This is a genomic window from Paenibacillus sp. P4_E11 (assembly GCF_056401635.1).
On the sequence record NZ_JBFUIX010000056.1, the window covers coordinates 1 to 46,842 of the forward strand.

Below are 46,842 nucleotides of genomic sequence, written 5' to 3' on the forward strand. Positions count from 1 at the left end.
CCTGCGGCGGCCGCGGGCAGCAGCGCCGCCAGCGCTGCCGCGTACGCGGCCTCGCGCGCCTCGAGCGCCTGCAGGCGGCGGTACGCGCCTAGCCGCGCTTCGAGCGCGGTCAGGCGCGCCGTCAGCGCAGCAGCGCTCTCGCGCGCGATGGCGGCTGCGCGCTCGCCGAGCTCTTCGGCGAGCGCGAACGCCTCGCGCCGGAAGAGCATCTTCGCGTCTGCAGCGAGCTGACGCGTATAATTGAGCGTGTACTCGCCGCTAGTCGTGGCTCCACTCTGCACCTGAGCGGCGAGCCATTCGGCTCCCACATCGTGAGCTACCCGCTCGAACCGCGCATCGATGTCAGCGGCAGTAAATAGTTCTCCTGCGGCCTGCTCCGATTCGCGGATCAGCATTTGCCGCAAATGCCAGATTACATGCGACTGTACCTGTGCCGAGAAATCAGTAGCGAATGCTTCCAGTCTTTGTTCGATTTCCTTCGCCGTTGCAGCCGCACGTGAGAAAAAGCCGACCTTGAACCCTGGCTTCCGACTCTCTAAATAATGATGAGCCAAATCCCGCGTACCAGCAGGTGTAATCGTAGCATTGTCCAGCAATTGTATAATGTCCTTCTTCAACTGCGGTACGTAAGCATCCATTAGCTGACGAGTCGACACTAGTCCCATATCCAGTTCTGTCACCTGAGCGAGTAACTCAGGCAGTTCATCCTCATCCACGGCAGCACGAGCTTCGTTTTTCTCCGGTTCACTGCGCTCCTGGATCCAAGTCGTATGCTCTCCAGTCAGATGCCGTGCAGATTGAACAACACTCCGCGTCCGCAGCATATCGGATAAGCCCGTTAATTCCGTGACGACGCGTTCCAGCTTACTCCACTCGTTCAGCGGGTGGTCAGCCACCTTAACGGACGTATACAAGATCCCGTCCGGCTCGATATGCCAATTGTTGAACGCTTGACGGACACTTTCGCGATACGTTTCGAATGTCAATTCCTGTTCACGATGCTTATCGATCTGATTGACGATTAGATAAAGCGGCTTGCCCCATTCCTTAAGCCGCTTGCAGAAGGCGAAGTTCACTTCCGACTGCACGTGATTGTAGTCCATCACATAGAACACGACATCCGCCAAGTGAAGCGCAGATTCAGTCGCCATCATATGTGCCGAATCCGTCGAATCGATACCAGGTGTATCAAGCAGGGCTGCTTTGCCGTCTAACAGCGGAATCGGGTAACGAATTTCGATAGAAGCAATTTCATTTCCATTACGGCAATACTCGTCCAAGGACTCTAAGGGCACTTCAACCGACTCTAGCGACTCAACCGCCAACTTGACATTTCCGTCTGTACTATCGACCGTACTCCATCCAGCATGGCTTACAACCGGAACTACAGTAGCACCTGGCTGCCCGCTGCGGATCGTCACCACATTCGCACTAGTCGGAATCGGACTGGAAGGAAGCAGCGGGTGTCCGCACAGCTTGTTAATCAAGCTTGATTTGCCAGCCGAGAAATGTCCGCAGAACGCGATCCTTAATAATGGATCTCCGGCTAACTCCGCCAGTTCCGCCATCTTCCCGGCATTCGTGTAATCTCCTTCCTGTACCATTCGTTGTTTAATGGCCGAGACCGCCTCGGCAGCGGCTGTCTCCCGGAAGTGATGCAATGCATTCATGATTCATTCTCCCCATATGCAATCCCCGAAAGGGAAGATTGCCTTCGATGATGGTTCCCTGTTAGTAAACAAAGAAAAAAACCGAATTTCTCCGGTTTCTAGTGTACCACACTTTCATTTTCAGGTATAAAAATTTCGAACACTTCGCCATGCTGCAAAATCGTGATGTTACGGTCGCGGTGCTTCATCACCACTACATCAGGTTTCGTTCTCATCCGGTCCAAGTAATTTTCCGGTACGTCCCCAGACTCGAATATCGTTACGCCCTCCACTTCCGCCTCTTCATCTACCCCAAGCGGTGTGTTGATGACTTTCTCGAATATATCGGAGAATACTTCAAAATCATTCGTATATACTGCAATACATTTCATGTTAATCCTTCCTTTCTCTCTCGTTCTCATTCCTTAGATTTCCTTTTTTCGTCGTTTTCATACGTCTCTTGCCCTCTAAACAAACATCTTGTAGCGGACATTCCTCACATTGAGGGTTTTGAGCCTTGCAATGATACCTTCCGAAGAAAATTAAACGGTGGTGGGTTTGTGTCCATTCCTCCCGAGGCACTTTCTTCATCAGCTTCAGTTCCACTTGAAGTACCGAGTCATCCGGATCTGCAAGTCCAAGTCGTTTCGAGACACGATCCACATGAGTGTCCACGGCGATCGCAGGCACACCGAAGGCATTGGACATGACTACATTAGCCGTCTTACGACCTACCCCAGGCAGCTCCACAAGCTGTTCATACCGTTCTGGAATTTGACTATCGTAGCGATCGATCAGAATCAAGCACAGGTTCTGGATGTTCTTCGCCTTGTTGCGGAACAACCCGATCCGGCGAATATCCTGTTCCAGCTCTTCCAACGGAACCGAGACATAATCGGCTGGAGATTTATACTTTTGAAATAAAGAAGCGGTCACTTTGTTTACCGTTTCGTCTGTGCACTGAGCAGAGAGCAACACCGCTATCGTCAATTCGAAGGGATTCGAGTGATGGAGCTCGCAATGGGCTTGCGGGAACATACTGGTCACCGTATCCAGAATATGACGTACTTTCTTGGCGGTCATCGATGGAATCCCCTCTTTTCTCACTGTGATAAAGTTTAAAGGAAGTAGACGAGCGGTTCAAGTACAAATCCCGATAAATTTCGACATTTTTGCGAAAAAAAACGTCGGCATGCTGAATGCATGCCAACGTTAGATGCAAAAGCGAGCTTTTATTTGGAAACCTCTACGATTTTTTCGCCCAAGAAATATACCTGAACGGTATCATTGTCCAGCAGGAAGCTTGGACTTAACGCCGTTGTGCCTTGATGCACATAAGCATTATCATGCAAGACGAAAATATAAGGCTCGGTTAACGTACTGCGTTTGAATGATAATTCCTTCGTTGTCGAATTGTAGGCGGACACGACTTTGGTTTGCCCCGACAAAACAGCAATCGTCGTTTTTCCCTTGGAGTCTGTAACGAGTTGAACTCGATCATTCACCTTCAGTGAATCCAGCGTCGTATAGATCCCAGAACCACTCTTAACAGTGAAGTTGCTACCGACTTCAATTACACGAGTAGTATTGGAGAAGTCTACTACTGTGACTTTCCCCTGAGCAGTGTCCACAGCTGTTACTTTACCACGAGTCGGATCCAGCAAGCGGATTGACTCTAACGTACGGCCAATAAAGTTGAACTCTACCCACTCATCCAGCGGAATGTCTGCAACCGTAATCGCGATCTGTCCATTGCGGACAATCGGAATCGAGTTCAAATAATATTCCACTGGAGCAGCATCAGATTCCCGGACCGTAATCTTCTGATTGGCATAGTCTTTGGACACGGTCTGCATGATAACCGCTGAGCGTACCTGGATTTGCGCGATCTGATCCTGCGTGGCATTGAACCCAACCCGCACGGAATCTCCTGGCTTCACATCGGCAATCGTGCTTGAAGTTCCTTTACCCATGATTTCTACATACGGATTCATGTACTTGTATGTGTAGATCAAGTTGTTCGGCGTTCTGAGCGTGAGCTCTCCGGAAACCGTATTGATCTGGGCAACCGTTCCCTCGAGACGTGATGTAATTTGAATAGAAGTGAGATTGTTGTCCGATACGGTCATGTTGACTTTCTTACCTTTTACAAACATCGTAGCGAAATTATCCATTGTTACATCCAGATTGTCATAGGTCATCTTGACCTTAGACGAAATTAGATATACCGCGAATTTCCCTAACTCGTCCTTAACGGTCAATAGCTTCTCCGTTGGTTCATAGCTGACGATCGTAGCCATGGAATAGTTTTGCACGGTGCTACTGGTAACCGTAATCCTATCGACCACGTTTCCGTTAATCTCGACCTTCACATCATCGCCCACATTCAGATCCTTAACAGTAGCGTATGGGTTCGCATTGATGACGACTTTCGTGTTGCTTGACAACGAATAGGCCGACAACCCGGTACCGCCTGTCTTCTGCAGGTTGATGATCATCTGATCCAGATTAATCAGCTTAATCTTCCCTTGATCGCGTAATTCCACGAGTTGTTTAACTACAGTAACCGCGTTCGCCTTGCTGTTCTTCACTTCAATTCGAATCGTATCTCCTGCATACAACTCAGCAGGATCGAACGGCTTATCGCCAAGCTTAATCGTGGTTAGAGCGGATACCGGATAAGTCTCTTCCAGACCTGTCACAGCTTCTTTCACCTTAATCTCTTGTGCTTGCAGATCGAGAGACACGAATGTCCCGTTAACGGTCTTGTTCACCGGCACTTGCTTCACAAGAATTTGAGATATTTTGGATGATGGAATAAGTGCGTTCTTCTTTAGTTCAAGTATGGAATCTTGCAGCAGGCTCCCGAGGCTAACGCCTCCGCCGTTTTTATCCAGGATGCTAACATTGGAGGCAAGCGAATATGTACTCTCCATCCCATCAACCAATACGGTAGCGGTTAGTGCATTCATATCTACCGATACTAACGTGCCTGTAATCGTCATCAGCTGAGGCTGATCGTTCAATACATCGGCATAGTACCCGACATTATTATCCACGACCACATACACTTCCGAATACAGCTTCACATCACCAGCCGACAATCGACGCGCGTCATCTCCAGGACTGAATACCGAAGCAGTCGGATACATCTGAATTTGTCTCGTTTTACCGTCTTTGTCTTGTAGCGTCCATTGATTGCCGTCGTTTTGCGTAATGAATCCTGTGTAGCCTTTCACGGAACGCTGCTCCATATATGGCTCCGCACGGCTCAAGAACGTCGCCATTTGGGCGCGTGTAACACTTCCGGTTGGACGAAACGTGTTGTCTTCGAACCCGTTCACCAGCTTGAGGGAGACGGCTGCGTTAATATAGCCCACTACATTAGATGATATTTTGGAAGAGTCTGCGAAAGAGCTTGGTCCAGTTGAAGACGTCGCCAGATCTTGCTTGCCGATCGCACGGATAATCATCTTCGCTACCCATTCACGGGATGCACTGCGGCTTCCCCACTTGGTTAACGACGACGTCTCTTCATTCATCGCGATCAAGCCTTTCTCAATAGCCAATGCGATATAAGGCTTCGCATCTTCGCGCACTTCAGCGAACGGAAGCGTAATCGTGGCCTTGTTGTTCAACGCCTCTGATTCCAGTCCCATCATGCGAATCGCCATAATGAGCACGTCTTGTTGGCTGACCTCATTCTCCGGCTTATACCCGGTGTCTTCCCCTTGAACGACACTTAATGCGGCCAACTTAAGAATATGCTTGGAAGCCCAGTGCGACGTAGCCACGTCGGGAAAGGATAGCTTGATGTTGGAAGGTGTCTTCTGGCCATTCGTTACAGAAGTTGTAGATCCCCCGCTACCGGTTGTGGGTGCCGTCTCCGCGTAAGCGGTTGAGGCAAGTACCATCGTTGAAATAATAGATCCGGTCACAATCTGTTTCATTTTGCGATTCATATTGGTCATTCCGTGCTCTCCTCTTACAAGATTATCGTTTGATCGGATGCGGGACATCCATATGGCCCATTAACGATTCCGTCTTCTTCCCGTCAACAAGCAGTTCGATTGTCGTCACTTCGCTGAATTGAAAGATCGCCTTCTTGAACGCATCCAGCAGTAAAGCCTCACCCGGCGCCCCGAGTCTACCTTGATCTGAAATCGTCATATTAACCGTTAGTAGTCCGGATTGAAGCTCTGCCGATTGAATCGTAATGGCATTAAATAAAGGTATAACCGATGCATCCGGTACAGTTTTCAGCTTCTGGAGTGTCTTCTTGTATTTGTCCGAATCGGCATCATAAGTAATCGAACTTTCCTTCTCAACCAGCTTCGATAACTCGGTGTCAGCATAGTAGGTTTTGATCTTGGTTTCCTTGGATGTGGAAGCCGGCTGTACCGGTTGCGTAGCTGCGGGAGTCGCAGCAGGCGCCGCTGGAACTTTGGCAGGTGTCGGTTTGGAACCGCATCCCGTTGCGCTAATGGCTAGCAGCAACAGTGCAGGAATCGCGGTCCTTCGAATCGTAGGCTTAAACATCAGCTTCACTCCTAAAAACTTTTTTGAAATACTCCTGTTCACGAGCTGATTAAATATTCCTTGATCGACGCCACAATTGCGGCAGCAGTGCGCTCTTGGAATTCGTTCGAGAACATTTGCGCTTCATCATTTTTATTCGACAGGTATCCTAATTCGAGCAATACCGCAGGCATTGTCGTCTCCCGAATTACTTTCAGGTTGCCATTTCTAACACGACGGTCAGGAAGTCCACTAGCGGCAACTAACTTACTGTGAATTAGATTGGCGAACGTAATACTATCAGGTCGATTGTAATAGGTTTCTATACCACTAACCGCAGCATTCTCGAAAAAATTCCCATGGATCGAAACAAATAAGCTTGCGTTAAGCCTGTTAGCTAAATCTACTCTATCCTGCAGGGTTGGGTATGTGTCATCCGTGCGAGTTTCAATCACTTCGATATCTGGTATCTTCTTCAAGAGTGCGATTACCTTGGCCTCCATCGCCAGGTTAAAATCTTTCTCGAGTCGTGCATTGAGCGATTTCGTTCCCGGGTCCGTTCCACCATGTCCTGCATCGATGACCACTTTTAACTGTTTGGTGATCGGCTGAATCCGTATCGTATTCGTCGCCTTGTCTTCCGTAAGCTTGTAATCGGATTTCTGGCTTAAATCCACTACGATTCTCGTTACCATGGGCTTGTCATTATTTTGCGCGTAACGAATTTTGGTAATCTTCGGATGCTTGACTGCGAACTCTCCACCCTTAGGGGAAATAGCGGCAAGCGGAGAACCAGCAAGCGTAACACCGGGCAAATCAATCGCAATCCGATCCGGTCCAGACAGGACCAACATCTTGGGAGATACACTCCCCGTAGTCTGGATAATCACCTCGTCTCCGACAAGCTCTAACTTGGATAGCGTTACATTAGTAGGGTCCTTATCGACCGAACCAGTCGGCTTATCCTTGCCTGAGCTTCCCGCTCCACTAGACGAAGCTTCGCCACTCCCGGATGAACCTTTCCCATCCGTTCCCGACGGATCAGGCTTACCAGTTCCTGTCGGTGTTCCAGTACCCGGCTTGGATCCATTAGAGTTACCGCCCGCGCCATTGTCTGAGGCTCCTGTACCTGTTGTGGTCGATTCATCTTGTTGCTTGTTGAGCGATACTGTTCTTGTTGCATCGTCATAGCTAACCTTGAGCCCGAACGATTCGGAAAAGAAGCGAACCGGTACAATCGTATTTCCGTTCACATTCTCCGGCGGAGCGTCCAATTTCATCGACACGCCATTCAAACTGACAACAGTATTGCCGATCTGCAGCTCAATGGCCGTCTTCCCGTGTTCCACTTTAATTCGCTGTCCTTCAGGTAACCAGCTTACTTGTGCCCCTACTTCCTCCAAAATAATTCGCAGCGGCACAATTGCACTATCATTTACAATTTTCGGTGCGACTTCCGGGTTTAGCTTCTTCCCGTTCAAAACTAATTGAACAGCGGCAGGTGCGGCCTCTGTCTGTACGGGGATGAGCAGGACAGCCAACATGAACAGCAAGAGCGGCAGTAACGCTTTCCAGTACTTCATCGTTCACCTCTAGCAATCTATCGATTTTTGCCTGCACCCTGCGAGGTCTAACTGGCAGCATCCACTATATTCTATCAAATTCCGCTGCCAAAAGACACTATCTGTGCAAAGCAGACAATCCATTAGACGCCATATTATGGGTGAAAGTTGCGAAATCTAACAAAAAACTCTATCATTTTCGGAAATTCGAAAAGATAGAGTCACTTTGTAACATATAAGCTCATCTCAGGGCGATTATCGATGATTTGCAACGATTTGGCCCATGACTCGGCTCGTCCGTGCAGCCGTTAATCCAGTACTGGCACATCGGCCAAGCCCGAGCAAATCATCGACGATCGTTTGGATAAGCGGCTGCTGAATATGCTGTGGCGGATCGAAATGGAAAGATACGGTGTTGTGCACAGTCGTCAGGAGTACGGGCTCATGTCCGAACGTCGAGAATGTCAATTTGCCTGTTGAGCCGACTATTTCATTGACGTCCTTGTTCTCATAGCCACAGAAACACCACGTCCCCGTCCCTTGCACCCCAGTCTCGAATTCATAAGCGGCCGAGACGGTATCTTCGGCAACGTATGCTCCTCCAAGATTACCCGCACGACCAGAAGCATAACGAATAGGTCCCAATAGAAAATCCAATACGTCCAGGGTATGGCTCGCCAGATCGAAGAAATACCCTCCTCCGGAAATACTCGGATTCAGCCGCCAAGGAAGCTGTTCCCCGCTCTCGGTCAGCCGCTTCGTCTGCGTCGTGTGCACATAGCGAACGTGCCCGATCTCACCTTGTTCGATTAACTGCTTGATGTGCAAAAACCGGGGTAATGCCCGTCTATAGTACGCCACGAATAAGGGTACCTCAGCCACTTGGCACGCTGTGATCATCTGCTCGCACTCCGCAAAGTTCAACGCCATTGGCTTCTCTACATATACAGGCTTTCCTGCGGCAGCTGCCGCTAACACATACGACATATGGCTATCCGGTGGTGTAGCGATGTAGATGGCATCAACCTCCGGATCGGCGATTAGATCTGCCGCCTGATCATACCATCTCGACACTTGATGGCGTCTGGCGTAATCCTCGACTAACTCACTATTGCGGCGCATTACCGCTACAAGCTCGGACTGGTTGGCACGTTGAAACCCTGGTCCGCTCTTAACCTCCGTTACATTGCCGCATCCAATGATGCCCCATCTTACTTTATCCATCCGCAGCCACTCCCTTCACATCATTCGCATACCACCCACACTTGCAGGTAACGCTATAGGCTGATCTTATAAAAATAACGCTTGCGGCATAAGCACGCAAGCGTCATGTTCAACCCGGGAGATTTCTTATCGAAGGACAAGCCGTTCCTTTTGTTTCGCTTCATAAGCGGATATGGCATCCTCATGTTTCAGGGTTAGACCAATATCGTCCAAACCTTGAAGGAGGAATTGACGGCGGTGTTCGTCCAAGTCGAACGAGATTACGAGCCCCAGTCCATCTGTAAGCTTTTTCTCTTCCAGATCAACAGAAAGCTTGTAGCCCTCATTAGCAGCTGTGCGTTGGAACAAATCTTCCACTTGCTCTTCGGAAAGCTTGATTGGAAGAATACCATTCTTGAAGCAGTTGTTGTAGAAAATGTCGGCAAACGAAGGGGCGATCACCACTTGGAAGCCGTAATCCTGAATCGCCCACGGAGCATGCTCACGTGACGAGCCACACCCGAAGTTAACACGGGAAATGAGCACGGAAGCGCCTTGATAGCGCGGCTTATTCAGTTCAAAGTTAGGATTGACGTTGCCTTGCTCATCGAATCTCCATTCGAAGAACAAGAACTGGCCGAAGCCCGTCCGTTCAATCCGCTTCAGAAATTGCTTAGGAATGATGGCGTCTGTATCCACGTTCACACGGTCAACCGGACCGACGATGCCAGTATGTTTCTTGAATGCTTCCACGTTTACGTTCTCCTCTCGACCGTTCGTTTACACGCCGGCTTCTACTTTGAATTTCCAGTCACGTACATCGACGAAACGACCTTCGATCGCTGCGGCAGCAGCCATCGCCGGGGACACCAGGTGCGTACGACCGCCGCGGCCTTGACGGCCTTCGAAGTTCCGGTTCGATGTTGAAGCGCAACGCTCGCCTGGGCTCAGAACGTCTGGGTTCATCGCAAGACACATACTGCAACCTGCATCACGCCATTCGAATCCAGCTTCGGAGAATATAACGTCCAGACCTTCCTTCTCAGCCTGAAGCTTCACTCGTCCGGAACCCGGAACGACAATCGCATTCACATGAGAAGATACTTTGTAACCTTTAGCTACTGCTGCGGCCGCACGCAAATCTTCGATCCGGCCGTTCGTGCAAGAGCCGATAAACACACGATCCACTTTCAACTCCGTCATAGGAGTCCCAGGAATCAAGCCCATATATTCTACCGCTTTCTCAGCGGCCTTGCGTTCGTTCTCAGTCGGGAACTCGCTTGGTACCGGCACCTTAGCCGTTACGTCTGTTCCCATGCCAGGACTAGTTCCCCATGTAACCTGAGGAATAAGGGAATCGGCATCGAATTCGACAACCCAGTCGTACGCAGCTCCATCGTCTGTTACAAGCTTCTTCCACTCGTCTACAGCACGATCGAACGCCTCGCCTTGCGGTACATAATCACGTCCGCGCAAGTATTCGAAAGTAGTCTCATCCGGAGCAATCAAGCCAGCTCTAGCTCCGCCTTCGATGGACATGTTGCATACTGTCATGCGCTCTTCCATCGTTAGATCGCGGATCGCTTGACCGGTATACTCAATAACGTAACCGGTAGCGAAGTCTGTACCGTATTTGCCAATGATACCGAGAATCAAGTCTTTTGCAGTGATCCCTGGTTTCAAGCCACCCAGTACTCGAACTTCTAGCGTCTTGGCCTTAGACTGCTGCAAGCATTGGGTCGCGAGCACATGTTCCACTTCACTCGTACCGATCCCGAACGCTAACGCGCCGAACGCACCATGAGTCGAAGTATGGCTGTCGCCGCAGACGATCGTTTTGCCTGGGTGCGTCAAGCCCACTTCTGGGCCCATAACGTGCACAACGCCTTGATCCACATGATCCAGGTCGAATAGCATAACGCCGAAGTCTTTACAGTTTTGCGACAATGTGTCAATCTGCTGCTTGGAGATCGGGTCCTTAATGTTGAAGCGGTCTTTCGTTGGCACGTTGTGGTCCATCGTAGCGAACGTAAGCTCTGGACGGCGCACCTTGCGGCCAGTCAGACGAAGTCCTTCAAACGCTTGTGGAGAAGTTACCTCGTGTACCAAATGAAGATCAATGTACAAAATGCTCGGCTTGCCTGTTTCTTCTTGAATCACATGATTTTCCCAAATTTTCTCAAACATCGTTTTCTTTGCCATGTTCTCACCTCGTCCGTTCTTTGAATTGATCATAACACTTTACCCTTTAATTGATCCACTATATAATATCTATAAGTGTCATAGGTATTGCCTATAATGCGCCGGTATAAAAGGAGTGCTAACCATGGAATTGCGTCAGTTACAATATGCCATCCAGATCGCAGCAGACAAAAACTTCTCGCGTGCCGCCGAGAAACTGCACATCGCACAACCTTCACTCAGTCAGCAATTGTCGAAGCTAGAAAAAGAAATCGGCGTCCTGCTGTTCTACCGCAACACGAACGCAGTCGAGCTGACGCATGCTGGGGCACTCTTCATAGAGAAGGCCCAGAAAGTGATAGATATGATGGAACAGATTAAGCAGGAGATGGACGATATTTCGCACACGCGGAAAGGTCGTCTTACCATTGGCAGTCTTCCTATTACGGGCGCCCACATATTGCCGCTCGTATTACCAGAATTTCAACTGCGTTTTCCGGAAATCGAGATCGTTCTGGTCGAAGACAGCTCTTCCCGCCTGGAGCAATTGACAGCAAACGGACAGACGGATCTCTCCTTATTGTCGCTGCCCCTGCAAGAGGAAGCCCTGTCTTACCAGACACTGATCGAGGAGCAAATATGGCTGGCCATTCCGCCTCAGCACCCGCTTGCAGATCGAAACGATGCGGAAGTGGACATACGACAGCTGGAACATGAGCCATTCATCACCTTGAAGAAAGGGCAGGGCTTTCGTCAAATCACGTTAAATCTGTGCGGACAAGCCGGGTTCACACCTCGGATCGTCTTTGAGAGCAGCAATATTGAGACTGTCCAATCTCTTGTAGCCGCTGGTATGGGCATCGCCTTCATCCCTGCTATGATAGCACGCGGTCACTGGAGTCAAATCACCCCTGCTTATGCCCAATTAACCGGAAATCCTACTAGAACACTTGTCATTTCGCATCGCAAGGGCAGGTACTTGTCCAAGGCAGCCGATGCCTTTATTCATACAATGAAAGATGTGCTGCAAAAGCACGCTTCAGAATCCTACAATCCAACAAAGGTGAGATCTTAGAAATGCACACGTTAACTTTTCTGGGCACTGGTGATTCAATGGGCGTACCTCGGGTATACTGCGATTGCCATGTATGTACGGAAGCACGGGCTACAGGAGTGAACAGACGATTCCGCTCCTCTGCCCTGTTGGACAGCATCAACGGCGGTAAGCTGATGATTGACTGCGGACCGGACTGGCTCGACCAGATGCGCATATTCAACATGCGGAGCTTGGACCATGCATTGATCACTCATGCGCATCACGATCATATCGCAGGACTTCCGGAATGGGCGGATGCCTGCCGCTGGACCCGGCAAAAAGGTACAGTCTATGCACCTGCAGACGTATTCGAAACGATCCGCAAGCAATACCCGTGGTTGGAGCGCCATCTTCGGTTCGTCACCAATGACGAAGGCTGCACGTTCGGGGAATGGACTATTCACCCAACACAAGTATGCCATGGAAGAAACGGACTCTCCTATGCGTACATATTCGAGAAACCGAACTTCCGCTGGGCTTATTGTTCAGATGCCATCTCCTTAACCGCCCAACAAAAAGAGCCGCTGAAGCGGCTTGATCTGCTTGTATTGGGAACAAATTATTACAAAGAGGATGCTGAACGGAGTTCGCGTTCTGTCTATGATATGTGTGAAGCGATCCAGTTAATGGAGGAATTGTTACCGGTTCACGTCTATTTCACTCATTTATCGCATGGAGTTGATCGGAACGAATCATATCCATTGCCGAATAACGTCACGCTCGCGCATCATGGACTTAAGGTCGCATTAACAAGAAGCACCAGAAATGCAAATGGTTCGTAGAGACTAGATCAAGCGCAAAGTTTCATTCTCTGTATCATTTCGTTAACATTATCCTTCTGTCCCGTTGCGTTTGTAGGACTTATATCTGTGGATGATTTCCCTCCAGGCGAAATCTCCGCGATCTAGTGCCATCACAAGCATTTCGGCGGTAGCAATGTTGGTTGCTACGGGTACACATTGAACGTCACAAAGCCTAAGTAATGCAGTCACATCCGGTTCATGAGCGAGTGCGATAAGCGGGTCGCGGAGGAAAATGACCAGATCAATCTCGTTCTGAGCCACAAGCGCTCCAATCTGTTGATCGCCACCCAATGGGCCTGATTTCATACGAAACACATGAAGCCCAGCATCCTCTGTCAGTTTCGTGCCGGTTGAACCTGTAGCGAACACCGTATGCTTCTCGAGGACTCCCTTGTATGCGATGACGAAGTTGACCATTTCCTCTTTCTTGACATCGTGGGCGATTAATGCAACATTCATGATGACCGCTCCCTCCAAATAATCTGATTTTATGTTCGATTTGTTAACATCGACCTATTTATAAAACTAATTATATACGCGAAAACACCACTAATCAATACATTTGCGTTATATTTTCTGACATAAAAGTGCTATATATCAAATTTTCATTAAAAATCTTCGCATTTTCTTTCGATTAGTTCTTTTTGGTGTAAAGTTATCTTACATACATCACATATTACTCCCTCTATCTTCTTTCTCTTGTTCCTTTCTCTATCTAGGCGCTGCGTCTTCCAAGTGGCATCTACTAATACTGGAAAGCTGCAAAAGTGCAAAAGTACAGGATTTTCGCCCTTGCGCATATAGAAAAATACCGGCTTCACGCCAAATGGCGGAAACCGGTACAACTATGTACACCCTATTCTACTTCGCATAACGATCCGGCGATATATCTCGTTTCGTCTTCCATATAATAGTAATACGTGATTAGAACACGTCCATCCGCCAGCTGCACCGCGCTTGTATAGCCGATATCGCTTCCCAAACCGTCATCACGGATTACGCATTCCGTCGCGGTGCCGAGATTGGTGCATTCTGCGTCAAGCACGAGCGCCCGAATACCGAATGGTTCATAGCGGTAGCCGTAATTCAACAACACGCGTCCGTCCGCCAGACGGAGAGCGTTGAATGGACTCGGCGAGTAGAACGGCCACATATGGACCTCACTCCAAGTGTGTCCATCGTCCTCCGACTCAGACGTGAACAGTGGCGCCGCAGATTGCTTTTCTCCCTGCTCTCTGTCCAGTTTCGAGCTGCGGATGAACAGCACCAATTTGCCTGCTTCCGTCTTGTACAAGTTCGGTTCGTGAAAATGATATCGCCCCTCGTAGCCCGGAATAAGTGCCAGACGTTCCCATGTGAGTCCGCGATCTTCTGTTCTTCCCACGACTACATTAAAGGTATCGCCATCTTGTTCGTAGAACGGCGCTAGAATGGATCCATCATCCATTTCCACACTATTTCCTCGAATCACCACGTCGCCAAGGCCTACAAGTGTTGGAGTATCCCATGTCTTCCCCCCGTCGACAGAACGAATCGAGTAGCAGCCAGCCATTTGTCCGATCCAGCGTTCCATGACACGGTGCCAGGTGCCAGCCTTTAATTCCGCAGGAGCATCGTCTTTCTCGTACACCTTCCAGGTGAAATAGGTGACAAATAATGAACCGTCTCGCAACACATTAAGGCAGGGATCCTGCACGCCATGGAAAAAATCGTCCCATATGACCATCGGTTTCGATTCCCATACGATGCCGTCTGTCGACCCGATCGAGACTGCCTTCGAGGAGGCATCCACATGCGTTATCGCTCCGTCATAACCAATCCGGCGATCCGGTGCCTGTCGGAAACCAAGACGGAACGTTCCGTCATGAAKCGGAACTACGGTCGGGAATGAGTTGTAGTGCTCATCCTTGTAGATTTCAACATGTGTTATCGTTTTTACGGCTGCCATAATATATATTCCTCCCTGAATGGACAATCTTGTACGGTTTGTAACCGAGTGGAACCATCGACCGAATCAACCTTTGAGGGATCCGATCATCACGCCCTTAGCGAAATACTTCTGAAGGAATGGATACACGACGACGATCGGAGTGACCGCAGCAATGATCGTTGCAGCTTTAACAGATTGGTTCGTCACTTCGGAAGTAATCTGAATGTATGTACCTGCGCTGGTCGTATCGATTTTGTCCTGCTGAAATATTTTTTGCACGAGCAGTTGCAGGACGAAGTCGTTTTTCTCCCGCAGATAGATCATCGCATCGAACCAAGCGTTCCAATGGGCTACTCCCGACCATAACGCGATCACCGCAATGATCGGCATCGACAGCGGGAAGATAATTCGGAAAGCCACCTGAATCGGATTCGCTCCATCCATCAGGGCCGATTCCTCTAATTCCTTCGGAAAGCCCATCAGAAAGTTGCGCGCCAGAATGATGTACCACGCATTGGCAAGCGTCGGCAAGATGAGCGCCCATATGGAATTGAGCAAGCCCAGATTCTTGATGTTCAAATAAGTAGGGATCAAACCACCGCTGAAAAATATCGTAAACAGAATAAATAACGTTATGAGGTTACGGTACGGCAAATCCTTCCGGGCCAACGAATACGCCGCTGACATTGTGACCAGTACCGTAAGGCTTGCCCCGACGACGGTCCGGAGGATCGTATTACCATAAGCGATGTAGATGATATCGCTGCTGAACAATTGCTTATAGGACATGATGTTCATGCCCTCCGCCCATAGCCGCRACCCCAGCTTGTCGACGTAGGCGGGAGCGGTCAAGGACAACATCAGCAAGTTCCAGAACGGATAAAGGAACAGGAGGGACAGGACTATCATAAGCCCATAATTGAAATAATCGAATGATTTGCTGGCAAAGCTTCTGCGTCTGAGCGTATTCACGAGCCGTCCCCCCTCACCATATTCCGTATTCATTGAAGCGTTTGACAATGTAGTTCGTTCCTATGACCAAAACAAGGGCAACCACGTTCTTAAACAAACCGACTGCCGTGGAGAACCCGTACTTGGTATCAATCAGACCAATGCGATACACATAAGTATCGATAATGTCCGCGACACTGTAGACGGCCGGGTTGTAGAGATTGAAAATTTGATCGAAGCCGGCATTCATGACCCCACCGACATTAAGAATGAACAACACGGTCATGACCGGAATCAGCGATGGAATGGTGATGTATCTTATCTGATGAAAGCGGTTCGCCCCATCGATGGTCGCCGATTCATACTGATCCTGGTTAATGCCGGCAATCGCGGCCAAATAGATGATACTTCCCCAGCCTACACTTTGCCATAAGTGACTAACGACGAGCACCCCTACGAATGTGTCCGGATTGGCCAGAAAATGAATCGCCTTGCCGCCGAACAACGTAATCACAAAATTGAGTGCCCCCCTTGAAGGAGATAACAGTTCAATCATGATGCCCGACAAAATCACCCACGACATGAAGTGAGGCAAGTAGGAAATCGTTTGTACGATTTTCTTGAATCTGCCGTTTATCAATTCGTTAAATAGTAAAGCGAGCAAGATTGGAGCGGGAAAGCCGAATAGGATGTGCAATCCGCTGATGACGAGCGTGTTGCGCAAGATGCGCCAGAAAAAAAAGTCATGGAAGAGCTGGTTGAAATTGTCCATGCCAATCCACGGACTGCCGAGTATGCCGTCGATAAACCGGTAGWTCTTGAAAGCCATGATGACGCCGTACATCGGAAAATAGTTAAAAATTAAAAAACAGAGGAGCGCCGGAGCCAGCATGAGATAATAAAATCCGTATTTTCGCCATCTGCCTCCCGACGTTCTTGTGGACATGGGGGCCGATAAGCCGGCCGTCGTGTCGCTCATACCGCTAGCCTCCTATTCAGGGAACTCGCCTTATTTCTTATTCGCCTCGTCATACAGCTTCTGGTAATTGTCCAGAATGGCTTGGCCGCCGGCATCGAGATATTTTTTCTTGTACGCTTCCCATTCCTTGTCGATGTCGAGTTTGCCGACGGTTGCATTCGTTTCGAATTCGGTGACAACCGTTGTCACGGCTGTTCCATTTTTCAATAGCGCTTCATTTGTGGAGTTGATCGTGAAGTTGACGTCATTGTATTTCTTCGTACTAGACATGGCCACATCGTACGCAGGCAGATCGATCTTCACCACATTGTTCTTCTTGAAGAAATCCCAGTTGTCCGGCCGAAGGGCGAAATATTGGCCAATGCCTTCCTGGGTGATTTTGTCGATGGACAAATACTCCGCCGGAACTTGTATGACCCCGTCTTTGTCTCTCGTATAGCCTTTACCATCTTCACCAAAGTAGGAGCGGATGTAGAAATTGTCGTCGGCAGACATGAAATTTTTGATCGCCATGATACGTTCCATCTTCTCATCGCTTGTTTTGCTGCCAAAGAAGAAGCCCCTCTGCATCGCCGGATAGGCACTGCCTCCCGCTCCCTTGTCGCCGGTTGGTCCAGCAAACGGTTTCATAAATACGATATTGGCCTTCGGATTTTTGTCCAACAACATCTTGGTCACATTACCTGCCGTAGTCGAGGCATACCACCATGGGTGATCGGCGAGCACACCGAACTTGCCGTCTCCCCACTTCGCTCGCTGCTGTGGCCGTTGATCTGTAATCGATTCAGGATCGATTAAGCCTTCTTTGTACCAGGCTTGCATCGTTTTCAAGTATTGCTTGTACTCGTCGGTCAATACACTGGAGAATACTTTGCCGCTGCTGTTCGCGTAAAATGCGTTGCCCGACCCGAGACCGAACGCACCTCGCAAGTACAACTGAAGCCCGTGTCCGCCGTACGTATCCCGCTTGCCGTTTTTGTCTGGGTCGTCGAACGTGAATCGCTTCAGCATGTCGTGGTACTCCTCGAGGGTCTCCGGCAGTTTGGTCATGCCGACATTATCCATCCAATCCTTGCGAACGCCCATGACCCAAGGCTGCAGTGCAGCATAGTTGAGGAACGGCACCGCGTACAGCTTGCCCTTGAACTTCATCGTGGAAGCGACGATTTTGGGGTCCGCCATGCTTTCGATGCTCTTCATCCAGTCCGGCATAAACTTACGCAATTTATCTTCCGGTACTTCCCGCACCAACCCTTGCTCCATCAAAAAATTGGAATCAACGTTGATGCGGATGTGATCGGCCGTTTTGCCGTCGGCGAAATACAAGTTGACCTGTTCTTTGTTATGAACGTCAAGCGGTACCATGGTGAGCGTTACGTTGAACTTTTCCTCGATGAGCTTTTTTACCGGGTTGTTAGTCGCGTCGTTGATTTTACCGATCTGATTGTGACCGATCCATGAGATGTCCAGATGTTTGTTATTCGCTCCAGTCGAGACGGGTGGGGCATTGCTAGCCTTCGTTGTTGCGTCTTCCTTCCCGCCGCTGCACCCGCTGAGGATCGTGGCCGCTAATGAAGCAAATACGATCCATTTCCCTGCCTTGTTCCAAGCTACCCCCTTGCGCTGCTTCAAACGAATCACTCCTTGTCGTTTAATTGCCTTGCCGTTTCATCATAGAGGGATTGCCGACTACGCGCATATGCCCGGATCATGACATGAGCCTGCCATTTGATGACAATGTCATCAAAACGTAATCCCGGAATATGCCATCAGCTAAGCACGGTATCAATAATGCTGTTTGCGGAACTCGCCGGGGGTTATGCCCGTTATATCTTTAAAAAGCTTGATGAAATGATTCACCTTGGCATAACCTAGCTGTTCACTGATATCCTGTACCTTCAGTTCCGTCTGCAGAAGTAGCTCTTTGCTGCGACTAACTCGCGTTTGAATCATATAATCTGTGAATGTGACACCGGTATATTCCTTGAAGATGCGGCTTAGATAGGCCGGATTCAAGTTCAGTTTGTCAGCTATCGAAGTAAGCGAAACCGTACCGACGGGTTCGGTTACGATCAGCCGTTTGGCATGCTCGACATGCGTGTTTTTCTTCTCTTGGAAAGCTTGGCCGACGAACGTCGCGGTATCGCCAATCAAGCTCTCGAACCAAGCGGTCATGCTACGCCAATCGTCTTTTTGCAAAAAAACGGCCAATAGTTGAGAGCGTTCCCCAGAAACAATCTCCCGCATGTCGAGATGTAAATCCCGGACGGTTTCAATAAGTTTGACGAGCAACAACAGGAACGTTTGCTGCACCTGAGGGAAAGCGACCTTACCTGTCTTAGACCGCATATCCCGCACCATCTCAGCGAATATCGCAAGCGCTTGGTCCTTATCGCCGTTCTTCAGGCAGATGATAAGCATCGCCTCCATTTCCTTCGGGTACGGTTGTGGATCATGAGCATGCAGTCTGACATCTTCGATATATACAATTTCTCCGTCCGCCGTCATCCCTTGGTATTGCAGCGCTTCTTCCGCCTCGAAGTAAGCTTGCGGCAAATCTCCGATCATCTTGCAGGAAGTGCCTATACCGATCGCACAATTCATTTCGTGATTTTCGTAGATCGCAGCCTTGATGGCTTCGGCGACTGAGAAAGCAGCGGACATCTCCTGTTCAGCGCAATTAAGCAACACTAGATACGTATCCTCTTCCATCTCAAGCACCCAATGCGTATACCGGCTATCGATCGATGAGGCAATCGAATCGGTGATCAGCAGTTGTTCGATTTGTTCGATCTCGATGCTTCCGCAATCACGATCTCCGATGTCGACAGATACCAGGATCGGTACGATAGCACTTGCCCTTAAGCCGATCCCCAAATACTCAAAGCGTTCTTCGACCGCTTTCGTGTTCATTGCATGCTTCTTCAATAGAGACCTCACGAACTTCTCCTGATGGGCGGGCAAGCTTTCCCTCAGACGAAGCTGCAATCGATTCCCTGTCGCGTATGCATCCGCAAGCCCCTCGCTAATCACGCGGAATTCCCCCTGTGGCCGCCTGCCTTTCAATCCGATGTTTCCTCCTTGACTGCCGTCTTTCACGAATTGGAGCAAATGACTGACTGGTCTATAGATGCGGCGACTAGTCAAGACAACCAGAATCGCTGTCGCGAGAGTTAATAGGATAGATACGGTTAAGAACAGATTGCGAATATTGGAGACGTTGCTGTACAACGTTTGTAAGTTCGTGACGTTAGCGATGTCCCAGCCTAGCACCTCGGAATTTCGCCAAGAGACGAGCTGCCGGTTCGCCACTACCTTGTGCGATTTGTTGCCGCTGATTTCCACAGCGTCCTGCCCGGCAAGGATAGATTGCACGAATGTGATACCGCCCGCCTTAGAGGCGTCATTATCATAGAGCAGCGGCTCTCCTTCGCGGGAAAACACCAGAACCGATGTCCCGTGCTCGACACCAAGCCTGCTGATGAGGTTCGTATAGAAGGCGTCCGCATCCAGATTGATGACGATAGTATAGTTCGAACCCAGCGGCCGGAATACAACCGGGACGACTCGCTTGAGTACGCCGTCTTCCTGCATTGCACCACGTACGTTCATGATGAGCGGGTAGCCGAGCGAGGTAGGTCTCAAATCTTGGTCCCATCCCGAATCATAAAATCTGTCAATTTCATATTGCAAATAGCCGGATGTAAGAACGATTCCCCTGGATGGATTGATATAATATACGGAGCAAATGAACTCGTTCAGCTTCAGCAGATCATTCATGCTGCGCAATACCTTGGCCTTGCTGGCCATGTAGTCCAGCAGCTGTTCCCTGTTCGATGACTTGTGCCAACCGTTAATCTCATCGAAATAGTTGCCTAACGGGAAAATATCGAAATCAGTTAACGTGCTGTTGGTGACGAACTGGCGAAAGCCGTTGCCGATTTGCTTGACGACCAATTCCATAGCATTCACCGTCTGATTCAAATACAATTCATTGGCCTGCTCAATATCGTGACGCATCGTATTTTGCACGTTATGGTAGAAGAAAACACCAAGAACGCCGATCGGGACGAGACAAATCAGCAGTGTAAATGTAACGAGACGCATGAAAAAATGCTTGTGTCTAGTAAACGTCCTCACCCTATGTAGCATGTAAAGTCCCCCTTGGATAAAGTGTTGTTTATCAACTCTATATATGTAAGCGTTTTCTATATTGGTTGTAAATGCTGTGTATTCTTATTATAGCTGTAATACCGCTGGAAGGAATGATGTCTTCATGACATTTATATCCGATATCATGACATTGCCTCCTGATGAGCTAATTAGTATCATACGCATAGGAGTTCAACAAAAAGCCCCATGCTTCTGCAGTCTGCAGCATAGGGCTTTATACTTGGCTTATTAGCGCTTCAATATATCCGCGTTTCTGGTGAAGATCTGTTCCTTGATGTCCGCCTCCACGTCCGCCATCTCGACAAGCAGGTAGGTGCTTTTCAGCGCAAATAGCGGGTGCTGTGATCCATACAAGATTCGCTCGACTGGAATGACTTTGACCAAATCCTCAACAACGAACACCCGATCCTTCAACCCCGACGTGTCCACATAAACATGAGGATGCGCTACAATGTCCGCCTTCATCTTTTCAATCTCGCCTATGCGGATCGTCAGCAGCACCATCGTCAAGTTCGGTTGATTCGCGATAAGTTGCTGTAACGCCTCAACTGCTACTGGTCTTTGCTGAAGCAAATAATCGAGACGCTCGTCCTCCATTCGCATGGAGATGAACAGGGGTAATCTATTCTTAACCAATATCTCACATAGACGCCCCATGTCGTCCCCATTCAGATCGAATGGATGATAGCTCGGATACACGCGAACACCATGAATATCGAAACGCTGGATTCCTTCCTCAATATCCTTTTCCCAGCCCGGAAGCTCAGGGTTCACGGTTAAGATATGCTTATACTCTGTCCCCTTGATCTGCTCGTGCAGTTCTTCATCGCCCTCGAACGGATCATTGTAGAACACACTATTCAGCGAAGCCGCGTAGCCACTAGTGATCTGGTTATCGGCATGCACTTTGCGCAGATGCTCCAGCTTGTTCTTATACACCTTACGGAACGGCCATTGGCCAAGCAATACGTTAACGTCCGTGTACACTTGTGTTCCCCCTCATCTGGGCACGACAGCCCGATTACGCAAGTTTATAGTTGCGATCGAACAATTTCTGCGCGTTTTTGTAATAAATATAGTCTTTTTGTTCCGGAGTCAACTCCGCTTCTTCTACTTGCCCGACGTTGACGAGATACGTGATCGTAATATCAGACCCGAATACGACACGCTCCGCTCCAATGTGCCGTATCGCATAATCCAACTCATCCCTGCGGAAGTACGTACCGGAGAAATCCGTCCAGACGTTCGGATAATCACGAATGGCTTTGATCCCATGGTAGCCGTTCCCGCCGAAATGCGCCATTAATATTTTGACCTCAGGATAGCGTGCCGCTAATCTCGCGACATGAACCCCCGTCGATTCATGCYCCAATTGCCCGATTGTCTTGTGGAACGAATGGATCAGAATCGGGATGTTGTATTGGATGCATTGCTCGACTAACGGAAACACAGCCGGATCATCGCAATAGGTCGCCACCCACAGTTTCATTCCAGACATGCCATATTGTTCGACCCCTCGACGCAACACATCGAGCGCATTTGGGTTAGCCGGATTCACATAACAGTAGCCTTCAATCAATTCTGGCTCTTGCTTCATGAAACGATGCACATCTCCGTTCAGCATCTCAATCTCAGCTTGATCCGAGTAATAATTCAATAGCCCGGAAACATGCAGTCTGGAAATGTTGAATCGTTCCGCGGCCCTAAGCAATATGTTCGTACTCTCTTCGTATCTCCCGCCCCATACGTGCGCATGAGCATCAATAATCATCGACCTAGTCTCCTCGCGATGTCACTTCATGGTTTATACGGCAGCGATTGTGCGACAGGCTTCGTCCAAGCGATCCAGTGCTTCGGCAATATCAGCATCCTTGTGACTATAATTCACGTACGAGACGTTGTACAAGGACACTCCTTGACGGTATGCTTCCCGTAGGAATCTCGACAGCAAGCCTGCAGGTGCATCGGGCTTCGTTACGAAGGCCGGGCAGGGGAACAGCCCTTTCACTTCGATCGGGATACCGTATCGGATGAATCGATCGTTCAAACCGGTCCACATCGTTTCCCCTTGTTTCCATATGTGACCGACGACGTCCTCTGTCTGATACACATTCATTGTTGCTTTGGAAGCGGCGAGTGACAGCGTCTCCCCCCCGAAGGTGGAGGAAATGACCGTACCACCCCGATCGCAGGCCGCCATCACTTCCCGGCTTCCTACATAGGCGGACAACGGCATACCATTAGCCATGCCTTTGCTGAATATCGCCAAATCCGGATTGACGTTAAAATATTGCTGGATACCGCCTAACGCCACCCGAAAACCAGTTACGATCTCATCGTAAATGAGTAAGATGCCTCGCTTGCTTGTCAGTTCTCTTACGGCCGAGTAATACTGGGCGCCTGCTGCCATCCCTACATAATCAGCGRCAATCACGACCGCTGCAACCTGACCGTCAAATGCATCAAGCACTTCCTCTAATGCGGGGATATTGTTCCAAGGTACAACATGGTGCAAGGCCGTCAATGCAGCGGGAACGCCTGGTACAGAAGCCCCGGTCGAACGTTGCCCAGGGAGTGCTTGACCGCCGGAACCCAATGCGTTCACCCAGCCGTTATAACCAACCTGCACGATGTGATCTCGACCTGTATAAGCTCTGGCAATTCGGATCGTAGCCGCAATCGCTTCGCCACCTGTCTTCAGGAATCGAGCTTGCTCTGCGCACGGGATTAGGCTGCATAGCTGCTCCGCGACCTCGGCTTCCAGCGGACTTGGTTGTCCGAATATAATTCCGTTCGATAACTGAGCCCGAATCGCATCATCCACAGCAGGGAACTGATAACCGAGCGTAATCGGACCAAGTCCGTTACGAAAATCGATATAGCTGCGTCCATCTGCATCCCACACCCGACAGCCTTGCCCTTTAACTATAACAGCTGGCTCTTCCGGTAGTAATGAAGGCGCTTTCGAACAAGTGCTGGATCCCCATGGAATGGATTGATTCAGCCGGTTGTGCCATTGCTCATTCGTATTCGTTAGATTGATGCTCATCGGATTCCCCTCCAGTTAGACGATTGATTGAGTGATTCAATACATGTTATAGACATGTGTTAATTCAACCACAAATAGACGCCGGTGACAAGTGCAAATTTGGTTCACCTGTGCTTGTCAGCGGCGTCTTTGTCATGAATTAGGTTCATATCGAGGTTGTCGATTCTTACACATATAGCTCCGGTCTGCGGTCTTGGAAGACAGGGATGGTAGCACGAACCTTATCCACCAGTCCGAGATTGAGATCTGCTGATAAGATCCGCTCACTCTCGTCCCCTTCTGCAATCACTTCACCCCATGGATCAATAATCATCGAATGTCCGAAGAAATCCGTATTCCCGCTGCGGCCTACACGATTGCAGGCGACCACATACATTTGGTTCTCGATTGCTCTAGCCATTAACAAAGTCCGCCAGTGATGAAGTCTTGGGTGCGGCCATTCCGCCGGTACGAATAGTACCTTCGCTCCACTAAGCGCAAGCTTGCGGGAGAGTTCCGGGAATCGAATGTCATAACAGATCATCGCGCCGACTGGTGTGCTGTCAAGCTCTAGGGTACCGAGCTGATCTCCTGCTTGCAGATGCTTCTCTTCGTCCATGAGCCGAAACAGATGGATTTTGGAATAAGAGCCGTTCACATTACCGTTTCGATCGAATGCGTAGATCGTGTTGCGTACATCTGCCCCTACCTTCTCGGCGATCGACCCCGCAATAACGTTAACACTGTGTTTGCGGCTGAATGCCGCGATCATCTCTATCGTACGTGAACCATCTGGATCGGCTAACTGCTGGATCCGGTCCAACGCGTACCCTGTATTCCACATTTCCGGACATATTAGGACATCCGGCTTCTGTTCCGCCTCCATCGCTTGCTGCATGAGCCGATTCAGTTGCTCGTAGTTACGATCAGGCTCTCCGATCGCAATATCCATCTGTATGACGGATACGCGTAATTGTTGTGATGTAGTCATCGCAGTAATCCCCCAACCATTCGTTTCCTCCTATCTTAGACCAATCTGAACGAGACGACAACTAGCCTGATGTGATTGGAAAATGAACGAGTTCGAAGTATAATCAGACTAATACAACCAATCGGAGTGAGAAACTGTGAATTTTCAAACAAAGCCTTCATCCATTACAATCGAACCGGCCGAACGTATGAAACGACTGCCGGAGCAATTTTTCGCATCTTTAGTAAGCAAAGTGACCCGGCAAACCGCCTTGGGGCATGATGTCATCAACTTGGGACAAGGAAATCCGGACCAACCTACCCCTCCGCATATTGTTGCGGCTTTACAGGAGTCGTCTACGAATCCCTTGTATCACAAATATTCTCCGTTCAGCGGGTACCGATTCCTGAAAGAAGCTGTCGCCGAAAGATACAAGCAAGACTATAATGTCGACTTGGATCCAGACACAGAGGTCGCCATCCTGTTCGGAGGTAAAACCGGACTCGTCGAGATTAGTCAAATCTTACTGAATCCAGGTGACGTGTGTCTCGTTCCCGATCCTGGCTACCCCGACTATTGGTCGGGGGTTGCGTTAGCCGGAGCAGAGATGGCGTTCATGCCTCTCCGAGAATCGAATGCATTCTTACCTGACTATTCGGCATTGTCAGTCGATGACTTGAACCGTGCCAAATTAATGTTCATTAACTACCCGAATAACCCGACCGGCGCCACTGCACCCGCTTCGTTCTATGAGGAGACCATTCGCTTCGCGGCGAAGAATGGAATTGCCGTTGCAAGCGACTTCGCTTATGGAGCGATCGGCTTCGACGGTCAACGTCCTGTCAGTTTCCTGGAGCTCCCTGGTGCGAAGGAAGTCGGCATCGAATTGTACACACTGTCCAAGACATACAACATGGCCGGCTGGCGAGTCGGCTTCGCGCTCGGCAATTCGGAGATTGTTCGTCTCATCAATCTGATGCAAGACCATTACTACTGCAGCTTATTCGGTGGTATTCAAGCCGCTGCGGCTGAGGCACTCACCGGCTCACAAGATTGCGTACGCGAGCTTGTGAGCATGTACGAAAGTCGCCGCAACACCTTCTACGGTGCCCTCACTGAGATTGGCTGGAAGGCGAAGCCGTCCCCAGGATCGTTCTTCGCCTGGCTGCCGGTTCCGAAAGGTCACACGTCCGCGGAGCTGGCCGACTTGCTGCTCGAACGTGCGAACGTGATGGCGGCTCCAGGTATTGGATTCGGCCGCAATGGTGAAGGTTATATACGAATCGGCCTGCTCTCCTCCGAGGAGCGGTTGAAAGAAGCTGTCAGCCGGATCGGCACRCTGAATCTGTTCGACTGAACCTGTCATAAGGAGTAGTCCGCACGGTATGGGGCCAAAGACGCTGGAACAGATTCGACGATCTCTCGCCGCTAACGGACGGAAATAGATTGATTCTGAAAAGGCTGCCTAATGGCAGTCCTTTCCTATTTGCCGCCTTTCCTCAGACCAAAGACTCACAGCTCATAATAATCTTGTCCGCGGAATCCATTAAACGCCGAGAGAAGCCCGCACAAACGAAGGCGCCGTTCATCCACCTTCTCTCTACCATACGTATCGAGAAAGCGTTCCGCATAGTGTCCACTATGCAAATTATGCTGCAAGGACCACAACCCCCAATAAAGATCGTAATGTCGATCGCCAATTCCTCCATATCCCACATCAACAAAACCACTAAAATGAATCCCGTTCAAGATTAGATTCGGCAAACAATAGTCGCCGTGGATAACAACTCCATCATCATCGTTGTTACGAATCGCTTCTGACAAGTTCATCATTTCTATGTACGCCAACTCCTTGTTGGCAACTCCTAAGTAGCGGAGAAGACCGTTCTCCACTCGTCCATCCCTGTAATTCTGTTTCGCCCTAATCAGCATGGCAGACAGTCCATTGTGCCTCGGACAATCTGCATATGGGATACCGTGCAGCTTCTTCAGATTGTGCGCAAATACTTCAGCCAGCCACTCCGGTTGCTTCAAATACTCTGGACTCGCAGCATCCAAACCGCTGAGACACTCGGTAAGCAAGTAGTCCGACTCCCCATCTTGGATATAAACTTGGATTTTCACACACAAACCAGACATCGACAAATGTCGAGTCATGAGCGCTTCCGTTTCCATTTCTCCACGAGGGGTTATTTTCAAATAATAACTCGAACCGCTATTATCGTGATCAAGCTTGTATACGGAGGAGCGTTTCTTATTCTTCACAACAGTAACATGGGCATCCTGCCAATACGGTTGAATTGTAAGAGGCAGCGAAGTCAGCATATCAAGCTACCGATCCCTTCACGTTCTGCAAGCTCGTGCTCAATTCTTATCGACTGTACACCCAGGAAACGCATATACGAATTCATACAGTGTTTCAATTCACCCATCATCTCGTCAGTAGGCTGAACTCCTGGCTCCCACCACCAATTCAGAATACGGACACTACCGTCCTTCTTGTCTCGAACCGGTTCGAATCGAGCTATGAAGGAGTCGCCATACAAGATCGGAAGCACATAATAGCCATAGTCCCGAATAGCAGCAGGCTTGTACACTTCCCACGTATAAGTGAAACCGAACAGCTGAAGGATGAGTCGTCGATCCCATAATAAGTTGTCCAGCGGGGCTATGAAAGCTGCCCGTTCGGGGACACTCGCTTCCAGATCACCGTTCATCAGTCTGTCTACATCCGTCGTCCGGGCGTACAATCCCTCGGAAATGCCCTCGACATTCAATCGAACTAACTCTCCACACTCCCACAAGCGTAGGATGGATCGCTTCCTCTCAGCAGACTTCAACCCTGGAATCCCGATCCAAGCATCACCCGCCCGCTCCCACATAAATCCAATTGCACAAATTCGCCGCAGCACTCGCCAATCGAGATAAGCTTCTTCGTCCGGATTCGGTTCTTCAGCCTGCCACAGTTCGGGTGGCAAATGTCGATGCGTGTAATCATACACCTTCTGATTGTTTTTTTTATGGTGGACGAGAAGTTCGCCCCAGAAATACATACTTTCCAGTACCGCTCTTGACAAGCGGGTCGGAGCCCACGACCAATCGACGGTCTGATTCAACGATAAGTCCCCTGAAGCAACCGGCCCCTTGTCCGTAATGAATTCCCGCACCTCAGCCAGCGCTTGATCAATCACATCTATGGAGCCTAATTGTCTCTGCGAAGATTCCCGAAACCTCCGGAAGTATGGCCAAGCCTCGGTCAGATAGATGGACATCACCTTATCCATTCCATCAAGCAACTGCCGATCCTCATACAATAACTCTTGTAGCATAGCAGGTTGGTAGCCTTCAATTCTGGCTTGCAGCACAAGTTCCGGATTGCGTCCGGCTACGTTAAGCGGATCGAATTGGATACAGCCGACCCGACGAATGTATTCCAGTATCCCTGGCTTACCCTCGAATACCTTCTTCCCTCTGAGGCCTTGGTGTTCCAACAAAAAACGTCTTGCTTGTATAGGGGTAAGATTAATAGACCGCATTGTGAACCTCCGCTCCTCGACTACACGCTTAGATTATGTCCAGATTATACCACAATTCCCACGAACCGAACACATGTTCCGACATAATATTATTCATAAATGCACTCGTTGAAAAACATATTCGCGGCATTATTTATATTACAGATCGCAAGCTGTTCCCCTTGCAGGTTGTGCTGCGCAATATGATTGATGCCACGAACGTAAGTCAGGAGCTGGCGATCGCCAATTCATTGGAAGTGGCGCAATTGCCCCCGGAGACGATCAAGATGGCAACGATTGTCATCGCAATTGTTCCGATTCTGGTCGTGTACCCCTTCCTGCAAAAGTATTTCGTCAAAGGGATGGTAATCGGCTCGATCAAAGGGTGAAGGCATTAAGTCCGTCTTGCATGCAGGACATACAAAATGCTGTCGATTCACTATGAACATGGGAGTGTAAAGTGAAAAAGAGGACCCCGGCGAGTTTTGGCTTGAACCTCCACACCGCTTAATCCCTTGTACAATCCAGGGAGGTTCAAACAAGATGTTTGAGCAAAAGGGGTCCTTTTTCACTTGGAACGGCTGTTTCTACCTCAATCAACAGTTAATCGACAGCTCTACAAAGCACTTGCAGGACAGACGCATTCTTTACAAGCAGCCCCCCAACATGCTATTCTAGAAGGAAATCATATGCATTTCTACGAAACGTGATGACGGGACCAGTAGATCAGCTCCAGACGCGTCAGAGAGTAAATTTGTAAGCTGCGATAATTTACCGCGTTGCCTGACCGAACCTACCCCCGAACGGCCGACGACGAGTCGGACAGCTGTTTCCTGCTGTTACCCAGGAATTGAAGACGGATGAACCCTCATCAACTAAGGTGGTACCGCGGAAGCCAACAGACTTTCGTCCTTAACAGGACGGGGGTCTTTTTTGTTTATCCAAACGTTTCTCAAGAAGGAGTTATCCCTATATGAACCGACGTATCGTTGTCAAAATCGGCAGCAGCTCGCTTACATCCGACGAAGGCGGTCTGAACCGCGATAAAATCGACTACTTCGCCTCCGAACTGTCTGCTCTGCGCGAAGCTGGCTTCCAGGTGCTTCTCGTCACTTCTGGTGCTGTAGCCGCAGGCTTCCGTCGAATCGGATACGCTAAGCGACCGAAGCTCGTTCACGAGAAGCAGGCATCCGCAGCGGTCGGCCAGGCTCTGCTCATGCAGTGCTACAATGAAGCGTTCGATCGTCACGGCTACGGCGTCGCGCAAATCTTATTGACCCGGTCCGACTTCTCCAACCGCAAGCGGATCGATAATGCCATGATGACGTTGGAAGAGTTGCTCCAGCACGGTGTCATTCCGATCATCAACGAGAACGATACCGTGTCCGTCGATGAGCTGGAGCTGAAATTCGGCGACAACGATAAGTTATCCGCGCTGGTTGCCAACTTGGTTAAGGCCGATCGCCTGCTCATCGTCACAGACACGGACGGGTTGTATACCGATGATCCGCGCAAGAACGCCAACGCCCGTCGCATCGAACGCGTCGGTGTCATCAGCGAGGAGCTGTTCCAGATGGCTGGCGGCTCCGGCTCTTCGGTCGGCACCGGCGGCATGCGTTCGAAGATCGAAGCGGCGCGCATCGCCGTCCGCGGCGGTGTGCCCGTCTTCATCGGCAAGGCGGCCGAGCCGGGTGATCTGCTGCTCGGAGTAGGCGAGCACGGCAAGGGTACCTACTTCGAGACGAGTCTGCAGACGCTGTCGACGAAGAAGCAGTGGATTGGCTTCCACTCGCTCGCGCAAGGCCGAGCGATTGTCGATGCCGGCGCGGAGACGGCGCTGGTGGCAGGCGGGCGCAGCCTGCTGCCGGCAGGCGTCGTCGAAGTGCAGGGCGACTTCCTCCCCGGCGATGTGATCGAAGTCACGAACAGCGCCGGGGTGGCACTCGGTCGCGGCGTCGTGAACTACGCCGCGTGGCAGCTGCGGGCAGCCGCCGGGCTGTCCACGGAAGAAGTGCAGCGGCGCGTGGATGTGAGCCGCATCGAAGTGATCCATCGGGACGAGTGGATCACGTTGGCGCCGCAACCGGCGCTGGCTGCAACGGATCGCACCATCCAACAAGACAATGGAGGGACAACGATATGAGCGAAGTGAGAGTGAAAGCGAGCTTGGCCAAGGTTGCCGCGAGAACGATGGCAACGTTAACGACAGTACAAAAGAACGAAGCGCTGCTGCTGATGGCGGATGCGTTGGTGCAAGACACAGAAGCGATCATAGCCGCGAATGCGATTGATCTGCAGCAAGGGCGCGACAATGGCACGAGCGCCTCCCTGCTCGATCGGCTGGCGCTGAACGAGCAACGGATCGAAGCGATCGCCGATGGACTGCGCGAAGTGGCGGAGCTCGATGACCCGGTCGGCCGCTTGCTGGAAGAGACGCGCAGACCGAACGGCTTGCTCGTCCGCAAGTGGAGCGTGCCGATCGGTGTGATCGGCATGATCTACGAAGCTAGACCGAATGTGACCGTCGACGCAGCAGGCCTCTGCCTGAAGACGGGCAACTCCGTCGTGCTTCGGGGCGGGTCAGCCGCCCTCGAATCGAACCGCCGCATCGTGGAGACGATGCGTGAGGCACTCTCCCGTTCGGCGATGCCGCCGGAAGCGCTGCAGCTTGTGATCAGCTCCGACCGATCATCGGTCGACGAGATGCTGAAGCTGAACGGCTTGCTCGACGTCATCATTCCGCGCGGCGGGCGCTCGCTCATCCAGAATGTCGTCCAGAACGCGACGGTTCCAGTCATCGAAACAGGTGAAGGTGTGTGCCACACGTACATTGATAACGAGGCGATTCCGGAGCAGGCTACCGCGATCGCGATCAATGCCAAAGTACAGCGCCCTTCTGTGTGTAACGCGATGGAGACGCTGCTCGTACAGCGCGACTATGCTGCACGCGAATTGCCGGCGCTCGCCGAACAGTTCCGCGAACGTAATGTTGAGTTGCGCGGCTGTGCCCTTTCCCGCGAGCTTGTGCCTTGGATGAAGGAAGCCGATGAGACGGATTGGGGAACCGAATACAGCGACTACATTCTAGCCGTTAAGGTCGTGAATGGACTGGATGAAGCGCTTGAACATATCCGTACGTACGGTACGATGCATTCCGAATGTATCGTGACAGAAAATGCTGAGCATGCTGAGCGCTTCCTCCAGGAAGTCGATGCGGCCGCTGTGTACCATAATGCCTCCACCCGCTTCACTGACGGATTCGAATTTGGCTACGGAGCCGAGATTGGCATTAGCACGCAAAAGCTACACGCACGTGGACCGATGGGCTTGCCTGCGCTGACATCCACCAAATTCACCATAGTCGGGAACGGACAAATCCGAGGATAAGAGTATTTGGGTTTTAAATGAGGAGGGTTACGTATGATAAATGAGGACAACGGAGTTCATCTATTAGCCAACAACCGCATCTGCTTCGTCGGTGCAGGTTCGATGGCCGAAGCTATATTCCGTGGCTTGATTGAGCGCCAGCTGATTGAAGCGACCCGCATTAGCGTCGTCAACCGTCAGAACGATGAACGGCTCCAACAGCTCCATGCCAAGTACGGCGTCCAAGTATCCACTGAACAAGTAGATAAAGACCGATTTGTTCGCGAAGCGGACATTGTTGTGTTAGCGATGAAGCCGAAGGATGCAGGTAGCGGGATTGGCGGTATCGCCTCCCTTCTGTCTGACACCCAGCTTATCGTATCCGTACTCGCGGGTGTCTCCATCTCCACAATCGAATCAATACTTGGCGGCCCGCACCGTATCGTCCGAACGATGCCGAACACCTCAAGCACGATCGGGGTCGGTGCGACAGGTGTCAGCTTCTCCGCCAGTGTCGATATGTCGAATCGTCAGATCGGACTTCACTTGTTCCGCTCCGTTGGCATTGCCGTAGAAGTCGACGAGTCGCTGCTCGAGATCGTCACCGGTGTTTCCGGAAGCGGTCCAGCTTATATTTATTACATGATGGAAGCTATGATCGAAGCTGGCGTGCGGGGCGGCTTGACTCCCGAGACATCCCGACAGTTGACGATCCAGACCATCCTTGGTGCAGGAGAAATGGTCCGGTCTACGGGCGAAGACCCTGCCGAGCTGCGCCGAAAGGTGACGTCACCGAACGGGGCTACGCAAGCCGCGATCGAGACACTCGATGCCCACAACTTCACAGACGGAGTGATTAAGGCCGTCACCCGTTCCGCTGATCGTTCGCAAGAAATGGGTGCGGAAATCGCAGCCAAGTATACGCAAGGTTAGTAGAAAGAGAGGGATTCCCCATGAGTTATTGCGTTGCCACTTACCGGTGCTTCGATGAGAAGGCCGATTTCCATAAGAAAGCTCTCTCGATTGCCGTCGGGCTAACCGTCGGTAGTTGGACGGATCTCCCGGAAGCGAAGAAAGCCGAGATGGACAAGCATCTCGGCAGAGTACTATCTGTTGATGTCCATGAACAGACTGGCCCTACGGCGCAGTCATCTACTGGAAACCCATTAGAACGGTATGCTGACATTTGCATTGCGTACCCGGATATTAATTTCAGTGCTGACATCCCAGCCTTGCTCGTCACGATCTTCGGCAAGCTGTCTATGGACGGACGAATCCGACTGATCGATATTCACTTCTCGGAATCATTCCTGAGCAGGTTCCCAGGGCCAAAATTCGGCATTGCTGGAGTCCGCGAATTGCTAGGCGTTCAGGATCGACCGCTGCTCATGAGCATCTTCAAATCCGTGATCGGCCATGACTTGACTGGCTTGCGTGAACAGTTCTACGGTCAAGCCCGTGGTGGCGTCGATCTGATCAAGGACGATGAGATTCTGTTCGAGAACCCGCTGACGCCAATCGGCAAGCGCGTGGAAGTATGTATGGCCGCTGCTGCACAGGCGCAAGCCGAGACTGGTCAAAAGCTGCTCTATGCTGTCAACTTGACTGGGTCGACGTCCAAGCTGGCGGCGCAGGCGAAGCAGGCGATCGACGCCGGCGCCAACGCGCTGCTCTTCAACGTCTTGGCCTACGGCTTCGACGTATTGCACGAGCTGAGCAGCGATCCTGCCATCACCGTCCCGATCGCTGCCCATCCCGCGCTCGCAGGAGCGTTGTATCCGTCGCCACATTACGGCATCGCGGCGTCCGTGCTGCTCGGCAAGCTGATGCGCATCGCCGGTGCCGATCTTGTACTGTTCCCTTCGCCTTACGGCTCCGTCGTCATGCCGCGCGAAGAGAATATGGCTATCCAACATGTGCTCACGACTTCTGATATTGCGAACGACTATATGTACAATAGCGTGGACGATTCCGCAACATCAACCCAACATTCCGTCCAGTTGCGCACTAGCTTCCCTGTCCCCTCGGCCGGTATTCATCCGGGCCTGGTCCCGCTCATTATGCGCGACTTCGGCACCGATGTCGTCGTCAATGCGGGCGGCGGGATACACGGTCATCCGATGGGTACTGCAGCAGGTGGACAAGCGTTCCGTCAAGCGATGCAAGCGGCGGCGGTTGGAACCCCGCTGACAGAAGCCGCTGCCGCTCCTGCTAACCGCGAGTTGAAGGCAGCCATTGAACTGTGGGGGGCGCGCGAATGAACAGGCAACCGGTCATATTCTGTGACTTCGACGGAACGATAACGGATAATGACAACATCATTGCGATTATGAAGCGTTTTGACCCGCCCGGGTGGTCGGATATCGTCCCTCGCATCCTGGATAGATCCATCAGTATCCGGGAAGGTGTTGGTGCGATGTTCAACTTGTTACCGGCCTCTCGGAAGGAAGAGATTGTTCGATATGCGATAGACAATGCCGTCATCCGACAAGGTTTCGCCGAACTGCTCGATTACTGCAGCGAGCACCATATTGAATTTTATGTCACGAGTGGCGGGATCGATTTCTTCGTCTATCCCCTGCTTGCGCGGTTCCCTATCGACCCGAGCCATATATATTGCAACGGCAGCGACTTCACAGGGGAGAACATCCGTATCGAATGGCCTAACCCGTGCGATGAACACTGCAACGTAGATTGCGGGATGTGCAAGACGACGATTATTCGACGGTTCCCCACCGACCGCTATGAACGAATCCTAATCGGCGACAGTGTCACTGACTTCGAGGGCGCGAAGTTGGCGGAGCTTGTCTTCGCCCGTTCCTATCTTGTGGACAAATGTGAGGAATTGAAAATCCCTTATATTCCATTCACGACATTCCATGATGTAACAAACGCCTTAATCTCACGACGAAGTGGAGGAGCATGATGATGAATCGAACCCCCATCGCCCTGGAACACAAACAACACGCCTACGCCGAGCTGCGGGAAGTCAAAGCGAATTTCGCCGCCAGAGGCTGGTTTCCCGGCACGAGTGGCAACTTATCCGTCCGGGTAGGTGAATATTCGAAGGATCAGTTCGCATTCGCGATTACCGCAAGCGGCAAGGACAAGTCCGTCCATACGCCGGAAGATTTCCTGCTTGTAGACGAGACAGGCAAGGCGCTGGAGCCAACTTCGCTTAAGCCATCAGCAGAAACCTTGATCCACTGCGAGATTTACCGATTAACCGGATGCGGCGCAATATTCCACATTCACTCTGTATTCAACAGCCTTGTGTCCGAGCTGTATTGGGAGCGGGGCAGCATCCCCGTTCAAGGGGTAGAGCTGATCAAGGCGTTCAACATCTGGCATGATGATGCTGCCATCGACGTACCCATCTTACCAAATTATTCGGACATCCCGCGTATAGCTGATCTCGTAGAGGGCAGTCTGAATCCAGCTATTCCAGGTATCGTGTTGCGTAAGCACGGCATATACGCATGGGGAGCCAACCCATTCGAAGCCAAACGCCATCTTGAAGCGTTCGAATTCTTATTCGAATACGTCTACCGTTGGGAACTGCTGAAGCGATAGTCGATCCTATCACTGGTTATTCGCAAGGTAATGAACCGTTGGAGCTCCATCTCTAACGGTTCATTACCTTGCCCCAAACCACCCAACATCCTCAACCTTTTACCAGTAATAACGTTTGTATACCCAACTTGCTATAAACATAAGCACCCCTAACGACAAGTTGATCCATGCGGACCATATCGCAGCGGTCTTCTCCCTGTTCGCCTGTTTGTGCTTATAATTGCGTACATCCAATCCAAGTGTTATTAGTCCGGATGCCAGGAAGAGTACGACAATGTAATACAAATATCCGACGTAATTGCTGCCCATTCGACTACCTCCGATTATGTCGATTTCCCACCAACTCGGCGTATTTTGTAAATCATGTCTACTTTAAATACCGCGTCCTTGTACATTTCATCCCATGAACCATGAGCTGAATCCACCGTTTTGTTCCAGAAGCCAGGATACTTTGCACGCACATACTCCCCGAATCCGAAGATATCGGATCCCATCACCTGTGTTTTTTTGATCAGGTCTATAATCGCTTTCTGCCCATTCTTAACCAATTGCTGCTCGATCTGATTGATCATTTTGACATCGAGGATTTCGTCATCATTTGACTTCTCTTTGATGTTCCCTTCGGAATTAATTTTTACCAGAAATTCTGGTCGGCCATCCTTGATGGTCACGCTTATTCTCGATGATCGATGGGTGATTTGGTACATGTATAATGTGTTACTACCCGGGACTTCTAGTTGCACGCTATACCCGCTAGGATTCAATCCTTTGACTGCCATGTAAGCACCTATCTCTACCGGTTCCGAATGGCCCACCATCTTCGCGCCACTGAACATGGCTAGTCCGGCAATCCGCATATTCCCGCTTTGAATCAGCTTCACATAGGGCAGGAATGGGTCCATACCAAGTGCGGAGTCCGCTGTCCAGTATGTGCCCACGAATGCATTAGGCAGCTTACCCATGCGGACCGCCTGATCCATGGTAGCCAGCAAATACAAGGAAGGCACTCGCTCCAGCTGAGGCGCCATCTTCATCAGATCCTCCGCTTGATCCTCGCAGACTACCATCCAGGTCGTACGTCTGACATCGGGTGCTCGCCGCAAATAGTCATTGATATCCGACATCCCCAATTTCGCGAATTTTTGAGACAGCACAATGACGCGCAAATGCCCAAAAAACATTCGATCCGCCAGCTCCTGCTGCAAATTGTTGAGCGCATCATCGAGCGTGTACCCAACCGAAGAGAGAACCCACACTGGCTTTTGCCCCTTCCCAGAGCCTCCCCCTTCTCCGGGTCCAAGCGGAATACGTCCTGGAACCGCGATTTGTACAGTTACTTTCAATAAGACTGCATTCGGTTTTGGAAACGAATTTGGCAAATGCGAAGCATTAGCTTCTTTTTTCTCATCTTCTGGACTGGCAATATCGACACCTACGCCTAGCACGAGCGCTCTTTCCTCAATCTCTAGTCGGTCCCAACATCCGGTAAGTAGGGGGATGCAGAACACGGTCAGTAAGAGGTACGCCAGTAATCTCGATCGCGACCTCTCTTGTCTGTTAACGTTGCTTGCGGCTATCTGCCTGAGACGTCTGAACATCGGTATCCTCCCTCTTCTTTCTCAGCATGGCGATCAGCAGCAGCAATAACGGATAACCAAGCGTTATGTACAATCCCACTCTTCCGGCGAAGATGATCACATCGTACATGTGCACTACATTATGCGGCAGCATCGCCAGAACGAATACGAAGGGGATCAGCATGATCGAGAACATCCGGTGATCCTTTAATTTGAACAATTGACTCAACGAGTGGATCGTGAAGTAGTAACTGCAGAATAATGTCGTATAGACGGCAGTCACCCATATCGCTAGAAAAGCCGCGTCCAGCCGTTCTAACACATTCGCTGGCAGCGAGGTTGTTTTGAATAACTCCAGTGTTGGCCAGAGCAACTTGCTAGTCTCTTTGGGACCGAATACAACGATTGTTGCAATTACAATGCACACGTACATGCCACCGGCTATAAGTACGCCCCAGAAAGCAGATTTCATCACGCGTTTCACGGACCTCATAGCGGGAATGACCATCGTGATCACGAATGAGGTTTGAAACAATGAGGCAATGTTAATTCCGCCATTCAACATATCCAGAACGCTATGGTCGCCTCCCCAGAATGGCTGTAGGAACAAAACATTCCCATTCTTCAACGAGAAGATGATAATCAGGACTGCCGGGATTACGACTACCGGAAAATAAAATTGATGAATATAGGCAAAGGTGGTCATATTGTTACGTGTAGATACTGCAGCAAGCAACAACATGACCACGACTGTTATTTCCAAAGGCGTTTTCTTCAGGACGGATGTTACGACCACCTCTCCGAATTCTCTGGCCGCCAGTGCTGTTAGTAAGGCAAAGAACGCAATGATGCAAATGCTGCCTAGTATCGCAGGAATTTTCCCTATTACGTCTTCGCTATACTGAATGATGGTCTTGCTAGGAAATCGTTGTCCCAATTTACTTAAGATCAATATGGATACCATGGATATGAGAATACCGATCACTGTCACTAACGGTGCCCCAGTCCCGCCATGGACCGCAGCAATCAGAGGGAGCGGCAGCACGCCTACTCCAATAATCGAGCTACTGATTATGATGGCCGTCTGAACGGCTGTTACTTGACGTGGATCGTTCATGGGCAGCTCCCTCTCCCTTCTCCTTATTGACCTGTAGGGGCTCCAGGACGTTGGATCTGCTTTTCAACAATTGATCACTCGCCTCTGGGTCCATCTTCTGATTGTTCAATGGGTGAAGAGTGACAGGCCGGCTCTTCATCCACCACAGTGGAGCGCGGACCAGTGAATCTTTCATCCCTTGCCCATCCATCGGCACAATGGGGCTGAGGTACGGCACTCCGAACGAGCGAAGCGAGAGCATATGGTTGGCTACGAAGATGAGCCCCACCATTACCCCGTACAGCCCGAATATTCCTGCCGCCATGATAAGCGGGAACCGCAACAGCCGTAGAGCCAGAGCTGCATTGTAGGCCGGTGTCGCGAAGGAACCTATCGTTGCCAGGGCGATGACAACAACAGTGATCGGACTGACGAACCCCGCGGAAACCGCAGCCTGACCCACTACGAGAACACCAACAATCGATAGTGCTCCCCCTACTTGCTGGGGAAGTCGAATCGTCGCTTCGCGCAGCACTTCCATCGATGCCTCCATGAGCAGTACTTCGATTACAGATGGGAAAGGCACACCCGCTCTCCCTCCGGATACGGCTACGGCGAATTCCGTCGGGATTAATTCCGGATTAAATGAGATAATCGCGACATAGAGTGCAGGAAATATGAGCGAGAACATTAGGGCTAACAATCTAGCCATACGAATGAAACTCATGACGATGAACCGTTCGTTGTAGTCCTCGGCTGTTTGATAAAACTGTGTGAATACCGCCGGTAATATTAAAGCGATCGGCGATCCTTCGACTAATATTACGACACGCCCCTCCATAAGGTTGGCTACTGCTTTATCCGGCCGCTCCGTGTTCTGGATTTGCGGAAATGGCGTGAAATGATTGTCCTGAATAAACTGCTCCAAGTATCCGGAGTCCATAATGCCGTCGATATCAATCATGCTAAGTCGCTTGTTCACTTCTTCGACCAGGGCCGGATTGACAATTCCTTTGATAAAGCAGATCGAAACAGTCGAACGCGTCAGTCGCCCGATCTTCATCGTTTTGACCGTGAAATCCGCCGTTTGCAGTCGATACCGCATAAGTGCAATATTCGTGCACATGACCTCGATGAAACCTTCCCTCGAGCCACGAATGACTTGCTCGGTCTGAGGTTGATCGATCGATCGTTTGTCAATATTTCTCGTGTCGAATAAGAAGCCTTCTTCCATCCCTTGCACATGGATCAGTGTACGTCCCCCAAGCAAGCCTTCTATGAGCATGCTCCATTTCTTTTCCGTCACACCGTCACTAGGATAGAGGAAATCGTCTAGCAGCATCTGACGTAATTGTTCTCCTTGCAACGGCGCCGTCTCTCTACGGTTGGCAATAGTCATGAATGGCTTCAACACATCTTGTTGCGCCATATTCGTCATGTGGGAGAAGTAGATGATGACCGCCGGAACACTTCCCATTACTTTGAATCTTCGGATGATGAAATCATCGTTATCCCCTAGAAGATCAGATACATATTGAATGGTTTCTTCGATATGTTCCGTCATATGCTTGGGAGTATCCGATGAGGAGTCAGAAGATGAACCAGAGGAACGACTGTGGTAGCGTTTGAGCACTTTACTTTTTTTCTTCAGCCAAGACAAGCTAGACATCGATTTTTCTACCCCCATTCTGCATAGATCCGATCACAATCGGTTTCATTATTCGCAGCTTGGAGGAAAATTATCCTAACTCTTAGAGGAAATAGGTAACGTGTGGGCAATCCTACAAAAAAGGAAACCCTAACCRTAAGTTCAACGGTCAAGGTTTCCTGTCTAAGGCATTAAGTTCCTATTTGGACTGCGGGCGTCCCCCGCGAAACTTTTGCGTATATTCCTTCGCTTGCTCAGTCGTGAACACCCGATTGCGGCTCCATTCCAGCAAGATCCGATCCACATAGCGGAAATGCAGTTTGCCGGCGAATACAGCTTCCTTCAACGCAGCCAGAATGAGCTGTTCCGGGAAGTGATCCTGATCGAGCCATTGCGAGATCGTCTCGCATTCCATCGGCGTCAGTGGGCGAGCGAATTCCTTCTCGAACACGGTGAAGATGTCCTTGTCCTTACTTGGCTCCGATCGACGAAGTGCTTCTGCCTGCTCTTCCTGACGCAACTCCGCCCACCTGGCGGCAAGCTTCCGGTATAGCGGGAGCAAGTTATACCGCTCCGAGCGAATCCCGGTAATCGGATCTTCTTCCTCGTCAATCTGGATGAACTGCTGCTGAACGAGCCGCTGCAGCGCTTTGACCGCCGTATCCGGCGCAGCCGTCATCCTCGCCTGGATCTCGTCCAACGTGGGGAACTCCTTACCTTCCTTCTCACGGAAGGCGATCAAGTGAATGAGCAACATCGCTTCCGTCTCCGATAGCTTGAGTGCTGCATACGATTGCAGCAGCAGGGCCGGAATCGCCACCGAACCTTCGCGAAGCGCGGCCGTCAACCCTTGCTCGATCCGCTTCCATTGTTCATCTCTTCGCATCATCGGTTCTCCTCGTTATGGATATAGTCGGTTCAAGAGGCGTGGGAATGGAATGGTCTCACGCACGTGTTCCAGTCCACATATCCACGCCACTGTCCGCTCCAGCCCTAATCCGAAGCCGGAGTGCGGCACAGTTCCATACTTGCGTAAATCCAAATACCAGCGGTATGCTTCTTCCTGCAGCTCATGCTGCTCGAATCGCTCCTGCATCAGCACCGGATCATCGATTCGCTGGCTGCCGCCGATAATCTCGCCGTAGCCTTCAGGTGCGATCATGTCCGCACACAATACAACCTCCGGCCGATTCGGATCCGGCTTCATATAGAACGCCTTGAACGAAGCCGGATAGTGCGTAATAAACACCGGCTTGTCGAAATGCTTGGCAATCTCGGTCTCATGCGGTGCACCGAAATCTTCGCCCCAAGGCAGATCGTAACCGCTCTCCTGCAGCAGTTGAATCGCTTCATCGTATGTAATGCGGGGGAACGGCGCAGTTATGCTCTGTAGCTTGCTAATGTCGCGCTCCAATGTCTGCAGCTCCTTCGGGCAATGTTCCAATACGGATTGCACGATGAACGACACGAATTGCTCCTGGACGCGTAAGTTTTCCTCGTGATCGATGAAGGCCATCTCGGGCTCAATCATCCAGAATTCAATCAGATGACGGCGCGTCTTCGATTTCTCAGCGCGGAACGTTGGTCCGAACGAATATACCCGTCCCAATGCCATGGCGGCTGCTTCCATATACAGTTGCCCGCTCTGGGTCAAGTAGGCGTCCTCATCAAAATACTTGGTATGGAATAGATTCGTCGTCCCCTCACACGACGATGGTGTCAAGACAGGGGGATCCACTAAGTAAAAGCCGTTCGTGTCAAAATATTGTTGAACAGCACGAATGATTTGGGCCCGAATAACCATTATCGCCCTCTGTCGCGGCGAACGCAACCATAAGTGACGGTGATCCATCAAGTAGTCGACACCATGCTCCTTAGGAGTGATTGGGTATTCTTCCGCCACTTGAATCGTCTCCACGCCGGTAACCGATAGCTCATATCCACTCTGGCTTCGTTCGTCAGCTCGAACAACACCAGTCACATATAAGGAGCTCTCCTGTGTCAGCTTGCCCGCCTGGACCCACACCTCATCCGGCACTTCCGCTTTCATAACGACACCTTGAATGAAACCCGTTCCGTCGCGCAGCTGCAAGAACTGAATCTTCCCGCTCGAGCGTTTGTTGTATAGCCAGCAGCCGATTGTTACGCTCTCACCTACGTGGTCCTTGACACTTCGAATCACGTTTAAGTTCATCATCAATCAACCTCCATTAATAACCCGGAACGTATCCCGGGCAATCATTAATTCCTCGTTCGTCGGAATAACCATCACCGCTACAGCCGAATCCTTCGTAGAGATAAGCCGATCTGCGGAGCTTCGTATTGCATTGGCTGCTTCATCCAGCTTCACACCCATGAATGTCAATTGCGAGCATACAGCTTGCCGCAACACCGGACTGTTCTCGCCGACTCCAGCAGTGAATACAAGGGCATCCATGCCATTCATGGCAGCCGCATAGGAACCAATATATTTGCGCAGCCGGTATTCATACATATCGAAGGCTAGCCTTGCATTGCCATTGCCTTCTTCCATCGCGCGAATAATCTCCCGCATATCGCTGCTCATCCMGGAGATAGCGTACAGCCCGCTATGCTTATTCAACATGGAATTTACTTCGCGGAGCGTCAGCTCCTCCTTCTCCATCGCATAAGGCACGATGGCCGGGTCAATATCGCCGCTCCGCGTCCCCATCATTAGTCCTTCCAATGGGGTCATGCCCATGCTAGTATCATAGGACTTGCCATCCATGATTGCTGCTACACTTGCACCATTCCCGATATGGCAAGTGACCATCTTCAGTTGATCCAGAGGTCGGTTTATCAAATCTGCCGCGCGCCCGCTCACATAAGCGTGAGACGTCCCGTGAAACCCGTACCGCCGAATGCGGTGTTTACGGTAGAGCACCATGGGGATCGGGTATAAGTAACTTTTGGCTGGCATCGTATGGTGATACGCGGTGTCGAAGCATACGGCTTGCGCTACATCCGGCAAGATAGCTTCGACAGCCTGGATGCCCATCATATGTGAAGGGTTGTGCAACGGAGCAAGATCATACAACCGCTTGATCTCCTTCTTCACATCTCTAGTAACGCGGACAGTCGCCGAGAAGGTTTCCCCACCATGTACGATTCGATGACCTACAGCATGCACTTCCGACATCGACGCAATGACCCCGCGCTCTGGATGAACGAGATTCGCCAGCACTTCGCGCATCGCGGCGGTATGATCTAGTATTTCCATGACGTCGCGGAATTCTTCATTGCCTGTCGGCTCATGGGTTACGATAGCGGTATCAAGGCCGATCCGCTCGACCTTACCGCGAGCTTTCGTCGACTCATCCGACATGTCGAACAGCTGGTACTTCAGCGAAGAGCTCCCTGTATTAATAACGAGGATGTTCACAATCGGTCTCCCTCCTTATCATAGCGGAAGAACCCTTCTCCCGTCTTCACGCCCAACCGTCCAGCACGTACCATTTGTTTCAGTATATACGACGGACGATATTTCAAGTCCCCGAATTCCCGGAATAATCCGTCCATTGCAGTCAGTACAGCGTCCAACCCGAATCGATCGGCTAACTCCAGCGGTCCATACTTAAAATGATACCCGATTCTCATAGCAGAGTCGATATCCTCGGCCGTTGCCACTCCTTCGGACAACGTATGCATCGCTTCGTTAATTAGCACATTGATGAGCCGTGTCGTCACGAAACCGGGCGATTCGTAGACCATCACGCCCTTCTTCATAATCGTCTCTTCTACAAAATAATTCGTTCGCTCGTAAATTACGTCAGAAGTTTTCAATCCCCGAACAATTTCAACCAGATCGTTCTTAGCTGCAGGATGAACGAAATGAAGACCGATTACCCGATCAGGATGTTCTGTAGCACTTGCCAGCTCGGTCAAACTCAAGGTTGAAGTATTGCTAGCCAAAATAATTGAGCTCGAACAAACCTGATCCAGTTGGCGGAACAACTCCATCTTGCTAGACAAATCTTCACTGATGGTTTCAATAACCAGCTGGCAATCAGAGAGTTCAGACAGTCCTGCTGTTTTATGAATACGTGATAGGATTAATTTTTTCTCGGTCTCGGTAATACCCCACTTCTCGATTTGCCGATCCAGACTAACCTCGATTTGACATAATGTCTGGTTGAGATTAAGTTCAGTCTGCTCCAGAAGCAGCACTTCAAGTCCCGCGGATGCTAGCATTTCTGCAATGCCTTGCCCCATCGTTCCCCCGCCAACGACCCCGATTTTCGTGAAAGGCATGATCATGATGTCCCCTCCAAACCTATAACTTTCGTTATCAATTACTCATGAATTTCATATGCTTCATATGTTACCGTACTACGAAAAAGCGATAGAAGCAAGTTACTCAGCTAGTCCGTCCAATCGGATCGCAGCAGCGTTAATATGGCAAGGCAGCTGTTCGTATTCTCCTAGTTGCTTCACGATAGGATATAGTTCTCTTAGGGCGTTCTGATCCAGTTTCCCGATGGTAGACACTTTCACCATTTCCTTGGACGTAATCCCCGAGAATGCTTTGGCATAATGGTTCGTTGGCAGGACGGCCGTTATCCCGATCGCATAATTCGCAGCCGAGAATGGGGTGTAAGCTCCAATCAGAATTTCACCGGCATGCTTCAGATGATCCAATATGTACGTCTGACTGTCCTCTTCACAGACAATCATTACATGTTCAGGAGCGAATTGATTGATATACGCACAGGCTCTCTCCATATCGGGCACAACAATGATAGCCCCCTTCCCAGACGGACCGAATACGCTTTGCAAATTGCTCCTTCTCATAGGCTCGACTTGTTGCATTCGTTCCAGCAGGTTCGATTCCACTTGCCTAGCCAGACGGAGAGAAGTGGTGACTAGTAGAGAGGAAGAATCCGGTCCATGTTCACCTTCATTCATCAGATCATACGCTAGAACCAATGGATCGGCCGAATCATCGGTCAGGATCACGCTTTCTGTCGGTCCGATGCCCAATACACTTTTCTTGCCAAATGTCATGGCTACACTCATAGCAGCTGCAATTCCACCTGGACCCGGGCCAAATATCCCATCTACCTCAGGTACAGATTCGGTCCCTTGAGCAAATGCCGCGATGATCGACACCCCATTCCCGATGACAAACCCATCCGCACCTGCGAGTTTGGCTGCCGCAACGGTTCCCGGATCACCCAAGCCATTAGCCTGTGGAGGCAAGCCAACCATGATGTTGCCTACACCTGCCACTTTTGCCGCCGTCACGAGCATGATTGCCGTGGATAATAGTGGTCCTTTGCGCGACGGAATCCAAATACCAACGCTATCCAAGGGAGATACGTTCTCGCCGATTGTAGTCCCGGGTCTAATAAGCTGGTCCCACGACTTCGGCAACAACAGTTCATTAACTTCCCGTACGTTGTGAATCGCTCGCTCAATAGCTGAACGTGTGTCGGAGGACAAGGAGTCTATGCTGCGGTCCACTTCCTCATCCGACATCACCAAGCGATCTAATTGTACGCCATCGAACTTCCTCGTCATTGCCTGGATTCCAGCATCCCGGTCTCTAGCAATCTCATCGAATATGGACCATACGCCTGCCAACACCTCTCTGTTGAATAAAAGCTTATGATTTTCAAATTTCCGATCCAATGGTTCCTTGTCTTTCGGTAGTTGATAAATTAGGCTGTTCATTCCATAACCTCCTCTTAGAAAATAAAAAAGAGCCCCGTGCAGGTTACAATACACCTGCTGGGCTCTCGTGTTACAAGTCCGCAGGTATAACGCCAACAGGCGTCAGTACCTACGGAAAGGATGATTTCCGTCGTACAAACGCCTAGCTTGGATGATGGTTATTGGATATGCGCAGACTCAACTTAAAATCATACATCGTGCTTGTCCTCCTTCATCACTTGCGATCATTATATAAGAATACGCCAAAAAACTCCAGCCTCAGGCTGAAGTTTTGGCTCTTATATCACCTAGCAGTTCCCGAAACTGGTCGCCGGTCAACACTTCTTCACGAATCAGAATGTCCAGACTTTGCTCGAACACGTTACGGAACCGTTCCAACAGTTCCCTAGTTGTCGTAATCAAGCTTTCCAATATGTCTGTATTTTCCTTCATCAATTCTTCCTTCGTCACCATACGTCGGTCCACGATGCCCAGTCCAGTTAATCCGGAATCCATCATGGTGCCGACTAAATTCAGTGCCTGTTCGAAATCGTTCCTGGAGCCTGTGCTGCGGCCACCATAAAACATCTCTTCGGCAACCGATCCACCGAGCGCAATCATAATCTGCTGTTCGATCTCATGCTTCGTATACAAATATTGATCCTGTTGTGGATTGTGTCTCACATAACCAAGCGCTTGCCCTCTCGGACTGAGTGAAACCATCGAGACGGATTTCGGCTTGACCTCTTCCGCTACTATCGCATGGCCCAGCTCGTGAAGGGCGACACGGCGGCGTTCTTCCATCGTCGCTTCCCGGTCCGTCTTCTCGCCCATCATGACCTTATCGATCGCAAGCGAGAAGTGAGGCTGCCGCACGACAGTATCCGTGTCTCGCATCGCATAGATGGCGGCTTCATTCATCACGCTCTCCAGTTGAGCGCCAGAAAAGCCGAATGTTTCTGCTGCTACCCGCTCCAGGCTAGCCTCGGCATCGACTGGCTTATTCTTCGCATGGATTTGCAGTACATGCAGACGGCCCTTCTTATCGGGCAAATCTACTTGAATATGTCGATCGAATCGACCGGGACGTAACAAAGCGCTGTCCAGCATTTCCTTGCGATTCGTGGCTGCCATAATCAGAATACGCGGTGTTTCGGACGTATGAATGCCGTCCATCTCGGTTAGCAGTTGATTCAGCGTCTGATCATACTCACGCTGCTGACCACCTTCCCGCTTACCACCGATAACATCGATTTCATCGATAAAGATGATGGCGCTCTGTTTGTTCTCCTTCGCCGCTCTCGCACGTGCATCCTTGAATAGATCACGGATCCGACTTGCGCCTACACCC

At 50.4% G+C, this 46,842-nt stretch carries 41 protein-coding genes; 10 read left to right on the top strand and 31 right to left on the bottom strand.

Features of this window, described 5'->3' with window-relative positions; genetic code table 11:
- The 9 genes from AC1DWB_RS20215 to leuC all read right to left on the bottom strand — a co-directional run.
- Nucleotides 1–1,670 (bottom strand): dynamin family protein (locus AC1DWB_RS20215; RefSeq protein WP_477542899.1); only part of this gene is annotated, 1,670 nt, incomplete at its 3' end.
- Between the two features lie 98 nt (nt 1,671–1,768).
- Nucleotides 1,769–2,041, bottom strand: a complete 273-nt coding sequence (locus AC1DWB_RS20220; RefSeq protein ID WP_477542900.1) for an NAD/NADP transhydrogenase alpha subunit — start codon at nt 2,039–2,041, stop codon at nt 1,769–1,771.
- Nucleotide 2,042: 1 nt separating this feature from the next.
- Complete coding sequence (gene nth / locus AC1DWB_RS20225; protein WP_477542901.1) at nt 2,043–2,732, bottom strand: endonuclease III; 690 nt, start codon at nt 2,730–2,732, stop codon at nt 2,043–2,045.
- Nucleotides 2,733–2,881: 149 nt separating this feature from the next.
- Entirely contained in the window at nt 2,882–5,620 is a 2,739-nt protein-coding gene (locus tag AC1DWB_RS20230) for an S-layer homology domain-containing protein (protein ID WP_477542902.1), read from the bottom strand.
- A gap of 22 nt (nt 5,621–5,642) precedes the next feature.
- Nucleotides 5,643–6,188 carry a GerMN domain-containing protein gene (locus tag AC1DWB_RS20235; RefSeq protein WP_477542903.1) on the bottom strand — a complete coding sequence of 182 codons (546 nt, stop codon included), beginning with the start codon at nt 6,186–6,188 and terminating at the stop codon, nt 5,643–5,645.
- 38 nt (nt 6,189–6,226) lie between these two features.
- Nucleotides 6,227–7,750, bottom strand: a complete 1,524-nt coding sequence (locus AC1DWB_RS20240) for an N-acetylmuramoyl-L-alanine amidase (RefSeq protein ID WP_477542904.1) — start codon at nt 7,748–7,750, stop codon at nt 6,227–6,229.
- A gap of 234 nt (nt 7,751–7,984) precedes the next feature.
- Nucleotides 7,985–8,953, bottom strand: a complete 969-nt coding sequence (locus AC1DWB_RS20245; RefSeq protein WP_477542905.1) for a Gfo/Idh/MocA family protein — start codon at nt 8,951–8,953, stop codon at nt 7,985–7,987.
- A 126-nt stretch (nt 8,954–9,079) separates the two neighbouring features.
- Nucleotides 9,080–9,685 carry a 3-isopropylmalate dehydratase small subunit gene (gene leuD, locus AC1DWB_RS20250; protein WP_477542906.1) on the bottom strand — a complete coding sequence of 202 codons (606 nt, stop codon included), beginning with the start codon at nt 9,683–9,685 and terminating at the stop codon, nt 9,080–9,082.
- A gap of 27 nt (nt 9,686–9,712) precedes the next feature.
- Nucleotides 9,713–11,134 carry a 3-isopropylmalate dehydratase large subunit gene (leuC, locus tag AC1DWB_RS20255; protein WP_477542907.1) on the bottom strand — a complete coding sequence of 474 codons (1,422 nt, stop codon included), beginning with the start codon at nt 11,132–11,134 and terminating at the stop codon, nt 9,713–9,715.
- 124 nt (nt 11,135–11,258) lie between these two features.
- Here leuC and AC1DWB_RS20260 point away from each other — a divergent pair, with 124 nt between their 5' ends.
- On the top strand, nt 11,259–12,188 hold the full coding sequence (locus AC1DWB_RS20260) for a LysR family transcriptional regulator (protein ID WP_477542908.1): 930 nt from the start codon (nt 11,259–11,261) through the stop codon (nt 12,186–12,188).
- A gap of 2 nt (nt 12,189–12,190) precedes the next feature.
- Nucleotides 12,191–12,991, top strand: coding sequence for an MBL fold metallo-hydrolase (locus AC1DWB_RS20265; protein WP_477542909.1), 801 nt, complete (start codon nt 12,191–12,193; stop codon nt 12,989–12,991).
- Between the two features lie 48 nt (nt 12,992–13,039).
- Here AC1DWB_RS20265 and AC1DWB_RS20270 read toward each other — a convergent pair whose 3' ends face one another.
- The 10 genes from AC1DWB_RS20270 to AC1DWB_RS20315 form a co-directional block, all read right to left on the bottom strand.
- Nucleotides 13,040–13,471, bottom strand: coding sequence for a methylglyoxal synthase (locus AC1DWB_RS20270; RefSeq protein ID WP_477542910.1), 432 nt, complete (start codon nt 13,469–13,471; stop codon nt 13,040–13,042).
- Nucleotides 13,472–13,868: 397 nt separating this feature from the next.
- Nucleotides 13,869–14,960 (bottom strand): exo-alpha-sialidase, encoded by a 1,092-nt coding sequence (locus AC1DWB_RS20275; RefSeq protein ID WP_477542911.1) that lies wholly within the window; start codon nt 14,958–14,960, stop codon nt 13,869–13,871.
- Between the two features lie 66 nt (nt 14,961–15,026).
- Nucleotides 15,027–15,914, bottom strand: a complete 888-nt coding sequence (locus tag AC1DWB_RS20280) for a carbohydrate ABC transporter permease (RefSeq protein WP_477542912.1) — start codon at nt 15,912–15,914, stop codon at nt 15,027–15,029.
- Between the two features lie 13 nt (nt 15,915–15,927).
- Nucleotides 15,928–16,872: an ABC transporter permease gene (locus tag AC1DWB_RS20285; protein WP_477542913.1), complete on the bottom strand. Its 945-nt coding sequence runs from the start codon at nt 16,870–16,872 to the stop codon at nt 15,928–15,930.
- Nucleotides 16,873–16,902: 30 nt separating this feature from the next.
- The gene (locus tag AC1DWB_RS20290) at nt 16,903–18,504 is read right to left on the bottom strand and encodes a type 2 periplasmic-binding domain-containing protein (RefSeq protein ID WP_477542914.1); all 1,602 of its coding nucleotides are present in this window, start codon (nt 18,502–18,504) and stop codon (nt 16,903–16,905) included.
- Between the two features lie 153 nt (nt 18,505–18,657).
- Complete coding sequence (locus AC1DWB_RS20295) at nt 18,658–21,024, bottom strand: helix-turn-helix domain-containing protein (RefSeq protein WP_477542915.1); 2,367 nt, start codon at nt 21,022–21,024, stop codon at nt 18,658–18,660.
- Between the two features lie 249 nt (nt 21,025–21,273).
- Complete coding sequence (locus tag AC1DWB_RS20300) at nt 21,274–22,032, bottom strand: amidohydrolase family protein (protein WP_477542916.1); 759 nt, start codon at nt 22,030–22,032, stop codon at nt 21,274–21,276.
- A gap of 34 nt (nt 22,033–22,066) precedes the next feature.
- A complete protein-coding gene (locus AC1DWB_RS20305; RefSeq protein ID WP_477542917.1) occupies nt 22,067–22,816 on the bottom strand; it encodes an amidohydrolase family protein in 750 nt (249 codons plus the stop codon).
- A 33-nt stretch (nt 22,817–22,849) separates the two neighbouring features.
- The gene (locus tag AC1DWB_RS20310) at nt 22,850–24,094 is read right to left on the bottom strand and encodes an aspartate aminotransferase family protein (protein WP_477542918.1); all 1,245 of its coding nucleotides are present in this window, start codon (nt 24,092–24,094) and stop codon (nt 22,850–22,852) included.
- A 166-nt stretch (nt 24,095–24,260) separates the two neighbouring features.
- Nucleotides 24,261–25,064, bottom strand: a complete 804-nt coding sequence (locus AC1DWB_RS20315) for a carbon-nitrogen family hydrolase (RefSeq protein ID WP_477542919.1) — start codon at nt 25,062–25,064, stop codon at nt 24,261–24,263.
- A 136-nt stretch (nt 25,065–25,200) separates the two neighbouring features.
- Between AC1DWB_RS20315 and AC1DWB_RS20320 the strand changes: the two genes are divergently transcribed.
- Nucleotides 25,201–26,400, top strand: coding sequence for an aminotransferase class I/II-fold pyridoxal phosphate-dependent enzyme (locus AC1DWB_RS20320; RefSeq protein WP_477542920.1), 1,200 nt, complete (start codon nt 25,201–25,203; stop codon nt 26,398–26,400).
- Between the two features lie 155 nt (nt 26,401–26,555).
- Here the strand turns inward: AC1DWB_RS20320 and AC1DWB_RS20325 are convergent, their stop codons facing one another.
- Nucleotides 26,556–27,368, bottom strand: coding sequence for an aminoglycoside 3'-phosphotransferase (locus AC1DWB_RS20325; RefSeq protein WP_477542921.1), 813 nt, complete (start codon nt 27,366–27,368; stop codon nt 26,556–26,558).
- Nucleotides 27,362–28,579 (bottom strand): winged helix-turn-helix domain-containing protein, encoded by a 1,218-nt coding sequence (locus tag AC1DWB_RS20330; protein WP_477542922.1) that lies wholly within the window; start codon nt 28,577–28,579, stop codon nt 27,362–27,364. Before AC1DWB_RS20330 ends, AC1DWB_RS20325 begins: the two co-directional genes overlap by 7 nt.
- 35 nt (nt 28,580–28,614) lie before the next feature.
- Here AC1DWB_RS20330 and AC1DWB_RS20335 point away from each other — a divergent pair, with 35 nt between their 5' ends.
- The 7 genes from AC1DWB_RS20335 (at nt 28,615) to mtnB (ending at nt 35,497) form a co-directional block, all read left to right on the top strand.
- The gene (locus tag AC1DWB_RS20335; protein WP_477542923.1) at nt 28,615–28,947 is read left to right on the top strand and encodes a hypothetical protein; all 333 of its coding nucleotides are present in this window, start codon (nt 28,615–28,617) and stop codon (nt 28,945–28,947) included.
- Nucleotides 28,948–29,531: 584 nt separating this feature from the next.
- Complete coding sequence (proB, locus tag AC1DWB_RS20340; RefSeq protein WP_477542924.1) at nt 29,532–30,701, top strand: glutamate 5-kinase; 1,170 nt, start codon at nt 29,532–29,534, stop codon at nt 30,699–30,701.
- Nucleotides 30,698–31,945, top strand: coding sequence for a glutamate-5-semialdehyde dehydrogenase (locus AC1DWB_RS20345; RefSeq protein ID WP_477542925.1), 1,248 nt, complete (start codon nt 30,698–30,700; stop codon nt 31,943–31,945). The genes proB and AC1DWB_RS20345 overlap by 4 nt, the downstream gene beginning before the upstream one ends.
- A gap of 33 nt (nt 31,946–31,978) precedes the next feature.
- Nucleotides 31,979–32,857, top strand: coding sequence for a pyrroline-5-carboxylate reductase (proC, locus tag AC1DWB_RS20350; protein WP_477542926.1), 879 nt, complete (start codon nt 31,979–31,981; stop codon nt 32,855–32,857).
- 20 nt (nt 32,858–32,877) lie between these two features.
- Nucleotides 32,878–34,185, top strand: a complete 1,308-nt coding sequence (locus AC1DWB_RS20355; RefSeq protein WP_477542927.1) for a 2,3-diketo-5-methylthiopentyl-1-phosphate enolase — start codon at nt 32,878–32,880, stop codon at nt 34,183–34,185.
- Complete coding sequence (locus AC1DWB_RS20360) at nt 34,182–34,850, top strand: 2-hydroxy-3-keto-5-methylthiopentenyl-1-phosphate phosphatase (protein WP_477542928.1); 669 nt, start codon at nt 34,182–34,184, stop codon at nt 34,848–34,850. Before AC1DWB_RS20355 ends, AC1DWB_RS20360 begins: the two co-directional genes overlap by 4 nt.
- A gap of 2 nt (nt 34,851–34,852) precedes the next feature.
- Complete coding sequence (mtnB, locus tag AC1DWB_RS20365; RefSeq protein WP_477542938.1) at nt 34,853–35,497, top strand: methylthioribulose 1-phosphate dehydratase; 645 nt, start codon at nt 34,853–34,855, stop codon at nt 35,495–35,497.
- 99 nt (nt 35,498–35,596) lie between these two features.
- Here the strand turns inward: mtnB and AC1DWB_RS20370 are convergent, their stop codons facing one another.
- The 10 genes from AC1DWB_RS20370 to AC1DWB_RS20415 all read right to left on the bottom strand — a co-directional run.
- A complete protein-coding gene (locus AC1DWB_RS20370) occupies nt 35,597–35,806 on the bottom strand; it encodes a CLC_0170 family protein (protein ID WP_477542929.1) in 210 nt (69 codons plus the stop codon).
- Between the two features lie 14 nt (nt 35,807–35,820).
- A complete protein-coding gene (locus AC1DWB_RS20375) occupies nt 35,821–37,095 on the bottom strand; it encodes a Ger(x)C family spore germination protein (protein ID WP_477542930.1) in 1,275 nt (424 codons plus the stop codon).
- On the bottom strand, nt 37,055–38,191 hold the full coding sequence (locus AC1DWB_RS20380; protein WP_477542931.1) for a GerAB/ArcD/ProY family transporter: 1,137 nt from the start codon (nt 38,189–38,191) through the stop codon (nt 37,055–37,057). Before AC1DWB_RS20380 ends, AC1DWB_RS20375 begins: the two co-directional genes overlap by 41 nt.
- The gene (locus tag AC1DWB_RS20385) at nt 38,139–39,839 is read right to left on the bottom strand and encodes a spore germination protein (protein WP_477542932.1); all 1,701 of its coding nucleotides are present in this window, start codon (nt 39,837–39,839) and stop codon (nt 38,139–38,141) included. Before AC1DWB_RS20385 ends, AC1DWB_RS20380 begins: the two co-directional genes overlap by 53 nt.
- A 178-nt stretch (nt 39,840–40,017) precedes the next feature.
- Entirely contained in the window at nt 40,018–40,707 is a 690-nt protein-coding gene (locus AC1DWB_RS20390) for a DnaD domain protein (RefSeq protein ID WP_477542933.1), read from the bottom strand.
- A 12-nt stretch (nt 40,708–40,719) separates the two neighbouring features.
- Entirely contained in the window at nt 40,720–42,015 is a 1,296-nt protein-coding gene (gene asnS / locus AC1DWB_RS20395; protein ID WP_477542934.1) for an asparagine--tRNA ligase, read from the bottom strand.
- A 3-nt stretch (nt 42,016–42,018) separates the two neighbouring features.
- The gene (locus tag AC1DWB_RS20400) at nt 42,019–43,221 is read right to left on the bottom strand and encodes an acetate/propionate family kinase (RefSeq protein WP_477542935.1); all 1,203 of its coding nucleotides are present in this window, start codon (nt 43,219–43,221) and stop codon (nt 42,019–42,021) included.
- Entirely contained in the window at nt 43,218–44,090 is an 873-nt protein-coding gene (locus tag AC1DWB_RS20405) for a 3-hydroxyacyl-CoA dehydrogenase family protein (protein WP_477542939.1), read from the bottom strand. Before AC1DWB_RS20405 ends, AC1DWB_RS20400 begins: the two co-directional genes overlap by 4 nt.
- A 102-nt stretch (nt 44,091–44,192) precedes the next feature.
- The gene (gene hisD, locus AC1DWB_RS20410; protein ID WP_477542936.1) at nt 44,193–45,512 is read right to left on the bottom strand and encodes a histidinol dehydrogenase; all 1,320 of its coding nucleotides are present in this window, start codon (nt 45,510–45,512) and stop codon (nt 44,193–44,195) included.
- A gap of 258 nt (nt 45,513–45,770) precedes the next feature.
- On the bottom strand, nt 45,771–46,842 hold a 1,072-nt coding region (locus AC1DWB_RS20415; protein ID WP_477542937.1), incomplete at its 5' end, for an AAA family ATPase.

What these genes read in the sequence shown, in the direction of transcription:
- AC1DWB_RS20355 (WP_477542927.1), top strand. Translation starts at nt 32,878, where the DNA reads ATGAGTTATTGCGTTGCCACTTACCGGTGCTTCGATGAGAAGGCCGAT.
- hisD (WP_477542936.1), bottom strand. Translation starts at nt 45,512, where the DNA reads ATGAACAGCCTAATTTATCAACTACCGAAAGACAAGGAACCATTGGAT.
- AC1DWB_RS20220 (WP_477542900.1), bottom strand. Translation starts at nt 2,041, where the DNA reads ATGAAATGTATTGCAGTATATACGAATGATTTTGAAGTATTCTCCGAT.
- AC1DWB_RS20330 (WP_477542922.1), bottom strand. Translation starts at nt 28,579, where the DNA reads ATGCGGTCTATTAATCTTACCCCTATACAAGCAAGACGTTTTTTGTTG.
- AC1DWB_RS20245 (WP_477542905.1), bottom strand. Translation starts at nt 8,953, where the DNA reads ATGGATAAAGTAAGATGGGGCATCATTGGATGCGGCAATGTAACGGAG.
- AC1DWB_RS20295 (WP_477542915.1), bottom strand. Translation starts at nt 21,024, where the DNA reads ATGCTACATAGGGTGAGGACGTTTACTAGACACAAGCATTTTTTCATG.
- AC1DWB_RS20260 (WP_477542908.1), top strand. Translation starts at nt 11,259, where the DNA reads ATGGAATTGCGTCAGTTACAATATGCCATCCAGATCGCAGCAGACAAA.
- AC1DWB_RS20335 (WP_477542923.1), top strand. Translation starts at nt 28,615, where the DNA reads ATGTCCAGATTATACCACAATTCCCACGAACCGAACACATGTTCCGAC.
- AC1DWB_RS20370 (WP_477542929.1), bottom strand. Translation starts at nt 35,806, where the DNA reads ATGGGCAGCAATTACGTCGGATATTTGTATTACATTGTCGTACTCTTC.
- proC (WP_477542926.1), top strand. Translation starts at nt 31,979, where the DNA reads ATGATAAATGAGGACAACGGAGTTCATCTATTAGCCAACAACCGCATC.
- mtnB (WP_477542938.1), top strand. Translation starts at nt 34,853, where the DNA reads ATGAATCGAACCCCCATCGCCCTGGAACACAAACAACACGCCTACGCC.
- AC1DWB_RS20360 (WP_477542928.1), top strand. Translation starts at nt 34,182, where the DNA reads ATGAACAGGCAACCGGTCATATTCTGTGACTTCGACGGAACGATAACG.
- AC1DWB_RS20230 (WP_477542902.1), bottom strand. Translation starts at nt 5,620, where the DNA reads ATGACCAATATGAATCGCAAAATGAAACAGATTGTGACCGGATCTATT.
- AC1DWB_RS20375 (WP_477542930.1), bottom strand. Translation starts at nt 37,095, where the DNA reads ATGTTCAGACGTCTCAGGCAGATAGCCGCAAGCAACGTTAACAGACAA.
- AC1DWB_RS20385 (WP_477542932.1), bottom strand. Translation starts at nt 39,839, where the DNA reads ATGTCTAGCTTGTCTTGGCTGAAGAAAAAAAGTAAAGTGCTCAAACGC.
- AC1DWB_RS20405 (WP_477542939.1), bottom strand. Translation starts at nt 44,090, where the DNA reads ATGCCTTTCACGAAAATCGGGGTCGTTGGCGGGGGAACGATGGGGCAA.
- AC1DWB_RS20390 (WP_477542933.1), bottom strand. Translation starts at nt 40,707, where the DNA reads ATGATGCGAAGAGATGAACAATGGAAGCGGATCGAGCAAGGGTTGACG.
- nth (WP_477542901.1), bottom strand. Translation starts at nt 2,732, where the DNA reads ATGACCGCCAAGAAAGTACGTCATATTCTGGATACGGTGACCAGTATG.
- AC1DWB_RS20235 (WP_477542903.1), bottom strand. Translation starts at nt 6,188, where the DNA reads ATGTTTAAGCCTACGATTCGAAGGACCGCGATTCCTGCACTGTTGCTG.
- AC1DWB_RS20265 (WP_477542909.1), top strand. Translation starts at nt 12,191, where the DNA reads ATGCACACGTTAACTTTTCTGGGCACTGGTGATTCAATGGGCGTACCT.
- AC1DWB_RS20315 (WP_477542919.1), bottom strand. Translation starts at nt 25,064, where the DNA reads ATGACTACATCACAACAATTACGCGTATCCGTCATACAGATGGATATT.
- proB (WP_477542924.1), top strand. Translation starts at nt 29,532, where the DNA reads ATGAACCGACGTATCGTTGTCAAAATCGGCAGCAGCTCGCTTACATCC.
- asnS (WP_477542934.1), bottom strand. Translation starts at nt 42,015, where the DNA reads ATGATGAACTTAAACGTGATTCGAAGTGTCAAGGACCACGTAGGTGAG.
- leuC (WP_477542907.1), bottom strand. Translation starts at nt 11,134, where the DNA reads ATGGCAAAGAAAACGATGTTTGAGAAAATTTGGGAAAATCATGTGATT.
- AC1DWB_RS20380 (WP_477542931.1), bottom strand. Translation starts at nt 38,191, where the DNA reads ATGAACGATCCACGTCAAGTAACAGCCGTTCAGACGGCCATCATAATC.
- AC1DWB_RS20240 (WP_477542904.1), bottom strand. Translation starts at nt 7,750, where the DNA reads ATGAAGTACTGGAAAGCGTTACTGCCGCTCTTGCTGTTCATGTTGGCT.
- AC1DWB_RS20325 (WP_477542921.1), bottom strand. Translation starts at nt 27,368, where the DNA reads ATGCTGACTTCGCTGCCTCTTACAATTCAACCGTATTGGCAGGATGCC.
- AC1DWB_RS20270 (WP_477542910.1), bottom strand. Translation starts at nt 13,471, where the DNA reads ATGAATGTTGCATTAATCGCCCACGATGTCAAGAAAGAGGAAATGGTC.
- AC1DWB_RS20345 (WP_477542925.1), top strand. Translation starts at nt 30,698, where the DNA reads ATGAGCGAAGTGAGAGTGAAAGCGAGCTTGGCCAAGGTTGCCGCGAGA.